The sequence below is a fragment of the Moorena sp. SIO3I6 genome (genome assembly GCF_010672095.1).
Window position 1 is genome coordinate 1 of sequence record NZ_JAAHHU010000040.1, and the last position, 51,534, is coordinate 51,534.

Below are 51,534 nucleotides of genomic sequence, written 5' to 3' on the forward strand. Positions count from 1 at the left end.
AGGAAGCAACTCCAATGACTAACAATTCGTGATTCGGCCTTCGAGGAGGGTTAGATAAATTTGGCCAAAATTCCGACTATTCGCGCTCCTTTTCTCCCCATCTCCCCATCTCCCCATCTCCCCATCTATTTTCTAGAGAATGAAACAGCCCTACCAGAATTGGGGGGCTAGGGGGGCGAAACCATACCCATAATCAGCAACGCCTAGTTTTTTGGCATCGTTTACGGCGGTGTTCAGGGGAGAAATGCCGTTTTGGTAGTTGTTGATGCCGATGATAAAGGCGAGATTGCGGGAGAACATATAGCGTGCGATTTTATTAAGTACACAATTATGGTTTTTTATGGAACAGGAATTATTAAGGGAGGCAGGGAATATAGCAGTTGGCATTCAAACTATTTTTGGCAAGAATGAAACAGCCCTGCCTCCTGGAGGTTAGGGGTGGGTACCCATCTATGTTTTTGCCAGAATGAAATCGCCCTGCCCTTAATAAGAGGGACTTTTGAATCTAATTTCACTCTTTGTTAAGGAAACCGACACCTTGTAAAATACTGTCGTATGTATAAATATGAGCTTACCATGTCTACCGAAACTAATTCCCAGACTAAGAACACTACAGGTGCTGATGCGGTTGATGATGCGATCGCAAAGGGAATTGATTTAGATGGCTCCCCAATCCCCAAAGCTAAGTTAGACCTTTACACTCAAGTGATGGGGTTGGAAGCTCAACGGCAACGGAGCGGTGTCAGCAATACCATGAGATCCAGAATTGTGCGGATTGGAGCGAAGCACATTTCTCAAGCAGAACTCAATCAAATGCTGCTCGATGCTGATTTTACCCCTCTTAAAGACAAAGAGATTGCCTTTTACTACGGACCTAAGTAGGGAGTAGGGAGTAGGGAGTAGGGAGTAGGGAGTAGGGAGTAGGGAGTAGGGAGTAGGGAGTAGGGAGTAGGGAGTAGGGAGTAGGGAGTAGGGAGTAGGGAGTAGGGAGTAGGGAAATTCGGATCAAAAATTATCACACTTGATTTAGGATCCCTAGAGTATAAATATCAATAGGGTTGGCGAATTGTTACAGCTCTGAGCTAATTCACCAACCCTATTGTAAGTAACATTAAACGTAAGTATTAAGCTATCAGCCCTTCCCTTAGCGGTGGAACAGGCTTCTAGCCTGTAAGGTAGCCATTAGCTGATAACTGATAGCTAAATGCTTACCAGCAAACACCCTAGACTAAATTAATACTTACCTGCTCCAATACTGTGGAAATTGCTTGAATCAAAACTAGGGAATTTTCTGCCACAGTTGCAGTAATTTCCCTGGTCATCGGTAAGCTATCTACTACGATACCGGTACACAATAACATCATGTAGAGAATTGAGTACTTAAACATAGACCGGGCAAGTTGATTGTCTGTAGGTTCCTTAAGGAGCAACCATGCTTTTTTGATAAAAATACTGCCCAAAAGAATAGCAACTATTCCATAAACGACGCCCGATTCTCCTAAAGGATAGATCAACAATAGGGAGGTGGGGACGACTAATAAGGTGTAATACCAAATTTGACGAACAGTAACCTCTTCACCGGCTACTACCGGTAACATCGGTATCCCAACTTTGGCGTAATCCTCGTGAATCATTAAGGCTAAAGCCCAGAAGTGAGGGGGTGTCCACAAGAACACGATGATAAATAGTAACCAAGGGGCCCAACTCAATTCTCCTGTCACCGCAGCCCAACCCACTAGCGCTGGAATTGCTCCTGCTGCACCACCAATGACGATGTTTTGGGCAGTGTGGCGCTTGAGGATATGAGTGTATATGAGCATATAGAAGATAATGCCAGATAGCGCTAGTAAGGCACTAAGGAGGTTAGCGAAAACTGTTAGCAGGGTGAACGACAGGATTGCTAATGCGATCGCAAACAGCAAAGCATCACGAGGCTGCACTTTCCCAGAGGGAATGGGACGGTGGCGGGTGCGCAACATTTCATAGTCGATATCACGGTCATAGATGCAGTTAAGTACTTGGGCAGATGCTGCGGCCAAAGTCCCACCGACCAGGGTAACTAGCAATAATATGGGATCGACTTGTCCATCGGATGCCAACCACATCCCTGCTGCTGTCGTAATTAATAGTAGTGGAATAATTCGAGGCTTTGTTAGTTGATAGTAACTTTGAATAACCTCTCTTATGTTTTCATGTTGACGGGTTAAACTAGTCCCAAGCATTCAATTCACCGAAAATTGTTAGCAAGGGGAGAGCTGGAAGCCCCTGTCGATTCACGCATGGGGAGGAAAGCTCTCCCCTTACATGACAGCAGCGCGACAGCGCATCCTTAGAATACGTAGGCATAGCCATCCCTCCCGTGTATAGTGCTGCAATACTTGTGATTGATTCCAGTGACTCGGCCAGATTTAGTCTGGATGTCGAAGCTACCGGACTTCCGACACAGAACCCGACCTACATGGGTTCCCGCTTTCTTGCCTTTGGGTACAACCGCCCTGACGATATCGCCACTTCTGAAACCGAAATGAACTTGCTGACGAGTACGGTGGCGGTATGGGAAGCCATACTTATCAACACCAGCCATCTGTCGGTTTCCATGTCCTGATGCTGTGATGGTTAAACATTGCTTAGTCTCAAGGGTGAGATGGACAACAACTCCTACACAGGCAGCATCAAGCCAGTGAGTTTTAGGAAGATCTAATCGGCAACGGTTATACTTAGTTTGTCCACCTGTGCCAAACTCAATAGGTAAACCTGTAGCAATCAACTCCTCAGCAATCTTGTTCCGAGTTGAGTTGACCGCTGCCGCATCTAATAACGGTTGCTTAACTTGGCTGAGAATTCGATTGAGTAGGTCAGACTTACCACAGAGGAAGTCTCTGATATCTTGGTTTCCTTTAGCCTGGTTACAGTCATGGCAAGCAAGGGTCAGGTTAGATACTCGGTCAGATCCCCCTTTGGATTTGGGGTGAATATGATCGACTTCCAAACGGGTGTCTGTGGCTTGGCAGTATGCACATTGCCGATTCCATTTCTCTAACAGGTACTCTCTGACTTCATACCCCTGTAGTTCACCCTGCTGGTAGTCAACACCTGAAACTTCAGGGTTGATCATTTTCTGCGTGTCAAATCTAACTCGCTCTAATGAGATTCCTGTAACGGGAACAAACTTGGTTAATCGTCTAACCCAAGTCATCGTAGTCAGAACCCGATGGAGCATCGATGGAGCAAGCCAACCTTCTGGACGAGTACGGTTTAAGAATCTAGGTTGACGATACCGGGTTTTACGGTTTCGCCTTCCTCTCCTCAATTTTCGTCTGTCCTCAAGATCAGCCTTAATTTGCTGCCCTCGGTGATAGAGTTCTGTTCCCCATATAACCTTGTCATCTTGCACCAGGGCAAGCCCAGTTACTTTGGAGCCTGGGTCGATTTTGAGTTGGACTGGTTTGGGGGCATCATCAACTGCTTTGTTGAGGATAATGGTGAATGGATACCGCTTAAATACCGCTGCCTTGCCTGCTTTAAGTAGGCTACGAGCCATCCCAGGTTTGCAAGGGTTGAGCGGTTTTCGGTTGGTATCTAAAACTAGAACGTAGTTTGTAGACATGGTTTCGTCTCTTCTACTTGCGTGTTACTTTTGCCTCGACAAGGTTAGATAGGTTTGTCCTGTTTCAGACACTTCCTTAATCCCTCTACAGATGTTTAATCTGAAACCTCAGAGCCTAGAGCTGGCAAGCACCCTAGGGTGAGATAGCCTATCTAACGTAGCCAGTCTAACTGGCTTAGTCTGGTCAACTACAGGATCTCTTGCCCGTCGATTGATCGGTGGGGTGGAATCCCAGTCGGGATTGTTGACCAATTCCTTCGCTAAAAAGTCTCAAGTATGAAGGATATTTGCCCTTAGGTTTCCCGTAGGATAGACCAATAAAACACTTAATCCTTCATACTTAATCCTTCATACTTCATGTCCTGATACGTCATACTGTCCTTGACACTCCACACTTGCGCGGTCACGTAAGGCGAAGACTGTAAACCCTACCAGTACTCCTAATAACGCTGCTCCCACTGCTTGATGGCAGATAGTTAGTAGTTCCACTTGTAGCCTTAACCGGAAGGTAGCAACACCGAGGAGTATCTGTAAAACTACCAAGCTAGCAGCTAGATTAGCTAACTGTCGCAGTACTGGATGTAGGGCCGGTGTCCGGGATGCTATCACCACCACCGCAACTGTTGCTACGGTCGCTGGCACCACACCAGCAATATGGCTATTCATCACGGTACACAGCTCAGATGCGCCAAAACACTGATGCACTGCCCAGCGGGAAGCGACTAGTCCACCTAATAGACTTTGTAGATAAACAAAAATCACTGCGCTTAAGCTCAGCCAAGGTAACTTCCCAACTGAACCTGTTCCTTGATAGGGGGTCAGCAGTGTACCAATCACGATTAGAGTTGAGAAAAATAGCAGTGCTGTTCCTAGATGAGCAGTGACGATATCAAACCGGAGCAGTTCTGTAACCGTCAGTCCGCCGAGGACTCCTTGGAAAATAATTAGCCCTAGAGCAAATGTGGATATCCAGGGCAGCCAGTTCGGTAAATCCCGCCGATACCACCAAGATAAGCTCGCCAGAGCGATCGCACTAATACCAATCAAGGATGCATCAAGGCGGTGAAACCACTCTAAAAATACTTGCAAATTCATCTGCTGGCTTGGCACGAGCTGACCATAGCATAAGGGCCAGTCTGGGCAAGCCAGACCAGCATTCATCACCCTGGTAGCACTGCCTACTGCCATCAACAGCAAGGTAGCGATCGCAATTTTCCACACCAAGCTCCGAATCCTGGCCTGAGGCTGGGTCAGGTTGTTGGAGGTTACATCATTCTGATTCTGATCAAGAGCCGATTGAGCTATAGCCATCTGCAATAGGAAAATGCAAACTAAGTTAATCAAATCCCGAGTAGTGGCTCATTTTCGTTGGTAGAAGATTGCCAATCTCAAAGATCATCTCTATTCCTATACCACTGTAACCAGCCTTTTCCTTAATTTCTGAAGCTTTAGAGATTTTTCAGATTGCTATTCCCCTGCCCTAAAGGGTCACAGTTACTTGGACTCAATGATTTACTATTGATTTACTTTTTTATATTTTTTTTAGCTATGTTAAGTTTTATTGAATAAAATCTTAAGTTTTGTTGAAATTTTTCGGGTGCTGTGCCAGTGATCCTAAAAAAAAGTCTAAAAATCTCTAGGTGTGACCCAATCAATTGTTTAGCTGCTTTACCGTAGTTAATAGAGCAAGCCAAGCTTGCTCTAATATCCTCTACTCACGCCCGTCACTGCTAGCAGGCCATCAGAATTGTTGTCTGTAATGTGGACACTATGGGCGGAGTAGCTCACCAGAAGGCTGATTTTCCTTAAAAATATAGCCATGCCCTGACATTCTAGGACACTAAATCGGTTCGTGCCTCGCCTGCCTTGATAATCCCTGTTACTTTTGTTGATATAAGTATTCAACCCTAATCTCGTGAACATTCCAAGCCAAATTTCAACCCTTATTGCTGGCATTTTCATAACCCTGATTAGTCTCTGGTACGGTCAGAATCATGGACTTTTGCCAGTAGCCGCCTCCTCAGAAGCTGGTGATGTAGATGGTCTGTTCAACCTGATGATGACCATTTCCACTGGTCTATTTCTCCTCATCCAAGGGGCACTTATCCTAATAGTCATCAAATTTCGTAGACAAAAAAATGACCAAACCGATGGGCCATCGACCCATGGCAATATTCCCCTAGAGATGCTTTGGACCGCAATCCCGACGGTGATTGTCTTTGTCCTAGCTGTCTATAGCTTTGAGGTCTACAACTCTATGGGAGGTCTGGATCCGATGGCTTCTCATGACCACCATCGCCAGGAGATTGCCCACAATCATCAGATGTCACCATCTGGGCAAGAGGGGAATGAAAGTCTGATTGCCATGGCTCCGGGTCAAGGCACAGTTGCCCTAGGTATTGGAACGCCTCCAGGACAAGAAGGTCAAGGTGAACCCCTAGAGGTTAATGTCGCTGGTATGCAGTATGCCTGGATTTTCACCTACCCTGAAACCGGTGTTATGTCTGGGGAGATGCATGTCCCAGTTGGACAACCGGTTAAGCTGAATATCGAAGCTAACGATGTGATCCACGCCTTCTGGTTGCCAGAGTTTCGGATTAAGCAAGATGCTATCCCAGGTCGGATTAGTCAACTAGGGTTTACAGCAACTAAAGTGGGTGATTACCCGATCATCTGTGCTGAACTCTGCGGGTCCTACCATGGAGGAATGAAAACTCGATTAATCGTTGAAACACCGGAAGAGTATCAAGCCTGGGTTCAGGAAAATCAATTCGCTAGTGCAGACACCATGGAAAAAGCGGTGGCTGTTAATCCTACGACCATGTCAGAGGGTGAGTTCTTGGCTCCCTATGCCTCTGAAATGGGTATTGATTCCCAAACTCTCCAACACCTAGACCACTCTCACCATCATCCTGCAATTATCAAATAAGTTCATTTAAGAATTAAGAATTTAGAATTAAGAATTTAGAATTAAGAATTTAGAATTAAGAATTTAGAATTAGTTCATTCTCCATTTTCCATTCTCCATTCTCCATTCTTCATTCTTCATTCTTCATTCTTCATTCTCTTGCCTATTGCCTCTTGCCTATCCTTTTAGTTCATCACACCTCCACTATCCCATGACGACGCAAGTAGAAAAACCGGAATCTGTCAAAGATGCTGGTCATGTTGAAGAACATGAGCGGCGTTGGCAAGATTACTTCACCTTCAATACCGACCATAAAGTGATTGGGATTCAATACCTGGTCACTTCATTTGTGTTCTATTTCATCGGTGGCGCATTAGCTGGATTAATTCGCACTGAGTTGGCAACGCCAGACCCGGATTTATTGAGCCCTTTAACCTACAACCGAGTGTTCACCATGCACGGAACAATTATGTTGTTCCTATGGATTATTCCAGCTGGTGCTGCTTTTGCTAACTATCTGATTCCCTTGATGATTGGGGCAAAGGATATGGCATTCCCCAAGCTGAATGCGGTGGCATTCTGGATGAATGCTGTGGGGGGTTTGCTGTTAATGAGTAGTTTTTTCGTAGGTGCTCCCGAAGCCGGTTGGACCTCTTACCCCCCTTTGAGCTTGATTAGTTCTCAGGTGGGTGAAGAAATTTGGATTGTGAGCATCCTGGTGATCGGGACTTCCTCAGTGCTAGGGGCGCTTAACTTCTTCACCACTATTGTGAAGATGCGCACACCTAGCATGACTATTCATGATATGCCTCTGTTTTGCTGGGCAATGTTAGGAACCTCAATCCTAGTGTTGATTGGTACTCCAGTCCTAGCAGCAGCGTTAATTTTCCTGTCCTTTGATTTAATTGCTGGCACCAATTTCTTTAACCCGGCTGGGGGAGGAGACCCAATTGTCTACCAGCACATGTTCTGGTTTTACTCCCACCCAGCGGTGTACATCATGGTGCTACCGTTCTTTGGGGTAATCTCCGAAATCCTACCGGTACATGCCCGTAAGCCGGTTTTTGGCTATCGTGCGATCGCATACTCCAGTATGTTGATTTGTTTCCTAGGACTAATTGTCTGGGCGCACCATATGTTCACTAGTGGCACTCCTGGTTGGTTGCGGATGTTCTTTATGGCTGCCACCATGCTGATTGCTGTGCCCACAGGGATTAAGGTGTTTAGCTGGGTGGCAACGATTTGGGGCGGAAAAATCAGCTTAAATAGTGCCATGCTCTTTGGTATGGGCTTTATCTCGGCATTTTTGATTGGGGGTCTCAGCGGTGTCATGCTCGCTTCCGTTCCCTTTGATGTTCATGTCCATGACACTTATTTCATTGTGGCTCACTTCCACTACGTTCTATTTGGTGGTAGTGTGCTCGGATTATTTGGCGCAGTTTATCACTGGTTCCCCAAAATGACCGGGCGAATGGTCAACGAAACCTTAGGACGCATTCACTTTGTGTTGACCTTCATTGGTCTAAATATGACCTTTTTGCCGATGCATGAGCTAGGTCTATTGGGTATGAACCGTCGGGTTGCTATGTATGACCCCCAGTTTCAAAGCCTCAACATGATCTGCACTATTGGCTCCTATCTTCTAGCGGTTTCTACCATACCCTTTGTGATTAACATCCTCTGGAGTGTGAACCGTGGTAAAATCGCTGGTCGCAATCCTTGGAGAGCTCTGACATTAGAGTGGCAAACTACCTCTCCTCCTGCTATTGAGAACTTTGACGAGGAACCCATTTTGTGGTCCGGTCCTTACGAATACGGTATCGACAGTTATAGTGTTGACACCGATAAACAGGTCGAGGAGTTGCTGGTTGAAGTTAAAGGAGATGTTGGGTAAGTGTGGGTTTAAGGTTGTTTGGTTGAAGGTTGTTTGGTTGAAGGTTTGTTTTGGTTGAAGGTTGAAGGTTGTTTGGTTGAAGGTTGTTTGGCCACGCTACGCGAACAACCTGTTAACCTACCCTACGGGAACGCCAAGGGCGAACAACCTGTTAACCTACCCTACGGGAACGCCAAGGGCGAACAACCTGTTAACCTACCCTACGGGAACGCCAAGGGCGAACAACCTGTTAACCTTCAACCTTCAACCTGCTAACCTTCAACCTCCTAACTTACCCTAATCGAAGCTCAACAGGCACAAATGTCAGCTGAAGAAGATTAATTCAAAGGAATTTATGCAAGGCTCAACGATAGATCCGTCTAAAACTAGCCTCAACTATCATCATGAGGTTGAGGCGGCAGAGGTACATCACGAGGAGCATCCGGATTTTCGGATGTTTGGTTTGGTGGTGTTTCTGGCTGCTGATAGTATGACCTTCTTGGGAATGTTTGCCGCTTTTTTAATTTATAAAGCGACCATGCCAGCTTGGCCTCCAGAGGGTACAGAATTAGAATTATTGGTGCCAACAATTAACACCATTATCCTGATTACTAGTAGTTTCGTCATGCACCGGGGCCAGAGTGCTATTAAGAAGAATGATGTCTCTGGTTTGCGACTCTGGTTTGGAATCACTGCTCTGATGGGTGCGATGTTCTTAGGAGGACAAGTCTATGAGTACACTCATGTAGACTTTGGTCTGACTACTAACTTATTTACCAGTTCTTTCTTTGCCTTAACTGGTTTCCATGGTCTTCATGTTACTTGCGGACTCGGGTTAATTATGTTAGTATTAATGCGATCGCTAAATTCAAAGCACTACTCCAGTGAAGAGCATTTTGGTGTAGAAGCCGCAGAACTCTACTGGCACTTCGTTGATGTGGTGTGGATTGTTCTGTTTGTAATCGTGTATTTGATTAATTAGTTTTCGCCACAGTTTTCTTAACAAAGTTTTGATGCACTACCCCCCGATTGGGGGGATTTTTTTTTGAAGGTTAAGCGGTTGGAGGTTAGCAGGTTGAAAGTTAGCAGGTTGTTCGCGTAGCGTGGCCAATAGGCCAAGGTTGTTCGCGTAGCGTGGCCAAAGGCCAAGGTTGAAGTAGGGTGTGTTAGGGGCGGACTTGCCCTGATGTTTCACCTCGTGGCCAGGGCTGGGATAGTCCGCCCCGTAACGCACCACCAAAAGTTGAAGTAGGGTGTGTTATACTAAGTTGCGATCAAAGGTACAACTTTATCTGCCCCCAATCTCCCCATCTCCCCATCTCCCCATCTCCCCATCTCCCCATCTCCCCATCTCCCCATCTACTATCTTTGAATGCAACTCGGTATTAGGGGCGGACTTGCTCTTATGTTTCGCCTCGTGGCCAGGGTTGGGATAGTCCGTCCGGAAATGAAACGGGCAAGATGCCCGTTCCACCAAGATGCCTGTTTATGGATGGTGGTAGCGCTAATCCAAACAGCACAGGTGAATTTAACCCGTTGGATTCCTTAGAATTTTAATCAATCACTTAGGATTTCTATAGTAGGGAAGGATGTCATCTTGTTTAGGAAAATTTCGATATAAAAATACCATGATAACGGCAAACGATATAGCTGCTACAATTGCTTTTTGGCCTAATAATGGTTCCATTGAAGCTTGATAATCGTTTATCGAAATTAATTCACCGTTTGATATACTATAGTATTGTCCAATCATAGAAATTGTCACAATAGTATTGTGAAGACTATGACAAATGATTGGTACTATTAATTTGCCAGTTTTAAAGTATAGAACACAATATATAGTTCCTAAAATGAACAATGGTACAATATTCAAATTCAAATGGCAAATCGCAAATAATAAAGATGAGGTTAATATTCCAGCTTGAATACCCCATTTTATTGCCCACTTCTGCAAGATTATACCACGAAAAATCAGCTCTTCAAATAACGGAGCAAAAACAATCGTCGAAAAGCTAAAAGAAAGTATCCCGATAGTATTTGTAAATTCTGATTTATTAATTAATTTTTCAAAAACATAATCTGGAACAATTAAAGAAAGATAATATAAATTCAACGAATGACAGTTCCAAGCAAATATATAGTTAAAAAATACTATAACTAAAATTAGTTTTAGATTAATACTTTTTGGTTTAAAAATGCCAAAATTATCAAAATTAAATCCAAATTTGTGGAGATGTTTAAATAAAAAAAATCCGGTTAAACACTCTAATATTAGAATAAATACCATGTCAAAATTGGCATTTTCGAAAATCCCAAAGCAATTCCAATTCACCAATAAAAACAATACAATATCTATAATAATAAATATTATTAATAATATGACCGATAATAAAACTGGAAAAGCTATAAACCAATATAAGCAAAATTCAGTAATATTAAGCTTATTGAAGGGGAAATTTATTGAGTTTTTACCCAATGAGTTTTCTGAATAAAAATTAGTTCTCTTGTCGGGCAAAAGTAATAGGACTGATAATCCCAAAATACTTAATAATCCGAACCATCCCCACTTACTTGCATATCCCTTGTCGTAACTATATAGACGGCATCCTTTGAGAAGAGGTATATATCCATATCCTATTGTTAATATAGTTAAAGAAATTAAAAATCTAGGAAATGGTAATGAAAAACCTTCACAAATCAATAAAGTTAATACACAAATTAATAACGGAATAAACTGGAAAGCTAATCCACAAATAATGAGATTGAAAGATTCATTTTTGGAATTGGTATTATTGATTTTCATTGCCTAAATAGGGAATAAAATATTATTGTTAACGTGAATTAGACGAACTATACAACACTGAAATAAAGACGCTCGAATAGCTGTGAAGCAATTAGATTTCAGCCACCTATGACGAGAATTGTATAGTGAGAGGAGATCACACGCATTTTCCGTGAGGTAGAGATTTTTGCTAATTTTTTCAGCACTATTGGCAAAAATCGTAGTATTACTTGAATCTAATTCCTCCGATATGAGTACCACAACTAGTTTTGTAATTTGCTGCTTCTCAAAGCATTTCATCCCAATGGCATAGAGAGGATTGACAAAAACAGAGGGAGTGGGCAAGCTTGAAAGCAGAAACCACTTATCTGAGGGGGCGACATGCGCCCTAAAAATATGACTATATAAGCCTTTGAGGCCAATGAGCTATGGCTTGATACAGTCGGAAATTGACCCTCGATTCATATTATGGAAGCTCAAACCCTTATAACTATGTCCAAGGTCGTGCCCAAAACAGCATGTATATTTTAGGTGCGACCCGTGGCGAATTTAATTCGCCAAGTAAGAGCGCACCTGAAGTAACTTATGGACTGAAATTATTACCCAGTAAGGATTTCAGCTTGCATGTCGCCCCCCCAGAACCACTTATATAGCGTTTCTCATAGTAATTAAATACACAAGATTTTTTCCCGATTCCCGATTCCAGACTCCCTATTATCGATTCCCTACTCCCTATTGCCTACTCCCTATTCCCTATTCCCTATTCCCTATTCCCTATTCCCTTGACTAAATGATTACCCCTATTCACAGATTCCTAACAACTCCTTGTAATAAACGATTTACTCCTCAAGTTATCTTTTGGTTTAGCCTCAGCCTAACCTTTACGGTAGTGTATAGCTTCCTAGCACTACGGGAAGCATTCAGCGGTGAGTATATTGTCCAAGATGATGCACGACAACATATATTTTGGATGATGCGATTTCTTGATCCAGAGCTGTTTCCTAAAGACTTAATTGCTGATTACTTTCAAACGGTTGCTCCAGCTGGCTACACTACAGTCTATCGAGTGATAGCAGCATTGGGTGTTAATCCATTGCTATTTAACAAACTCTTACCGGTAGTGTTGAATCTGGTTAGCGCTAGCTATTGCTTTTGGGTATGTCTGGAATTGTTGCCAGTACCGGCAGCTGCCTTTAGTGCTACCCTGTTGCTGTCTCAAGCGTTGGGTATGACTGATACGGTGGTGTCTGGAACACCGAAGGCGTTTGTCTATCCCCTATTGTTGGGGTTTATGTATTACCTAGTGCGGGGGTCATTGTGGTTTTGTTTGGGTGCGATCGCACTCCAAGGTCTATTCTATCCCCAGTTAGTCTTTATCTCTTCCGGTACCTTAGTTTTACGACTATTTGAATGGCGCAATGGTAAGTTAGGCTTATCCCAACAGCGACGTTGGTTGTGTCTGGCAGGATTGATAGTCGCCTTTTTGGTGATGCTGCCCTATGCTCTCAAAACCAATGAGTTTGGTCCAGTGATTTCTGTCGCTGAAGCCAGACAGTTACCAGAGTTTTTTCCAGGGGGGCGATCGCGTTTTTTTTATGACGATGATCCCGCTAAGTTTTGGTTAAAAGGTAGAAGCGGAATTCGTCTGACTTCGATTCTTACTCCAGCTACTAATGCAGCGGGATTTTTACTGCTGCTCTTGCCCTTATTTCCCAATAAATTTCCTTTAGTCAAGCAGATCAGTAAAGAAATTACCCTTTTGCTCCAGATGGTGATAGCGTCTCTCGGGATGTTTGTTGCTGCTCATGTTTTGCTATTTAAATTACATCTTCCTAGTCGCTATACTCAACATAGTCTGAGAGTGATAATGGTGCTAAGTGCTGGCATAGTTTTTATCATTCTGATTGATAGCATCTTTAAGTGGGCAAGCCAGCCTAGCCAAAGCGGTTTTTCTAACTCTGGTTTTTCTAGTATTTTTTCTATACCTAACGTTTTGGCGATAGCAACTACTACGATAATTGCAGCAGCCTTACTATTATATCCTAGTTTTGTAGATGATTTTCCCATTACTGCCTATAAAGTCGGGGATACTCCATCCTTGTATAACTTTTTTCAACAACAACCGAAAGATAGCTTAATTGCTTCTCTGTCTCCAGAGATGAATAATATCCCCACCTTTGCTCAGCGTTCGGTTTTGGTAGCCAGTGAGTATGCTATTCCTTACCACGTCGGATATTATCAGAAATTTCGACAACGAACTCTAGACTTAATTGATGCTCAATATAGTGCTAATATGTCCGTTGTTAAGGAGTTTATTAAAAAGTATGATATTGATTTTTGGGTACTAAACCCAATTGAGTTAAAGGCTGATGCTATTAAAGATCGCAAGTGGTTGAAGCAGTATCAGCCAGCAGCTAATCATGCTATTCAACAACTTGAACAAGGCATAAAACCTGCTTTGGAAGAAGTGATGGCATCTTGTTCGGTGTTTGAAACTCAGGGATTGGTGGTTTTGGAGGCGAAATGTATTGTTAGGGAGTAGGGATTAGGGAGTAGGGAGTAGGGAGTAGGGAGTAGGGAGTAGGGAGTAGGGAGTAGGGAGTAGGCAAAAGGCAACAGGGAAACAATATTGTTTTCTTCAGCTATTAAAAAAATGCTATATTACTTGATTGAAATTGATTAACTTACTGCTCCATAAATTTCGTAAATAGCTAATCGTTAAAATTGCCAACAGTAAAATTATTGATTTGTTAAATACTGTAAATGAATAAAAAAATAATCTTGACATTTTTGTTTTTATTAGTAATAATAAAAATGTCTGGTGTTTCGATATGATTATCGGACAAAAAGCCGCGCTTGAGACCATCATTACAAGAGCGCGGCTTATTCCCCAAGTACATTGGAGCTAATTCCATGATGGCAAAAAAACGCTCAACTGATCATGCTATCTACTATCAGCGATACCTAGATCGCCTGGCACAACTAGCAGGGAAGAAACCCCCTCGCCCAAAATCCTATCCTCGTCCCCTAACTGACTTAGACCGAATTCTGATTCAACTGTACAGTCACTGGCAACTGGCCATGACACCAAAGGAATTCATCTCGAAATGGGAGGTTAGTCGAGAAGACATGGCATTAATCTGCTCCCGCTCCATCAGTACAGTTAACAGCTGGTTTGCTGGAAATAAGCGCTATAAAGCTCCTGCTGCTGACGTCTTACGAGGTGTAACTATTAGCATTTAATCTTATCAAACCTTGTCATACCTTTACAAAGGTTTTACTATAGATTTATCAAGTATTAAGACTAAAAAATATGTCACCCCAAAAGAGGCAGCCGAATATTACGGCGTCTCGATCACAACTCAATGACGATGGGACAAAGACGGAAGGCTCGACAGTATTAGAACCCAAGGCAATCAGAGCAGGTTCTGCATTGAAGGAAAAGACCCGAAAAGTAAGCCCGTTATCGGTTATGCACGGGTCTCTACCCATTCCCAACGAGATGACCTCGACAGACAAGCTCAATTTTTACGGTCAAAATACCACTACGCTGAAATTGTTTCAGAAGTTGGATCACGACTCAATTTTAGGCGGCGCAAATTTCTCAAAATATTGGAGCGAATATACTCGTCTGATATCTCAGCATTTGTCGTTGCCTATCCAGACAGAGCAGTCAGATTTGGGTTTCCATTACTTGAATGGTTGTTCCAAAAAGGTAAGGTCAAACTCGTGGTTCTCAATGAACGCAAGCTGTCCCCAGAACAAGAGCTTGTCGAAGATATCTTGTCCTGCCTCCACTGTTTCTCTGCTAGGCTTTACGGACTCGGAAAATCTCAAAAGCAAGTCACGCAAGCGGTACAAGACAAAATCTCGGAACCAGACGATGAAATTGACACCAAACAGTGTCAATAAAATCAGGGTGTTTCCTTGTAAAGAGCTTCACAAGATTTGGAAAACTTGGCTTAATGCATACAGGTGGATCTACAACTGGTCTATCGCTACTATCAAAAATGGCTATGTTGGTAGTGCTTATGATCTACAAAAACTGGCTAGAAACTCTGATAGACCAGAGTGGGTAAAAACCCTACCCGGACATCAATTACAAGAAGCTGTTGCCGATGCAATTGATGCGTCAAAACAAGCCAAAGCTAATGGAGGTTTTGCTAAATTTAAGTCTTGTCGAGAAACAAGTCAGGTAATCAAATTCAAAGCGGGAAACTTCAAGAAAGGTTCTTGGTACCTAAGAAAGGTAAAAGGCTTGTCTTTCCGTTCACCTCAAGGCTTTCCTGATCAATGTATTTACGGGACCCAGCTAGTGTGGATAAAGGGAAAATGGTATGGTATTTTTCCTGAATACATTGAGCCGACTCCTACGACTGTTGACAAGGTGATAGCTTTAGACCCAGGGATTAGGACTTTCTTGACTGGATTTGATGGCTTCAGTTATCTCGAAATAGGGACTGGTGATATTGGTAGAATCCAAAGACTTTGTCAACAGTTAGATCGTTTGATGAGTCGTATTGACTTAAGCTCTGCCAAACGTCAGAGACGAGCAATGAGGAAAGCTTCCCATCGGTTACGCCAAAAAATCCAAGATTTGATCAAAGACTGCCACAACAAGTCAGCTTCTTTTCTTGTTAATAACTACAAGCTGATTTTTATTCCGACATTTGAGACCTCTCAAATGGTAGTGAAGTCAGCCAGGAGATTAAATAAGAAAACAGCTCGTAACATGCTCACTTGGAGTCACTATAAGTTTCGTCAACATTTAATACAAATGGCTGATCGAAATGACGTGAGAGTGGTCTTAGTTAATGAATCTTACACAAGTAAGACTTGTCCAGAATGTGGTCAAATTCACGAAAAATTAGGCGGTAACAAAAAATTTCAATGCCCAAAATGTGGTTTCTCGTTACCACGGGATTGGAATGGCGCGCGAAACATAATGATTCGCGCTTTGTCGGCAACAACCACCAGGTTTTCATCTGGTGCTATACAGGTCATTCCTGCTGATGAGTAGGTTTGTACAGGTTAAATGTTGCACATCTTGCCCTGATGGATTTTTTGTTAGAAAATTTCGATGCTATTCCCAGGGAGTTGTTGGAGCGATTATGTGGTAATAATCTTGAAGGTTATTCGCCTTAGGAATACTGGTAAACAGTAGACCCCGTGGTGCGTTACGGGCAGCAACCTAACGCTGGCTATCGAGAAAATGAGGGCGAGCCCTTCCCTAACGCACCCTACGTAACTGTCGGGGTTTACACATCAATAACCTAAAGACTTCTGTTTACAATAAAACTTACTAGTTTATTGACCTAATGATCATGTCAAATCAAGCTTTAACAGACTATTTCAACTTTCTTGCTCCTACTGACATTCGCCTCAAAGGAACAAGAATTGGTATTGAAACCATATTATATGACTATCTAGACTGTCATAAAACCCCAGAAGAAATTGCTCAAGCTTATACATCATTAACTCTAGAACAAGTCTACGCTACTATCCTCTATTACCTGCAAAATCAAAACGCTGTGAGCGAATATATGAAAAACTGGCTCTTTCATGGTCACACTATGAGAGAGCAGCAACGACTCAATCCGCCTCCTATTTCTGAAAAAGTGCGCCAATTAAGAGCAATAAGAAAAGCTAGGGAACAAGGGAATGAGTATTAAGTATCTAATTGATGAAAATGTTAATTCTCTCTATCCTACACAAATTAGACGAAGAGAACCCAGTATTGTGATCAAAGTGGTGGGAGAATCGGAAACACCACCTAAAGGTACTCTAGATCCAGAAATTCTTGACTGGTGCGAGGAAAATAACTTTGTGCTGGTAACCAATAACCGGACTTCCATGCCAGTTCACTTAACTGACCACCTAGCACAAGATCACCACATACCAGGTATTTTTATTCTTAACCCTAATTTGACTATTGGAGAAAATCTTGAGGAGTTAATCATAGCAGCTCTTGCATCTGAAGACAATGAGTACCAAGATCGCATTGTTTATTTGCCTCTGCCATAGGTTGATCAGTAAACCTAAGTATTCATCCATCAGCTATTAGCTATCAGCCATAAGCTTTAGCAATCCTAAATCATTTGTAAAATCATAAAAATCTGGAATCGTTGCTGGGCAAGGGTTATAGAGTTCGCTTTGGGCAATATATTTCACGAATCATTATAATAATATATTTTTGCTCAGTACCAACTCAGTAAAAATTTTATAAATTTTTATAAAATTTCCATAAAAATCCATAATTTTATAGTGACATTTACGGAATTTTATTGCCATTTATACTAATGGTAGGATTTTCTTTTAAGTCAAAACTCACTGGAAGGGTAGCATGTAATCTGAAATCCTTACTGGGTGATAATTTCAGGCCATAAGTTACCAAAAAATACAGGGAGTAGGTCAAAGTTGCAGAACAAAGGAACTATTTACCATCCCTGTACCACATTTTGGCTAAATTTTTATTGCACTTACCATGCTAGAAAGACTCAGCCATAATCAGTTTTGCACGCCGTTTCTGGCTGCTGTCCTTCTAACAACGAATACACACTATCTATGCTCTTCAAGAGCCGTTGGTCTTGCATGATATCACATCAAAATCCCCATTTCAATGTGGAGGTTAGCCAGGTTGTTAATACATCAACAGGTGCATCAACTCCCGATACACCTCCTGGCGCTCCACTTATCCCCCTGATCCAAGGTGGAACAGCAGTGGCTGCAGTCATTGCCTTAACCGTTTACTCTAAAACAATTATCGAAGCGATAACCAAGTTAGTTAAAGAAGCAAAGGAGGATTGATCACTCGATAGCCTAAATTGATCAACTTGGGTTATCGTCGTTAATTACCTTTAATCCCCAGATAGCCTAAACAACTATCTGGGAAATGGTTTTGGTTACTGACAGTAAGCAATCAGCTTTCAGCAATCAGCTTTCAGCAATCAGCTTTCAGCAATCAGCTTTCAGCAATCAGCTTATGCGCTACGCGCACGCTACGCGAACAGCCATTGGCAGTAAGCCAGGCTAAGAGAGCTTTTGAATAAAATAAGTTGACCGCTGACCGCTGACCGCTGACCGCTGAGGTCAAGAAGTCAGGTTTAAGCAGTCCCTTAAAGATCCCACATCACTGGATTATCATCTAAATGGTCTGTAACCAGCCGTCCAATCTGATCAATGTCTTGTAGCTCATCAGCAGCAGACAGCTTAACCTCAACAGCTTGAGCATTGTCAATAGCTTGGGCACTATTTCGGAATCCTGCGATCGCATTAGTTTGTGGCTGAGACATCAACCATGCCAGAGACAACTGAGCCAGGGTACACTGATGACGCTCTGCAATTGGTCGTAGCTGAGCTAATGCTTGCTGTGCTCGTTGATAGTTATCACCGTTGAACAACTTATTTTTGCTGCGATGATCCCCTTCTTCAAACTTGTGCTCTGGACCAAACTTGCCAGTTAATAATCCCTGAGCTAAGGAAGAATAGCCAATAATCGAGATATTGTGCTCTACACAGAAAGGCATAGCATCTTGCTCCACCTGACGCCAAAACAGAGAGTAGGGAGGCTGCAGGCTATCAATTCGTCCGTACTGAGAAGCTTCTGCTAACTGGCTGCGGGAAAAATTGGAGACTCCAATTGCCCGAATTTTGCCTTGCTCTTTCAACGTATTGAGAGCGCTCATGGTTTCCTCAATTGGCACTACCTCACTTCCCAAGGTGCCAGAAGGCCAGTGAATCTGGTAGAGGTCGATATAATCTGTCTTCAGATTTTTCAAGGAACCCTCACAAGCCTCGATCACCTGGTCATATTTAAGATGATTAGCACACACTTTGGTAGCATAAACCAGTTGGTCGCGTACCTCTGCTAGAGCCTGACCAACAATTTGTTCCGAGTGACCCTTCCCGTAAAGTTCTGCAGTATCAACCGTAGTTATCCCCGCCTCAAATCCTGCTCGCAGCCCTTTTATGGTCTCAGCATCTTCAATGCCTACCCACCTAGATTTACCGGCCTGCCAAGTGCCCATGATAATCGGGGTGATTTTTACCTCCGAAGTGCCTAAGGCTTTGGTTTCCATCCTTAACTCCTTTCACTTTTTCGGCCTTACTTAATCATGGAATGATTTTAAGAGTTTTCTGGAATGGGCATCAGGCGTGGAATGGGCATCAGGCGTGGAATGGTCATTAGGCGTAAAATGTGCATTAAATGTTAAATGTGTATTAAACGTGTAATAAACATTAAGTGTGTAATGGTAATTAAGTGTGGAATAAGCATTAAGCGTGGAATATGCATTAAGCGTGGAATGGGCATCTTGCCCGTTACAATTTTCCGGCAGGCAGGATGCACCCCACCAAAACGAGACGATCGCCCATTCATACTCTAATTCAGCAACGTCATAATTCTAAGGGTTTTCTGTATAAAACATTAATTTTAACCGTTTTCTGTGTAAAACATTTTAAAGTGCGGAATCTGGTTTAATATATTCCCGGGTCAAAAAAAATTGAGCAAAAGCATGAACATCGTTTTAATCCTTGTCACCTGTCCTGATAATGCTGTTGCCCATGATCTGTCTAATCAGCTTCTCCAGCGTAGAGAGGCAGCATGTGTGAACATTATTCCCGGGATCTCTTCAGTTTATTGGTGGGAGGGTGAGGTTGAGTCTGATTCTGAAGTGCTGCTAGTCATCAAAACAACTACGGAGCTGATCTCTAAAGCAGAGCAGACTGTAACTAATTATCATCCCTACGATACCCCTGAATTTGTGGTACTAAGTACACAGCATGTCAACGAACAGTATGCAGCTTGGCTGATTAATAATGTCGCTATTGCCTAAAATCCGGTAATTTCTGGCAATAGTTGGGGCGTTGCGTCAGTCTTCGAATGAATAGGAGTAGAGTGGGCATCCTGCCCGCGCGAAAATAAGCATGAAACTGGCAAGATGCCAGTTCTACACAAGATGCCAGTTCTACACAAGATGCCAGTTCTACACAAGATGCCAGTTCTACACAAGATGCCAGTTCTACACAAGATGCCAGTTCTACACAAGATGCCAGTTCTACACAAGATGCCAGTTCTACACAAGATGCCAGTTCTACACAAGATGCCAGTTCTACACAAGATGCCAGTTCCACCAAGATGCCCATTCCACAAAACTATTAAAATCCTTCCATTATTAAGCAACGCCATAGTTATAATTATATCCTTATTCCCGATTCCCGATTCCCGATTCCCGATTCCCGATTCCCTAGCAGAAGGAAGCTATGTTTTTATAACTGATTATCTGAACATGATCTAATTTCCTCCCGATCAACTCCAGTGATATTAGCAACTTGTTCAACATCCATCCCTGATTGCAACAGATTGACTATAATCTGTTTCACTTGTTGCTGGGCTTGTTCTTTTGCTGCCCGTTCCTGTTCTGTATCCGTCAGAAGCCAATTTCCCGAACCATCACACCAGCGCAACCAATTACGAGTTATCCCCGCATACTCTCCCCACCAAAATCCCACACCTATGTCTAGTTCTGGAATCCAAATCTGGGGTGGGTCAGCTAAAATCCCTTGCTCTTGGTAACCAGCTCCGATTAATTTGAAAAACCGAATTTGGTTGGTATAGCGACTAAACACGAGATAATAAGGTACCCGTAATCGTTGCTCATAGACTTCCCACTTGGAAGGAATAGTTTGATGGGTAGGCTCAGGGCTACTATTACTAGTTTTATTACTATCTTGTGGTTGAATCTTATCACTATTTCCATCAACTCTTATAGATGCTTGAGATTCTTGCTCTAGGTTATCCCCCAAGTCGTCTTTTGCAGTTGTCGGTGATAGCAATTCTACAATTATAAAGGGATTAACTCCTTCTTGCCAAATTACATAGCTAGATCTAATATCAGTGCCTTCGTATAAACGGGGAACTCCTACCACTAAAAACCAATCTGGGCGTTTATACCATTGAGGATGGCGCACATCATAGTAAAGATTTAAATCTGTACCAATAAATACTTCCTCAGAAGGGTAATACTGACAACGAAAGGTGCGACTTAATAATTCTGGTTGTAAATCGTGAAATTCGTCTGCCAAACCAGGTTCCTCCGGATTCTCACTTGGCAGGTCATACATGCTAGGTAGCGTTTCTTTAGGAGAGGCAGGAGCTTCACTTTGGGGAATCAAGTTTTTAGTCATTTTTTTAGGGAGTAGGGAATAGGGAGTAGGGAGTAGGGAGTAGGGAGTAGGGAGTAGGGAGTAGGGAGTAGGGAGTAGGGAACAGGGAACAGGGAACAGGGAACAGGGAACAGGATTAAAGGGGGTTTTTATTATTATAAAAAATCACATTTTTTTAATGATGTTTTTTGATATCAAATTTGATTTGATTTTATAAATAAATGCTTATTTGATTGAATGTTAATCGCTAATATTATAACGTTTATTATCCTGATCAGGTACATTCAATTTTCTTCCCCCTGCTCCCTGCTCCCTGCTCCCTGTTCCCTGTTCCCTGTTCCCTAAAATCCAGAAATTGTATACCTCACCCAATTGATAACTGCTATAAAACCTCAATCCAAATTATTTTGTTTTCTAACCCAAGCCCTAAACGCCCGTAATGTTGCTGTTTCGCCATCGACTAAACTTTGGTTAATAAACCTAGGAATAGCATTCAAAGGCATCCAAGGGAAGGTTGGAGTCTGATTTACTTGATTATAAATGAAAATCGGTTGTTGTAGCACAAAAAATTCTAATTTTTGTCCATTATAACGCCACAATTCAGGGACACCAAGCGCTGCATAAATAGGACGCTTATCTAAAGAACCACTGGTGATATCGACTTCTAAGACTAAATCAGGCGGTGGGTCATGATCTAAATTAATGGTTTGCTTATGTCTTACCAATGGCTCATTTTGGAGATAGTAACAGGAGTCAGGTTCTGCACCTTTTAACCGTGTTTCTCGCTTAAGAGTCAAGGAGCCAAAGGTTTTGATAGTTAGATTTAATTCATCAGCGATCGCACCAATCAAGCGTTCAATAAAGCGGTTATTATTTTCATGGGGGCCTAAGGGAGTCATAATTTCTAATCTTCCGTCATCGTAAGCCAAGCGAGTGGAGCGGTCTTCTCCTAATTCTGTGAGTAATTGTTCAAAGATATGCCAACTGACATTGTTGCAAATTACCCGCTGTTCAGCCAGTTCATAATTTCCTGTGATCATGGGATGGTATTACCTCTTTAGGATTACTTTTATTTATAGCAGTGCTCAATTGGTTGAGGGACTTTTTACTGGGTTTTAGGGAGTAGGGAGTAGGGAGTAGGGAGTAGGGAGTAGGGAGTAGGGAGTAGGGAGTAGGGAGTAGGGAGTAGGGAGTAGGGAGTAGGGAGTAGGGAGTAGGGAGTAGGCAGGGCTATTTCATTCTAAAAAGTTGCTTAAGCGTATCTAGACCAAAAGAACATAGTCGTTGAGCTTGTGCCATGTTGTCAAACATGTGGTCACGGTATAAATTGAGTGTAAAATTGCGAGCTATAGTAAAAATTTTAGGGAGAGGGTTAGTGCGGATTCTGGATTTATCTTCGCCTTGAGTAACATCTCGAACATAATGAACTTTATTCTCGACACCCCAATATCCACGGATACGTTCACCAAATTCTTGGGCTGTCAAACAAAAGGTGCGAAATATAATAACGAGTCTGAGTAGTTACTTCAATTACATTATGTGTAAACACCTGTCGTTCTGATTGAACTTTAATCAAAGTAGTTAGTCCTGGCCAAGGACGGATACAATCAAGATTTTTGCAAATACTAACATGACGCTTTTCGATTCGACCATGTCCTTTGTTTATTTGATTACAAGTAAATTCAGGTATAAAATTTGTTTTAACATCTTGAAATAGAGTTGGTTGATTACCTTTTAATGCAGCTATATAATCATTGCCACTGTTGACGATCAATTCACAAGTTTTTTTTGGGTATTAATAGCATCAAAGGCAAAGACAACTCCTTTTAGAGCAAGTTTTTTGAGCAACTCTGGTAAAGCTTTGATTTCGTTGGTTTTGGCATCAACTTCAAAGGGTTCTAAAATCAAACCCCGCTCAACAATGTAAGAACTGACCAACATAATGGCTGGGTGGGAGTCGGAATTGGGATTATCGTTTTCAATCTGATATGAATGTTTAAGGACTTTACCGTCTAAACCAATGGTTTCTCCAGAAGCTGGTTGTACATTAAAGAATTTAGCTAGGCACATCGAATACTCTTCATAATTAATATACAATAAGATTCGACGTACAGTACGCCTAAGTTGGAAGCCTGTTTTTCGGAGGTTTGAGAAGGTCAATTAACTCCTCACGGTAACTTTAAATCCAATCTCCAATTGCTAAAAATCCTTTATTTCCGGCGGCTATGGCCAAAGTAAATAGCGCTAGGCACAGTGGAAGAGTGTGGCGCTGTCCGGCACGACGACGAGGATCTTCTAGTCCAGCAAAGGCTTCTATAATTGCGATTTGAGACACGGGAGTAGATGCATTAAATGGAGTTTGCGCTGCATTATACCATATTCCGATTACATTTAGAATGAAATAGCCCTGAGGGAGTAGGGAGTAGGGAGTAGGGAGTAGGGAGTAGGGAGTAGTAGCAAAGGGGTCATATTTTTTTTGTTATTATAAATTAATTTTAATGCATTTTGTTTAAAAAAATATGGTTTTTTTAAAAAAAATAGTTACTTTTGTTTAAAAAAACTAGGGTTATTTTTTGAACGTTAATCAATAAGATAATAGCGTTTATTATTCTAAATAGGTACAGTCAACTTTCTTCCCCCTGCTCCCTGCTCCGAAGTCCCTGCTCCCTATTCGAGGTTTAGTTTAAGCATTTAGCTGACAGCTGACAGCTGACGGCACCTCAAGCAGCGTGCGCGTAGCGCATAGGCTTGCTTTTTGACAAATGATTTAAGATTGCCATAGAAGCTGAAGGAAATGCGATCGCTATGACTGAGGAACAACCAATTGCCGAAGGAACACTAGTACTAGAACCAGGTACATTGTGGCCGAAACTGAAAGCACAAACTGAACACGCTATTGAATGTAAAGCACTCCAATCCATAGCGACAGAATACGAATTCGTAGAACAGGAGGGTATTCGCTTCCTGGTGCGGATTTTGTCTAATCTGGTACGGAAAGACAAAGCCAAAAAGAAGCAAGAGGAAAAAACAGCTACTTCATCCAAGGATTTCAACCCTTTTCTTCCCTACGAACAAGATTTATTTGTAGCAGACCTTTCCGACACCCACCTGTGTCTGTTGAACAAATACAACGTAGTTGACCATCACCTGCTGATCATAACCCGTGCTTTCGAGGAGCAAGATACTTGGCTGACTTTGCAGGATTTTGCTGCTATGTGGGCATGTCTTGCCGAAATTGATGGCTTGGCATTCTATAATGCTGGAAAGATTGGTGGTGCGAGTCAACGACACAAGCACTTGCAACTAGTTCCTCTGCCCCTAGCCCCTGAAGGAGTTAACATCCCGATCGAAAATGCGATCGCATCAGCTAGCTTTCAGGACTCTGTTGGCACCATCCCAACCCTACCCTTCATCAATGCTATTGTTCAGCTTGACCCTAATTGGGTAAACTCTCCGTGGGATGCTGCTCAAGCCACCCTCAAGTTGTACCATAGATTACTGAGTGCAGTCGGGTTGCCATGGAATAATGCCAATGGTAACAAGCAATCCGGTGCCTACAATCTCCTCGCCACAAGGCAATGGATGTTGCTTTTACCCCGTTCTCAAGCAGATTTCCAGTCAATTGGTGTCAACTCCCTCGGATTTGCCGGAGCTCTCCTAGTCCGAAACCAAGAGCAAATGAAACGTCTGAAAGACCATGGTCCCATGACAATTTTGAGAAACGTTGCCGTTAATTGGTAATTAAGGAAAGGGAATAGGGAATAGGGAGTAGGGAGTAGGGAGTAGGGAGTAGGGAGTAGGGAGTAGGGAGTAGGGAGTAGGGGTAAGAAACTTGAATGTATCTCATCATGATGAAAAACGCTATAATACCCAATTGTTAAGTATTAATTTTAAATTAGTATTTTTATAGTTATACAGTGCGTTGATCGCAGTTATGAGGTACAGTCATCTTTGATGCTAATTCCCTTAAAACCATCTTTACTATAGCTATTATAAATATATCATGAGCAATCTTGATGATTGCTCATAACATCAAAAACTATTTGGATCTCTTTCCTATTTCTGCCTGCTCCCTGCTCCCTACTCCCTACTCCCTACTCCCTGTTCCCTGTTCCCTATTCCCTGTTCCCTTTGCTATAGTTTCAATTATCCCCTAATTATCGTAGTTAGCATGATCAAGAAAATTACTCTTGATTCTATCTGGTTCAGAAATTTACTGATCATCGTAATCGTACTGGGAGTAGTCTTTAGATTTTACAACCTAGACCGTAAAGTTTACTGGTACGACGAGACAATGACCTCCATTAGAATTTCTGGTCACACTCGAACCGAACTAGTAGAAACAATTTTCGATGGTCAGATTATCAGCGTAGAAAAATTGTTGAAACAGTACCAATTTCCTAATACTGAAAGAGATATCAATGACACTATTAATTCCCTAGCCGGTAATCCCGAACATTCTCCCCTTTACTACCTAATGGCTAGGTTATGGTTACAAACCTTTGGCAATTCCGTAGGAACGATCAGACTGCTATCAGTAATAATTAGCTTATTAGCATTGCCCTGTGCTTACTGGCTGTGCTTAGAACTATTTGGTTCAAAATTAATCGGATGGGTAGCTGTTGCCATAATTGCTATTTCTCCCTTTCATGTTTTGTATGCCCAAGAAGCCCGAGAATATAGTTTATGGACCGTTACCATTTTGCTTTCTAGTGCAGTCCTATTATGGGCAATGAATTATTATAGGAGAAAGCAATTCATCAAAAAAACTTATCGATGGATTATCTATAGCTTTACTGTTGCCTTAGCACTTTATACTCACCCTTTCTCAGCCTTTGTTTTAATTGGACAGGGATTGTATGTATTAATTACCGAAGGTGGTCGGTGGAGTAAGCGAGTAACTAGCTATTTACTAGCCTCCTTAGGAGGAATATTGCTATTCTCCCCTTGGCTAATCATTGTTATCACTAATTTCTCCAAATTTATCGCTAATACTGACTCAGTTAATCATAGTCGTTCAGGCTTCTTACCCCTATTTTGGACCTTAAACCTCAGTCGGATTTTCTTTGATGTCAACCAAGGCATCCATCCTTTGAGTCCCCTCCACTATCTCAGTTTATTTTTAGCAGGCTACGCCCTCTACTATCTTTGTCGTAAGGCTCCTCAGCATGCTTGGGTATTTATTATTACCTTAATTGGAGTGACAGGAATTGCTCTAATCGGTCCAGATGTGCTATTAGGTGGTCGCCGTTCTAGCATTACTCGCTATGCTATTCCCTGTTATCTAGGCATTCAGTTAGCTATTGCTTATTTCCTGACAACCCAAGCCAAAAACTCAGGAAAATATACCAAGGGAATGATTGATGGAAATTTAGCAAATCCCGAAGATAGGCAAAATCAGCAAGTAAGGGTTGACCATGACATAGTGCCCATGGTAAAAACCCGACAAAATCCTAAAACTTGGAAGTCTATAGCAATTGCTCTGGCATTTAGCGGCATACTCTCCTGTATAGTCAGCTCTCAACTGCCAGTTTGGTGGCACAAGAGCTATGCGAAGAGTCGCAATAATCCCCCGGTAGCAGCTTGGATTAATCAAATCCCACAACCACTCTTGATCAGTAATGAAATTCCCGGTAGGGTTCTATCTCTGTGTCATCTACTTCGCCCGGATGTACAGCTGATGTTATTGGATAAATCCAATAGCTCTACCAACATCCCGGAGATTCCGGAGGGTTTCGAAAATGTTTTACTTTATCGACCGTCAGAGGAATTGCGCCAGGGAATTGAAACCACCTATAAGTATAGCGTTAAACCTACCGATCAATCTTGGCTCTGGAAACTATCAAGATAGGGATCTTCGTCAGATCAAAAAAGTAGTAGTATTATCTGCCTTATCCCGAGTTGCATTCACACCATTGGGACACAGCACCTTCTTCCATCTCCTCCCCCTCTTCCCCTTCTTCCCAATCATGATTGGGAATGGTGAGATCCTCTTGAAAAGCACTTGGTATTCGGCACCTATAACTGATACCCCTACTCCCTGTATTTCCCTGATAAATTAAGATGACGATGCCCCCATATTCCCTCGGAACTCCAGTTGTAAGGTGCAAACCAATCAAGATGAGTAACTCTCCCAATCCTGGTAATCTACCAGAGCCTACTCCGGAAAATACTCCAGAACCTACGGTAAGTACAGGTTTTTGGCAGAGGCTGCTACGTCCGGTCTTCATGCTTATGGTCATGATTCTAGTTTCTGGGATAGGGGGCGGAAGCCTTTTTGCTTGGTATTTCATCCAGAAGCAATTAGCACCAACGGTAGAGAAAAATTTATCTAGCTTTCTTAACCGGAAAGTCAATGTCGGACCAGTGGAGGGCTTTTCCCTAAATGGTGTAAGGTTTGGTTCTTCGGAAATACCAGCTACCCCTACGGATCCCGATCATCTTGTTACCGAGGCAGTGAAGGTAAGCTATAACCCCGTTAAACTGCTGTTTACCAGAACCCTAGAACTAGATGTAACCCTAGTTGAACCTAATATATATGTTGAACAGGACAAAGATTTAAACTGGGTGTCTACAGCATTTACACAAACTGCCCAAGATTCTGCGTTTAAGGTAGACCCAAAGGTGGTGCGGTGGCGGGATGCGGATGTGGTGGTGGTGCCAAGATCTGAAGTGGGCATCAAAGAACCACCGATGAGATTTACTGAGGTTCGGGGGAAAAGTAAATTTCTCGACGGAGGTCAGCTGATTCGCTTTGATGTAAATAGTCAGCCGTTAACTGGGGGAAATTTAAAGGTTAAGGGAGATTACCGCCTCTCTCAAGAAAAAACTGACTTGCACCTTGATGTCGATAACGTGAGTGCGGCAGAGGTTAGTAAAGTACTTCTGATTCCCCTGAAGCTTCAAGGGGGTAAACTGGGTGGCAACCTGAGAATACAACGGAATAATGCTGAACAGCCTTGGCAGTATTGGGGTACGATTAACTTTTCCGACACCACCGCCCGCTTAGAACCCTTGCCCCAACTGTTCACTGAAAGCAAAGGTAAGCTGAGCTTTCGAGGGAGTCAGATTTGGCTCAATAACATAACTACCAGATTCGGTCAAGTACCTGCCCAAATCGGGGGAATGCTGGATATTGAGTCAGGGTACAAGCTCAGAGCAACAAGCGAACCGGTTCAGATACAGCAGTATGCACAGACCTTTGGCATCAAAGAGCTACCAGTAACTACTTTAGGTAAAGCACAGGCTACGTTTAAGGTCACTGGAGCTATCGACAACCCGATTGTGATTGGAGAGGCGTTTACCACCACTGCCGCCACCCTTGACCAGGTGAACTTCAGCTATATTACTGCTGACTTTACCGTTATTAATACTGAGCTGGCCATTAGAAACTTGCAGGCAAAACCAACAGTGGGTGGCTTAGTCACAGGCAAGGGGGATATCAAATTTATGGATCAGGGGGGGGCAGTATTTGATCTCAAAGCTGTGAATGTGCCAGCGAATGCGATCGCAAAACAGTATGGATTTAATCTACCCATTCCTCTGGGTCGAATTTATGGCAGAACCCAGATCTTTTCTCCCCTTGACAAGCCCGAGAATTTTCGTGCCACTGGTTATGCTAATCTGCCCATCGGTGATGGTGTTCTCAGAGCTACTAATTTTCAAGTGGGGGCTGGGCGCTGGCAGGGGTTAGTAGAAGCTAAGAATATTTCCGTGGCACCAATCCTAAAAACCTTGCCTGCACAATCTCTACCGCCAGAGTTCTCTGGACCGTTCAATGGTCAATTTAATCTGTCCGGTCGCCTTGATTCTTTCGAGCCAGAAACCCTCCGTGCCAGGGGTTACGGCAGCGTAACAGTTGATGGTGGTACCTTGCGTGCTACTAATGTAAAACTGATCAATGGTGGTTTTTCTACCCTAGTCCAAGCCTCTGAGATTCCTCTAGAAGCCTTAGCACCAGTACCCTCTGAATTTAAAGGTCCCATCTCAGGGGAGTTGACTATCTCAGGGAATGTAAAGTCTTTGAGTCCTAGTACGATTACCGCTAGTGGATCGGGTAGTTTAGACCTAGCAGCAGGGACTATTAAAGCTGATGCGATCGCGATCGCTAAAGGCCAGTTCCAAGCTCAAGTAGTCGCATCCAATCTCAAGTTAGGTCGTCTCGCACCAATACCACCGCAATTCAACGGTCCAGCCTCCGGGGAGTTAACCATCTCAGGGAATGTGGATTCGGTCAGTCCTAGTACCATTACCGCTAGTGGGTCTGGTAGTTTAGATGTAGCAGGAGGAACCATTAAAGCTGATGCTGTCGATATCGCTAATGGCAACTTCAAAGCTCAAGTAGTTGCATCCAAGGTCAAGTTAGGTCGTCTCGGACCAATACCTCCGCAATTCGACGGTCCAGCTTCCGGGGAGTTTACCATCTCAGGGAATGTGGATTCGGTCAGTCCTAGCACCATTACTGCTAGTGGGTCTGGCAGTTTAGACCTAGCAGGAGGAACCATTAAAGCTGATGCTGTCGATATCGCTAAAGGCAACTTCAAAGCTCAAGTCGTAGCATCCAATCTCCAGTTAGGTCGTCTCGGACCAATACCATCGCAATTCGACGGTCCAGCCTCCGGGGAGTTTACCATCTCAGGGAATCTAGATTCGGTAAGTCCTAGCAGTATTACTGCTAGTGGGTCTGGTACTTTAGATGTGGAAGGGGGTAGAATTCAGGCTTCTCAAATCGATATTGCCAATGGTAACTTCCAGGCCAAGGTACAAACCTCTAAGCTCGACTTGGGTGCTCTTGCTCCGGTCCCGCCCCAATTCAATGGCCCTCTTTCCGGGAATGTCACTGTCTCTGGTAATCTAACTAATTTAACCATTGACGCCATTAAGGGCAAAGGGTCTGGACAACTCAAGGTTGCTGGTGGTCAATTACTAGGAACAGCTGAGTTTAGCAATGGTAAATTTCAGGGAGTTTTCCAGCCTACTAATCTCAAGTTGTGGGAGATTAATCCTGATTTACGAGGACGTCTCAATGGCAGTGTCAATATTTCTGCTCCGTTGCTATTGACACCAGATACAGCTCTATCAGCAATCCAAGCTCAGGGTAAGCTGAATTTTAGTGAAGGCATTTCTATACTTGAGCGTTCCCTAGCCACATCCTTTGACTGGAATGGTCAAAGGCTAGAGATTAAAGAAGCGATAGCCGAGGGATTCAATGCTAATGGTTTTGTCAATCTAAACCCAAAGAGTCAGGGCTTACAAGCAATTAAGACCTTTGATTTCCAGGTACAAGCAGAGGATTTGAATTTGCAACGATTACCGGCTGACCTGCCTGATGCGTTCAATTTAGGAGGCTTAGTCGGTTTTAACGGTCGCATTGCTGGTACTCCTCAAGCTCCGACAATTAACGGTGACTTAAGACTGCGGTACTTTTTTGCTGGTCCTCTGGAGTTTGAATCCCTACTGACAGGTCGAGTGAGTATAGCACCAAAGTCAGGGGTAAATCTCCAGCTAGCAGGTAATCAAGACAAACTGGAGGTGGTGCTAAACCCCAATTACCAACCCGTATCCTTTTTGCTGCAGTATCAGAACAAAACTGCTACTGGGATTCGGTCAGGGGATGAGCTACAAATGACCGTAAAGAATTTCCCCATCAATACCATTAAGAGTCTGGCTTTGAGTAGTGGGATGGTAGACGGGAAAAACCTCGAACCATGGTTAAGCAAACCCTTGGCGGGAGACATATCTGGGAAAATTGCTCTGAACCTCAAGACCTTTGGGTCATCCGGTGAAATTGCGATCGAAAATCCCATCTTTGACAACCTCAGAGGTAAGCTGTTACAAGGCTTTTTCCAATACCAGCAAGGGACGATGACTCTGACCAATGGCTTGTTTGAAAAAGGTAAAAAAGGTGATAGTCAATACTTATTTGCTGCCAACGTCACCCAAACCCCCAACGGACCAGAATTTAAAGGAGAACTCCAGGCTAAGCTCGGAGAAATCCAGGATGTTCTGACTACCCTACAACTATTTGATATCACTGACCTAGGTCGAGGCTTGCAAGCGCCCGTCTACGGCACAGCCGCTGATCTTGCCGTTACTGGAGTAGGTAATCCACAAAATAAGCTCAAAAAACCCCTACGGCGGATGTCAGAAATAGTCACCCTCCTAGAGAAGCAACGCCAGCAGCGTCAAGAGAGCTTTCTGTTACCAGAGCTTACCGAGATCAATGGTGGTTTTACTGGCAGTATCAGTATGGAAGGTTCAGTCAAAGATGGCATCCGTGCCAAATTTAATTTCCAAGGGGAAAACTGGCAGTGGGGTTCCTATAAAGCTGAGACAATTATTGGCCAAGGGAATTTTGAAGAAGGGGTACTGAATCTTTTACCTGTGCGGATTCAATCGGGTCAGAGCCTAGCCACCTTGTCCGGTAGTATCGGTGAACAAGGTCCATCGGGTCAGCTCAAGCTAAAGAACGTCCCGGTTTCCCTGATTAGAGAAGTGTTCAAATTTCCGAGCTCTGTTGGTTACGGAGGATTTGTTGATGCCACAGCGGACTTTTATGGAAGTCTAAGCAATCCCCAAGCTAGGGGAGCAATATCTGTAGTGGATGCCAGTTTAAACCGAACACCCCTCGAATCCATCAAAGGCAGCTTTAGTTACAACAATGCGCGGTTGAACGTCTTTGCCCAAAGTTTTCTGACCAAAGAGTCTGAACCCCTAACTGTAAATGCCAAAATCCCCTACAAGTTACCCTTTGCCGAAGTAGAGCCAGAAAATCGGCAAGTTAGTGTACAACTGACGGTTCAAAACGAAGGACTTGCCCGATTGAACATGCTTACCAATCAACAAATCACTTGGGTTGATGGTAAAGGACAAGTAGATTTAGATATTTCCGGTACCTTTGACCAAGACCAAGATTGGCGAGAGCAACTGGAGCAACTTACCGTTATTGGTAACATTAATGTACAAGACGCTACCATTGCTGCCCAAGCCTTACCGGAACCCCTGACAGAAGTTAATGGCAAAATCCGGTTTAACTTCAACCGGATGGAAATTGTAGACACCTTACAAGGGAATTTTGGTGGTGGTAAATTAGTAGCGGTAGGGAATTTGCCATTGCGAGACCTAGCTAGACCATTAGAGAATCCCCTCACCGTTGACCTGAATCAACTAGCCATCAATCTCAAAGGGATTTACAGTGGTGGTGTTCAAGGTCAGACCATCATTACTGGGACTCTGTTTAATCCTAGAATTGGTGGTTACATCGAATTGTTTGATGGTCGAGTACCGATTTCTGAATCTCAAACTGCCCCGATCGGGAGTAGCGGATCGGCTGGTGACGAACTAATCGAGTTCAATAACTTACAGTTGACCTTAGGTAAAAATATCCTAGTTCGACAGCTGCCAGTATTAGATTTTCTCGCCAGCGGTACCCTTCTAATTAATGGGGACATGAGCGATATTAGACCAGAAGGAACGATTCAGCTACTGCGCGGTCAGGTCAATCTCTTTACCACCCAGTTTCGTCTTGATAAAAATTACAACAACAACGCTCGATTTGTAGCCACTCTTGGCAGAGACCCAGAGTTAGATGTGCAGATGGTGGCATCAGTAATTGAGTCTAGGAAACAACCCATTACCAGTGAAACCTTTGCTAATGAAATTAGCGATAGCCCAACTAATTTTGGCACTACAGAAACTATTCGGGTTCAAGCAAAAGTAAAAGGGCGAGCAAGTCAGCTCTTTGACCGAGTGGAACTTAATAGTATGCCAAAACGTAGTGAAGGGGAAATTGTTGCTCTATTAGGGGGTGGCTTTGTGGATACCTTGGGTCGAGGCAATACTACCTTGGGTTTGGCAAACCTGGCTGGCTCAGCACTACTGAGTAATGTCAGCAACCTGATTGGTGATGCCGCAGGATTAGATGAGTTTCGCATTTTCCCTACTACAGTTACAGATGATAATAGACGCACTGATAGCTTAGAGCTAGGTGCTGAAGCAGGAATTAATATTACTAATAATTTATCATTTTCGTTGTTAAAAGTGTTAACTACTGATCAGCCAATTCAGTACAACTTGCGCTATCGAGTTAATGAAGAAGTTTTGCTACGCGGCGCTACAAATTTTTCAGATGATACTAAGATAATTGTCGAGTATGAAAATCGATTTTAATTAGAATTAAGAATTAAGAATTAAGAATTAAGAATTAAGAATTAAGAATTAAGAATTTAGAATTAAGAATTGGGAATCGGGAATCGGGAATCGGGAATCGGGAATCGGGAATCGGGAATCGGGAATCGGGAATCGGGGTAAGAGGCGTTGAGACAGCCCGCCGGAAAATTGCAACAGGCAAGATGCCTGTTCCACCCACCGGGTCAAACAGCTTTAATCAGATGCACCCGTTGATCACAGGTGTTCCTCTGACCAACAGTGGGGGGAACTCTAAGACTGAGACTAATCGGCCAGACAATTCTATGAAATGCGATCGCATCCCCCAAGCCCAAAAAGCTCATCCCTGATCTAGCTCCCACTACAGCACCAATCCCCTCAGACCAAGCCGTCAGCTTAACATAAACTTCTTTGGCCTATGGCCACGCTACGCGAACGGTAGAATTTAATAGTTCGAGATTTTTGGCCGTTGTCTAAACTACCCACACCTCCCTACTACCCACACCCCACACCCCACACCCTACTCCCTACTCCCTACTCCCTAAAAATCCTCTAGCATCCATTCTGAGGACCGCTCACCTAGTTCTATGGGAATACTGACCACTTTGCCTAGTCGTGGACGCTCACGGGTGTTGTTAATGAACTCTTGCACCTGGCTGGCTCCTCCCCAACCTCGGATATAGTTGGCTACTGTATCTAAATGCTCTAGGTACTCAGCTTCAGAAAGGGGGAAGGATTGCTGCTCCAGATACTTCCACATCACCTGAACAAAGATTTTCCCTTGAGTCCTCCGAATCTGGATGTCATAGGAGCGTCCCCACTTATTGAGCAGGAGTTGGTGCAAGTCCTGTCCTGTCATAGCCTGTTGCCCTAACTTAATGTTTACATTTTGTTACAAATACAACGCTTCTTAACTTTATGATAAAGCGTAAAAGAATGTAATAATACTTATAGTTCAAGCCGTGAATCCTTATATTGCAGGGATTTGGGCAACCCTGTCCAGTGGTTAAATTACACTACAGTTATAAAAACAGGGTTCAAAAAATTCTGGTAATTTTCCCAGAATTGTAAAAAAAGTATACCTTTAGGCGTTCAGTTATGGCTCAAGCTTCTGGCTCTCCAGACGTTCCAGATATGGGGCGTCGCCAATTTATGAACCTCTTGGCGTTTGGGACGATTACCGGCACATTTGTTGGAGCTCTCTACCCAATCGTTAAGTATTTTATCCCCCCATCCAGTGGTGGGGCTGGTGGTGGTGTCACAGCTAAAGATGCTTTGGGCAATGACATCAAGGTCAGCGAGTTTTTAGCTAGTCACAATGTAGGCGATCGCACCCTGACTCAAGGTCTCAAAGGGGACCCCACCTATGTGATTGTTACTGAAGATCAAGGTCTTGAGGCTTACGGTCTCAACGCGGTTTGCACTCACTTAGGCTGTGTTGTACCTTGGAATGCTAGCAAGAACCGGTTCATCTGTCCTTGCCATGGATCCCAGTATGACAATACTGGCAAGGTAGTACGTGGACCAGCGCCTTTGTCTCTAGCTTTGGCACACGCCACGGTAACAGAAAACGACACCCTAGTCTTCAGCACCTGGAAAGAAACTGATTTCCGCACTGGTGAAAACCCCTGGTGGAGTTAATTGCTCTAGTCCTTAGTCCTTAGTTTTTAGTTAATTGACTAGTGCTAATCAACCATTAGCAATTAACAAGTTGCAATTTTTAAATTACCAATTTTTGAGTTTTTTGGCTTAGTGATGAGAACACCTGATGTATCGGTGATGGTTAACCGTGGCAAGGGGATGATTGCCAGAGCTATCGTTTTGGTTGTGGCAGCTGTCGCCCTTTTCTTTGCCAGCGACCTGGCAGTTCCCCAGTCAGCTGCTGCCTATCCCTTCTGGGCACAGCAAACTGCACCAGAAACCCCTCGTGAAGCCACTGGCAAGATAGTTTGTGCTAATTGTCACCTAGCAGAGAAACCGACAGAAGTTGAAATTCCCCAATCGGTACTGCCAGATACTGTATTTGAAGCTGTGGTTAAAATCCCCTATGACCTAGAAGCACAAGAGGTCTATGGTGATGGTTCTAAAGGTGGCTTACAGGTCGGTGCCGTGGTGATGTTACCGGAAGGTTTCAAGATTGCTCCTCCTGACCGGATTCCGGAGGAAATGCAAGAAGAAACCGAAAACATGTACTACCAACCTTACAGCGAAGAGCAGGAAAATATAGTACTCGTTGGTCCTCTACCAGGTGAGGAGTATCAAGAAATTGTGTTCCCAGTTCTCTCTCCTGACCCCAGAACTGAGAAAAATATCTATTTTGGTAAATACCAGCTTCATGTTGGTGGTAACCGGGGACGGGGTCAGGTTTACCCCGCTGGTAACCTTAGCAATAATAATGCCTTCAATGCCTCTGCCACTGGTGAAATTACCAAAATTACCTTTGAAGAGTATGTTGGCTACGACGTCACTATCAAGACCCCAGACGGCGAGACTGTAGTTGATACGGTTCCCCCTGGCCCAGAGTTACTGGTTGCTGAAGGAGATCAGGTAGTATCAGGACAAGCTCTGAGTACTGATCCTAATGTTGGTGGATTTGGTCAAAGGGATGTGGAAGTGGTCTTACAAGACCCAGCTCGGATTAAGTGGTTGATGCTATTCATCGGCGCGATTATGCTATCTCAAGTCTTGCTAGTTATTAAGAAGAAGCAAGTAGAGAAGGTGCAAGCTGCTGAAATGAATTTCTAGTCTTAAGTGGCTGGTTTAGAAGTCACTATTGCGATAGTTATTGGTTAAAGGTTGACTATATCAATGGTCAACCTTTATTTATCACAACCCTTAATCATCCAATAGTGGTCGGTCATTGTGCAACTCCCATGTCTGTTTGATCAGTTTGTCCTGAGAACCACGCATGGCTCTAATCGCTATAAAGGTTTCGAGAATTGGCTGCAAGCAACGCTGGGCATCTTCATAACCACGCTTTTTGAGTTCTGTGATGCGTTCAGGGCTGAAGTCTAGCAAACTATCAATGAAACCGATAACTGGCCTATTCGATTTATTGATTTGTTGTTCTGGTCTAATTTCAATGATGGCTTGCTCTGGAAAGTCGTGGCGGCTCCAGGTTTCTCCGTTATCTAAGTGAATTACAATGGCGAAAGTACATCCACGAGCGGCTAATGCTCCCAAGGGGATATTATCTCCCAAAGCACCGTCTACATAGAACTGACCATTAACTTCTCGTTGAGGAAATGCCAAGGGAATGGCAGCACTAGCAAGGAGTAAATTATAGAGAGTTTCATCATCTTGGCAATCCTGCACCCGAAGCCAGTGGGCAGATGTACCAGCTTGGGCTCGCAAAAGATCGACTAAGGGCATCAGTAAATCGTAGTCTAAGTCTGGTATTTTCAGTGCTGGAAATACTGTTGCCCATAACTCAATACCTTTTCGCAGCTTAGCCGGGTCTACGGCTTCGCGTAATAGAGTTTCTACAGGTTCAGGGTCAAAGATTGCGTTGTGGTCTTTGGGCAACCCTATCTTTACTAAGAAATCAAACCACCACGTTCTCAGATTTGGGATAAAAGCTTTAGCACCATAGCTTAATGTTTTAAGAACTGCACTCTTATTGGGACGGATAACCTGTTTTTGACCTAATTGATCCCAAAGTTTATTCAATCGCTTGACACCTTCCGCAAATGATTCACTGGATGCGAGAACAGCGCCATTAAGGGTGCCGATGCTAGTGCCAGCAATAATTTGTGGCTCTAGTCCAATTTCGGCAAGATATTTACATACACCGGCCTGATATGCTCCTTTAGCACCACCACCAGCTAGTACAAGTCCAAATTTGGGGTTTGTGTGTTCCATAGAGCTCAACTTGTGATAGTAGGACGGGTTGCCATGATTGCCATACAGTCATTAGCGGTTTCATGCACAATGGTTTCGACAAATTGTCTTCGATCTGTGGTTTGGTCGATGTGTTGAATGTGAGCGCGACATAGCTCAATTGCACAATGTGCGGGCTTTGGCGGTATATCTTCAGGAGGGAGGGCGGCCAGTTCCAGAGTTGTACCAATAGTGAATAGCAAAGGAGTCTTTAAAAGACGCTCTCGCGGCACTGACCGAACCTCCAACAACGCTGCTGCTAATTCTAATGTGCGGCCATTGTCTGCCATGTCTAACCTAGTTTTCTCTAGAAGGTCTGCAAGGGAACAGAATGGGTTATGAGGAGTCATTTGGGGGTCCGGGATCTCTTGGCTTCTGGGAGACTTGACAACTCGATTGACGAACCACTCACGATAAAGTTTTTTATCATTAGATTTCAGTTCATAGCTAGCAACTGCACCACTGAAAACTTGCCGTGCTAAAAAGGCTACCTGTACTACCCAAGGTAGCTTTGTGTAAGTACTCTTTGCTTCCCAGAAAGTTATTATGCTCTCAAATTCCTGATGAGCAGCCGTACTTACTTCTAGGTTATTTATCTTTTCATCCAGTTTCTGGAAACGTGAGTCAATCTCTTTAGTCAAACCTTGCAGCAGAGTTCTTAGTTCTTGGTGTTGAATATTTAGCCTTTGTTGCTGACGGCGAATAGCCTCACGGGCTTCCAGCAATTTTTCCTGGGTAACAGCCAGTGCTACTTGACTAATATCTTCGGAAGAAGTGAGTTCTAATGCCCATTGGTACAGTGTATTTTGACCAGCGACTAGGTTTTCACCTAAGAGGGATTGGCGCTGGGAGTCGCTGCCAGTTAGTAAGTCCCACAGGCGGCCCAGACTCCTTTGCTTCTTACCATAGCTGATGAGGTCGCGGTTGACCTGAATACCATTTATTAGGTCAATCAGAGCTTTATCCCTCAGGATGGGGACTTGATACTGAGAGTCTAGTTCTTTAAGATGAGACTCTAGTTCTTGAAGATGTGTTATATTATAATTATCCATTATTTAGAGATAAGAAGTATTCTATACGTTGGAGAATAATATCTACCTTTTTGATTTGTTCTCGAGCATCATCTGCTAACTTATTCTTGAGGTTTTCTACCACTGTTTTTTGCTTTTCCTCAGATCCCTGCTTCCTCAGGGACTCCTTCATCTGGTCTTTGTATCCACCTAAGTACTGTTGAAGATTTTGAAAAAAGGTTTCAGTATCCTTTTCAAATTGCTGAACAATGTACTCTTGACTTCCCTGATAGTTTATATCAATTTTTTCCTTAATTACTTCATTAATTTTAGTAATTAAATCATTCAGGTTGACAATATATTTGTTACCTACTTGTACATTTTTAATCACTGTCCTTGTTCTTTCAAGCCACCCAAAAAAATACCATGGCCTGTAGTTTTCATCTACTTCTTCGTATCCATACTCTGGTAACTCATCTACTGAAGGTTGAATAGAATTTAGGTCTATGTCTGGTTCTGGCGGTGGGGGTGGAATTTCCACATCGAAGCCTTTTGACAGTTGCTCCCTCGCCTCCTCAATTATTGGCTTTGTCTCACTATCTAATAATAATGTCAGCTCTTCACGGGAGTTTTTTAGTTCTTCTTCAGTCGCTTCACGAATACTGTCAAATAACTTTTCTGTTCTTACAGTTGCGTAATTAACTGCCAGTCTACGAAATTCTTCTGCATCTGCTTTACTTGATAATTCAACTGAATAATCAGTATTCCACTTGAACTGTAAAATTGAATAATTTTTAATCCAGTCATCAAAAGAAATAAACTCTTGGATTCTCTTTTCTACAATCTTTTTTGCTACACCCATTTGACTTGCAAATGTTTCCCATTTTTGTAAAGCGTCGGTTGGAGACTGTGAAAAATAATCGTCAATAGTCACTTCTGCTGCTTTTTTTAGGGGAATACGAATTGCCTCTAGCTTCTGATTAAGTTGTTCCTGTTTTTCCTCTATTCGTTCTTTCAGACGATGGCGACAATCCTCAAGACCATTTATTTTAGATTGTAAGGCATCTTTTTGCTTTTTTATTTCTGCTGCCTTTTGGTTAATAGCTTTTATCTGAAGTTCTACATCCTTTGGGATATGCTTTAAGTAGCTGCAAATTTCTTTAAGTGCTGCCTTCATGGATTCAGGCGCTGCTGAGAGCATTAACTCCTCCATTGCCTTCTTAATAAAATCATCAAAACCTGATCTTTCTCGCAGCTTCCTAACTTTACGTTTCAGTTCCTCCAAGGAGGCATGTTCAATATCGTCTTCCCACTCTGCTCCTAGTAAATCTCTGGCAATATCTGGTTGGATTTTGATATCATTTTTAGCTGCATCTTCATTTTTATCTAGTTTTCGAAGAAAGAAATTAGCAGAGAACAGTGCCCAGTGAGCTGATATTTCAAAAACTCTATTTGTATCTTTGTTCTCGCCAGAATCACCTATGCCATATGCCTCTTTGACAAAGTCCTTGACTTCCTCAGGAGTCCTGGAATTTTTACCACGTCTGTCAATCTGGTTTACCAAAACGTATAGGTTATCCTTCTCACTATCTTGTAAATTTCTTATTTCTTCAACTTCACTTTCAACTTTATTGTCAGCAGTTCTGCCCATTGCGCCAAAATTGAGCATAATCAAAACAACTGCACTTTTTGTGAGCTGCTTTGTGACTACAGCCTTTAGTTTCTGCTCTTGTCCAGCTTCAGTACCTCCAGGGGTATCAATAATTACTAGATTACCGATTTTTGCAGTTTTATCAGCATCTTCTTCTTGCCAAAAGGGAGTTTCAATGCGCGGAGACTTAAGATTAAGACAGAGAAGTTTACCAATAGGATCGTCAACTTCATTCAGGCTGCACAAACGGATAATGTCATTCAAAGCAGTCAGGGTTTTCCGGATATTATTAAAGCCAAAGGTTTCCTGTTTAGGGACTAGTGAGGCTAAAGGCTGTTTTTTGATTTTTTCAACTAAGTCATTCAGATGCCTATACTTAGCCATCATACTTTCCATTTCGTCAGTGTCCAACTCTTGAAGATTGCTCTGCAAAGCCTCAATTGTCTTGCTAAACACAGAAACTACTGGTTCACTCAACTTCAAAATTGGCTGTTCTAATTCAGCTTTAAAGACAACTTCTGTAGGGAGTGTGGTCATGGCATCACTGCGGCTAGGCAGAAGTTTCCGCCCAACAATCGCATTGATAGCTGTAGACTTACCTGCCTTCATGGGCGCGATAATCGACATGACTAATTCCAGATTTTCCACCTGCTGTTTGGCAGTATCTACTTTCTGCTTCAATTGGGTGTAATTATTCCCTGAACCCTCCTCTCCTAGTATTTCACTAGCATCCGTCATCAGGTCACTGATTTCCTTCAGTCGTGTAATAACGTCTTGTTGTAAACCCTCAATATCAGGCTTCAAGTATCCAGAATACATTGCTTCTACCTCTGCTCCTTGCGTCACATTAATAACAGATGAACCAAAAACATCCAAAGCTATGGGAGTCGTTTTTTTTCTTGCCGACTGTTACACCAATTTTTAATCTATCGCCACCCATAGTTGTAGGTCGTCCGATAGATTTCCATCCACTCAATCAGCGTTTGCTGTTGAGTAGCATCGGGGTAGAGTCGGTAGCGGTAGTTGAGTGTTAGTAGTATTTACAGTTGAAAAGCTGTATGCAGAGATTATACACTATTTATTGGTAAGCTAAACACTTTTAATTGTTAAGTTAAGTTACATTGAGTAACTTAACTTAACTTGGGGGAGTCCATGTATAGCATTTTTATTTGAGATGTAAACATAGGATGAAACGCTTTAGGGAACATAAAAATCTGGATATGGTAGCCTTAGTAAGGAATACAGCGTTTGTTTTGATTAGAAAAAATTATAATCTAGTTTTACAACTCATTTGTAAAGCCTATATCCCCCGCTAAGCTTCCTTAAGCCCAGGGGTTTTATAGCTCCCCCAAAGCCCAAACCCCCTCATATCAAGTTTGGTTGAATACCCATAATTAAGGAGCCCGGGCGCGGGGAGGGTGGGAAGTGTGGGGAGATGGGGAGATGGGGAGATGGGGGAGATTTTTATTAAGGGTAATTATCCCGACATGATATAGGATAAAAAAGGAGAATATTTCAACTATGAGATGCCCCTTGATTAGTTGACTCTATGCTGTTGATTTATTCTCTGAAAGCCTCAAGAGTAGCGTTATTTTTTGCAGGCAGTTTTACCTGAAAACGGGAGAGGCTCTGATCGTTACAAAAAAAATAGAAAAGGATGAACAAGCAATGAGTAATCATGACTTGTATGATCAGGATTTCGTTCTGTGGACTGAGACAACTTGCCAGCAACTCAAAACAAAAAACTTTGATGAGTTGGATATAGACAATTTAATTGAGGAGATAGCATCCTTGGGACGATCCGATAGACGAGAGCTTCAGAGCCGACTTAAGGTTTTGATGGAACATTTGCTAAAAAGGCAGTACGTAGATTCAGAGCCTGATTATCGAGGCTGGGAAAATACTATCGATGAACAAAGAGAACAGATTAATCTTCTGTTGTCTGAATCTCCTAGCCTCAAGCCTTATCTTGAATCGGTCTTTTCCGATTGCTACAGATATCCACTGAAGAAGGTGAGCAGGAATTATCCATCTGTTAGTTTTCCTCAGAATTGTCCTTTCACTTCTGATATTTTAGATCAAGATTGACCTATCCTAAGCTGGTCTTCATGTAAATTATATTGTTATGACAGGAAGGGATAGGGTTTTACGGTGCTTCTTTGTACTGACTTTGCTGTCATTAAGCTTGGGCTATTTGAAAATAACTCCAATCGGAATCTGATGCGATTGGCCGTTGGCCACGCTACGCGAACGCAATAACACCATGATAGCAATCAATCGCCTCCTTAACTCACATTCCACACCCATCTATAGCAAAAAAAATAGCCGTAGAAATACTATCCACGGCTATTTCAGTAAACACTATGTCATGTCTCTCACTTTCCGAATCAATCCGGATGTAATCCTATTTCATTGGGCAAAGGTCACGCTACGCCAAAAGACCGGAGCCTTTGCCGGGGGGAAACCCCCCCAGAAATTTAACCTATTAACGCCAAGTCGAATACTTGGTTGCAAAACTAATTACTTGCCCTGGAATTCCGGTTGGCTGCAAAGGGCTCCAGTCGGAAACCGACCCATACCCGAGTGCAGAAAGGGAGTAAATAGTCTTGGTGACTCCTTCAGGAGAGCCCTTAATGTACTTAATACGTTGTTTCTTTTGGTTAGATTCATCAGAATTATTGTTTTGATTCGGAATAAAGTTTTGAGACATGGTTAAAAACCTGAATTATGTTCATACTGATTATTGTAATGATTATGGTTTTAGTTGTCAAGGGTTTTTATATTTTTTTTTGGAGGTAATTTGATAATAAATTTCAAAAAAACGAACGCATAACTTTAGCGAACGCAGGTAAGCTGATGTGAATTTAAATTCGTTATTTCTTCCAGACCCGGTGGTGCGTTACGGGACGGGCTATCTCAACACTGACTGCGAAACATAATATCAGGGCGAACCGTCCCTAACACACCCTACGCAGCTGCTATATCAATTAGCACTGATAACCTGTAAAGCCGTAAACTTAAAATCACCGAAAGTCTGGGAAACAATCTGCTCATTACCCCGAAATTCTTGTTTTTCATAACGACCATTGTTTAACACCAGCACAGTTACTAACTGCTCTTGGGGGTCAATAATCCAATATTCAGGAATAGCCCTTTCTTGGTATTGTTGTACTTTTTCCACGTAATCACGTCGGTAGTTTTCATCCCTTTGATTTTTGTAGGGGCTAACTACCTCAGCCACAAACTGTGGTGGAAGCATATCAAGGGTGATAGTTAGGCGTTTTTCCGTTTGGATAAGATGTTCTTCTCTAATTACTACTAAATCTGGATAGCGATTTTGAGGATTTCCTGGAACTTGTAATTCACAACTGTGCGTTTTAATTAAGCGGGGTTTAATTAGTTGTGCTAATTCGACCATTAGGCAAGTTGCTATCCAACTATTTGGTTCACTCTCAGGAGGCAATTCTACTAACTCCCCATCAAACAGCTCATAACGGTTATCTGTGCCATCATCATATTCCAGGTATTCCTCAAAAGTGAGTTTGGAGGTGGTTTTAACCATGGTAATTTTAGGGAACAGGGAACAGGGAACAGGGAACAGTAGGAAATAGGCGTTGCTGAATTAATAAATTAATGCGCGATCATTTGGTTTTCTTAAAGCCCCCTAAATACCCCATGATTGGGGGTCTAGGGCGTGTCTTATTACCTCGGAGATCCCCCTAAATCCCCCTTAAAAAAGGGGGACTTTGAGTATGGCTCCCCCCTTTTTCAAGGGGGGCTGGGGGGGATCATAATCTTGTGGAAAACGTTTAAAACACGCCCTAGGGGGGCAAAACCATACGCATAATGAGCAACACCGCTTTTTTGATTCTAATCCCAATTAAGTGACATTCCTAAATACTCTTCCAACCTCTGATTATGAGGTCTAAAAAATTCACTTAAGGTTTGTCTCAATTCCTGACTAATGGGAGTGTAAGACCTACCATTGCATTTGGGATATTGAAAAAACTTCTGATCAGATAACCCCAGGAATTCAATGATGGTACTCATGACAGTCTTAGGATTGCTATAGAAGTCTTCACTCTTCACTATTAAAAATTGTTCTCTCGGAAAAATCTCCATCCATCGTTTTAACTTATAGACGTAAAGACTTCCTAATAAATTATTTGGGTGTCGATACCCAATCTGTAATAGCTCCGATTCTGTCAAACTTTCCAGTCTTTGCTTCTCTAGATTTAGGGCATCTTCTAGACTGCGCTTTTCTCGACCATGATAAAAATTGTGATAGTAACAAGAGATGGCGCGATCAACGGGATTTCTCAATAAAACAATGAGCTTAACGTTAGGTAAAAACTGAAACATCCGTTGGGCAGATTCAGTGCAGTCAAAATAATTAGGACTTGCTTCCCCAGCTAAGAAATTAGGAGTGTCGGTAATAGATGGAAAATGGGCGAGATACCAATCAATCCCTTGATTAAAATATTTACTGAAAAAATTTAACTCTTTTTTATGAGGGGAGATAATTTGTGGATAACGACTCAGATACATATATAATGAAGATGTACCAGATCTAGCCGCTCCAATAATAACGAAGTCTGGACCATGTTCTTTTTTAGGTTTCCAGTCAACCTCGGCCAGGTTGGGATGGGATGCAACTGCTTTTTTGTAAGCGCTAGTTTGGTAACAGCTAATCGCCTCCTGAAGTTGCCCTTGCTCGGTTAGCACATCCCCTAAATTACCCCAAGCCAGAGGAAAATCTGGTTGCCGTTTGATGCACTGTCGATAAAAGGTGATAAGTTGCTCTAACTGCTCTGATTCAATCCAGGTGTACTGTAGGTCTACATAAGCTCGCTTAAAACAGGGGTCAAGCTCAATCGCTTTTTGATAAGACTCTATGGCTTCTTTGAATCGACTTTGCCCTCTGAGCAGTTGACCCAACTGATGATAATCTTTAGCGCTAGAGTTGGGATTACTATCGACTATTTGTCGATAATAGTTCATGGCTTGGTGATTTCGGGGATTATTCTCGACCGCCTGTTGATAAGATGCGATCGCATCTTCCATCTTTCCCTGGGATTGGAGTATCTCCCCGAGACGATAGTAAACTTGGAGTAAATTGGGCTTTAACTCAATCGCTTGTCGATAACAGGTTATGGCTTGGTCTGGTTTTCCCAGAGACCACAAGCTGTTGCCCAACTTAACATGCTCCTCGGCTTTAGCCCAATTTGGCTCTAGGCTTAGGGCTTGATACCAACACTCCGTAGCCTCGTCCTGTTGACCAGTCTTAGCAAAAACCCGAGCCAAGTTACGGTAAGCTCCAGCAAATTTGGGGTCAATAGCGATCGCTTTTTCGTAACATGCGATCGCTTCGGGCCACTGTTGCTGTTGAGCATACAGACTACCCCGATTAGCATGGTCTTTAGCCAACTTTAATTGAATTTTCACCACCTTGAGCTGGCCCTCGGTTGGGTCAACAGAGTCGTGATCATGACCCGAAGAGTGTTTGATATCCCTTGACATCGTTACCGTTAAGACGCTATTTTTTGAACAATCACTATGCGAGCCTGATGCAGAATCTCAAACTGACCCTTAACTGAATCTAGAAACCTATTAATCCCAATTTTAGGCGCTTCTTGTGGTTTAGCAGGATTGCTCCATCCATAGTTATTAACGATCATCAGCCCTCCCACCTTGAGTAGCTTCCAACAAAGTAAAGCATTTTGCTCAGCAATGGTAGCTTTGTGACGCCTGTCGCGAATGTTAGCTAAATCGTAGTAATTGCCATCAAGGGAATTAAGCAACTGCTCAGGTTTTCCCTCTAACCTAGTCACCTTTTCCGCTGCTCCAGTTTTAGCTATATTTCCAGCAAACTCTTCCTGAAAGTGTGGCGAAACACAAGTTAATCGAGCTGAAGAGTTAGTCAGGATTTTATCAAGTAACCAGCAAGCGGAATTGCCTTGAAAACTCCCAATTTCCAGACACTGAGCATCCGCGACACCAGCTAGGGGCTGCAAGTGTTTTTCCCAGACCGGAATTTTAAAGGTAAACCTATCCTGGGTGAATCGATAATCCTTCTGAGCACACTGATCCCAACCCCGCAATTGAGCAGCTTGTTGATAACAAGTGTAGGCTTCGGTCAACTCACCTTTTTTTACCAAAGCATCCCCGAGTTTAACATAAGTCCAGGGATAGTCACCCACTGTCGCAATGACCGCACGGCATGAGACAATCGCTTCATCCCACTTCTGCTGTTGAATCAACAGTTGGATCAGTTCCCGATAAGCTCCAGGAAAATTTGGATCAACCTCAATCGAGCGGCGAAATGCTGCAATCGCTGTGTCCACCATTCCTTGTTTGAGCCAAATCCCAGCAATTTTATAGTGGGCCTTAGCTTGATTTGGGTCAAGGTCGATTAACTGACGATAACATGCGATCGCATTCTCCCACTTCCCCTGGGCTATCAAACAGTCTCCTAACTCGTAGTAAGCTGCCCATAGGGTGGAGTCACGCTCAATCGCATTTTGGAAACAAGCAATGGCTCGATCCGGTTTACCCTGAGCCAGGAACGCTTTCCCTAGTTTATAATGTCCCTGAGCATTGGCTGATTTGGGTTTCAGGCTCAGAGTCTGATACCAACACTCAATTTCCTCGTCTTTTTTCCCCAGCTGAGAATAGATTTCTGCCAAACTCCAGTAAGCCTCAGCAAAATCTGGCTGGAGGCGTATAGCATGATAGTAGGATGCGATCGCTGCCTGCCACTGTTGTTGACTGCTGTATATATTTCCTATTTTAGCATAGACTTGCACTAAATTCGGTTTGTCATCGAACACTCTAGAGTGCCAGAAAATTGCATCATCAAACCGACCCATCCCTTGCAAGATATTGCCTAAAACTCGGCAAGTCGAGGCAAAATCAGGTCGATTTGGAGATGGACTTTCCAACGCTTGCTCACAAGCGGCAATTGCTTCAGTTAAGTAAGTGTACATGAGAGGGAACAGGGAACGGGGAACAGGGAAAAGGGAACAGGGAGCAGGGAGCAGGGAGCAGCGCTACTTGATTAACTTTTGCCTGTTGCCTTTCCTTCATAAAACATGTTCACAACTCAAATCAAGCATTCAGCGGTCAGTGGTCAGCGGTCAGCCCTTGGCCTTTGGCACCTCAAGTATCGCGGCACAGGCTTCTAGCAGTATCGTGGCACGCTGTGACCTAACCAATAGCCTATCAGCTGATTGCTGATTGCTGATTGCTGATTACTGACCTACTAAAGTATCTCAAAACCATCATCAGTTTTATTAATTTCAACATCCAAACCTGAACTCAATTGAGCAATGGTTTCCCCATCCACTTTTAGCTGACCAGTGATCGAGTCGTAAGTTACGATAGTCTGGTCATCAACCCCTGGAATCACGATCCGATCTTCTCCAGACTTAAACTCAGTAATAATATCCGGCTGATCGTCAAAGAACTCGAAGGTAAATGTATCCTCTCCAGGACCCCCGATCGCCACATCAGTGCCTGGTCCTATGATCAGGTTATCATCTCCTTCTCCACCCAGCACCACATCATCGCCTTCACCGCCAGTGATTTGGTCATCCCCTGCTTGCCCCAAGAGCACATCATTCCCGTCACCACCGCTAATCTCATCGTTTTGATTACCAGTCTGAATAATATCTAGACCATCGCTCCCCCTAATATTACTTCGTTCATCGTCTGGTCCTAAGATAACGAAGCCGTCTTCATCATTTGGGATAACTTCAAGATCTGGGTCAGCAAACATAGAAGACATCTACTATAACTCCTTCTTTATCCTAGTTGATATTACCACCTATCAACTATAATTTATTACAGATTTTTTCGCCACAAACAAGATTAGTTTTTTTGTATTCTCAAATAGTTAGTATTTCTACCGAAGATAGTGTGTATAAAAACGCGCTTATTGACCACTAGGTCTGATCGGACTGGTTATTTATCAAAAAACATTCTCTGAAAAACTAAAAGTCCCGCCCAATCGCCCAATAATTATTATTTATAGCAATTATTGCCTAAGATTGTTACACAGCAAGTTCGGTAGAGCCCAAATAGTTTTACTGAATCCATGGCATCCTTTGCCTCCTTATTGGTTATGCACCCTTGAGCATAGCTGATTTAGGCCAGTAATTTTCATTACTGAGTAAAGGGAATCTAGGTTAACTAATATATCTTCTGTTAGTGAGCTAGTATACATTAATTTTCGAATAGGTTGACAGTCAAAATTCTCTCCTTTTACATAATAATGTTTTAGTCCCAGTTGTTGACTAATCATCCAGTAATCTGTTCTCACATAACTGGGTGAGACTAGTTCTATAATTTGAGTGCCAGGGCGACAAAATACAGTATTGGTCAGACCAGCGCCATGGGGAGCAACAATTGCTTTAACAGAAGCAAATAAAGCAACTTGTTCCTTCACAGATAGGCTTTCTAGGGCAATGGTAATAAAACCAAATTGGGATAGCAGCTCCTTGACCTCAGTTTCATTGATAACTTGTCGATGTCTGGCTTGCGCTCTAGAAATGTAGATCCGCTCTGGGTATCTTAATTCCAGAGTTTGCGGTAGAAACCTCTGTCTGAGAAAGTTAATAGTACCCTGCGGTACCCAATCAAAATGTCCGGGAAAGGAGGGTAAGACTAACTCCTGGGCTTGAATATGGGGGTAGCGATCGCTGGAGATAATTTTGTTAGCAGGAATGCCTAAGTAATTGAGGGTTTCTTGTTGAAAGGGTTGCTGTGGCGTATTGATCAAAAACCAATCAATCTTAGGGAAATCTATCCCACTGCGGCGTAGGATTTCAATTCTAGGCAGGACATCAAACATCCAGTGGTAGTAGCCATGTCCAGACAGTCCCGATAGAACCGCTACTGTGCCATCAATGTACTCTAAAGGCGGCATCTGATCCAGACTAAATATTCTATGGTTTCTGGGGTCGTAATGCTCACATCCAGGTAAATACCATGGGTAATTTCGAGAGAGGTCAGATAGCAAATAATCATCTGGAGTAATGATGGCGATGCTATGACAAATCTTCCAGTAACTGCTTTGGGGGGCAATCCAAGCCCGTCCTTGTGGGATAGTCGCCACAAAGACAGTAGGGGAATCCACAGAAAGTGTTTGCGGTGGCTGACACTGATAGACCCTCTTGCCGAGATGAATCGACTGAAACTGGTTACACAGTCGTCTCATACATCGATTACAGGTAACACCGCCACATTGAGGCTGGGACTGAGACTGGGACTGAGACTGAGACTTGCTGCCTTCAACAGATATAGGAGCCAGGGCAGAAACTGGCGGCGCTACCATGGACATGGTGTTGATATCGTTTGGGAAACCATTGCCCTGGGAACCATGGTTCACAGAACCTTCAATTTCCCTCGATCCCGTATATTGCCAATCCTTGTCGATGGTTGACCAAGGTACCTCTATGTAGTAGCAGCCATGGCACTCTGTGTTGATATACCAGTCTCTAGTCGCTTCATAAATGCCCTTGATCGGGTGAGGGGGTTGGGAGGTAAGAGGCTTAGCACTATAGTTATCTGGCGGCTTAGCACTATAGTTATTTCTCGGCACGTTATCTATCGGCAAGACTCCGAGACTACCAAGGTTACCGCTCACCTTGCCCTCTTCTAAGTGCTGATGCCAGAGGGATTGGTAGTATTCAAGGGCTTGCTGGAACCGCTTTTGTTTGCTCAAGACTTGCCCTAACCGTAGATAAATCTGAGGATGAGCTGGTTGCAAGGCTAAACCCATGTGATAAGTCATCACTGCTGCATCCAGTCGCTGCTGCTCGGCTAAACAATCCCCTAACCGTATATACAACTCAACCTGGTCTGGCTGAATCTGTAACGCTTTCTGGTAATACTTTTCCGCCTGCTTTGCTGCACCATACTCAAACAAGGTATCCCCTAAATACAAATAAGTCTGCCACAGATATAGGCAGACTTGGAAAGTATCTTCTTTGTTCCGTAGTGCCTCAAGAAATCCAGAACAATAAATTTGCGATCGCTCAAGTATGTCTTGGCCTGGTAAACTTTTAGCACGTTGGCAATAAGCCTCCACAAAAGCTGGTTGCAATGCGATCGCTTTTCGTAAATAGTCAAAGGCTAGGGCTAGTTTCCCCTGAGCCATCAAGGCGTTGGCGCATTCACTGTAGGTCAATATCTGTTCTGGATCCAGCCTCAGCAGCCTTTCAAAATACTGCACTGCTATCGGATAATTCCCCTTCTGTTGCCATAACCGACCCAGATTTAAGTAAGCTGATTTTAGCTCTGGGTTTAACTCAATCGCACTACTGTATGCCACCAGAGCTTGACCTGCCTTACCTTGTGCTTGCAGCACCTTACCCAGGTTATTATACAGAGTCCCACACTTAGGATTATGGTCGATACCTTGTTGGTCGATACCTTGTTGATAGACTGCCTTTGCTGCCTCGAATTGTTTTAGCTCAAAGAGAACACAGCCCAAGTTATTATAAGCGCTGAGGTAATCTGGCTGGTTGGTAATGGCTTGGCGATAACTGTTGCTGGCTTCCTCTAACTGACCCCGTTGACCATACAACACTCCTAGGTGATAGTGGGCTTTGGCATCCTTGGGGTTAAGTGCGATCGCTTGCTGATAGCTTTCTTTGGCAGCATCCCACTCCCACAGCTTGTGCCTCGTGATTCCTAGATTGTAATGGTACTCAGCCTGATCCGGCTGTAGCCAAACCGCTTGTTGATAATGCCATGCTGCTGTTGTGAGCTCCTGGAGTTGACTATATAACTCACCTAGGCAAGCATGAGTTTGAGCTTGCTCCGGTTGGAGTTGCAGCGCTTTACTATAGGCATAAATTGCCTCCCTCCGCTTTTCCTGAGCAGCTAGGGCAAAGCCTAGTAAAACATTGAATTCCTCAGAATCAGGCTGCCGTCTCAAGGCTTGCCTACAAGAAGCAACGGCTTGACCCCATTGCTTGTTGGCTAAATAAGCCTTGACTTGTTGGTAACTTGGTTCAACCTTGATCATTAGGCAGCTATCGGGTTAGAACTAGCTTGGGCAGTTGACTGCTCCCACCGCTAAATCGAACGCGCCCCGCGTCGGCTAAGCCGGACGATTATAGCGGGGGATTCTTAAGAGCATAAAACTCTTACTGGTTGAGCCAAACAACCTCTAAACCCTCCGATACAATCATTGGGGTTACTTGTGTGCTTGCGAATTATATTTAGCGCTCCGTTGCAATCAGCGTTAATCAACCAACCTTTGCTAGTTCGGTATAATCCACGTTTGATTCTCTTACCACTGAACTTGTAGGATTTTGGGTTGTCAGCATTCCACACAGGCAATTCATCTTTATCCAAGCTAGGTTAAACTAAGTCGGGGGGTCGCCCCCAGCCGACTCGTCTTCAAAACCGTACGTGACAGTTTCCCGTCATACGGCTCCTCATGAAAGGAATCATTGTCATTGATACCTCTAGAAGGGATTATCATC

Annotated in this window: 51 protein-coding genes and 1 pseudogene; 24 read left to right on the forward strand and 28 right to left on the reverse strand. The window is 43.2% G+C overall.

Annotation, left to right across the window (positions count from 1 at the left end; all coding sequences use genetic code 11):
- Nucleotides 1–150 precede the first annotated feature (150 nt).
- Nucleotides 151–387: a hypothetical protein gene (locus F6K49_RS14075; protein ID WP_293097516.1), complete on the reverse strand. Its 237-nt coding sequence runs from the start codon at nt 385–387 to the stop codon at nt 151–153.
- A gap of 189 nt (nt 388–576) precedes the next feature.
- Between F6K49_RS14075 and F6K49_RS14080 the strand changes: the two genes are divergently transcribed.
- On the forward strand, nt 577–882 hold the full coding sequence (locus F6K49_RS14080; RefSeq protein WP_075905885.1) for a DUF4090 family protein: 306 nt from the start codon (nt 577–579) through the stop codon (nt 880–882).
- On the opposite strand, the gene F6K49_RS14085 is transcribed toward F6K49_RS14080, so the two are convergent.
- From F6K49_RS14085 to F6K49_RS14100, 4 genes are all read right to left on the reverse strand, one after another.
- The gene (locus F6K49_RS14085) at nt 867–1,019 is read right to left on the reverse strand and encodes a hypothetical protein (protein ID WP_293097519.1); all 153 of its coding nucleotides are present in this window, start codon (nt 1,017–1,019) and stop codon (nt 867–869) included. The genes F6K49_RS14080 and F6K49_RS14085 overlap by 16 nt on opposite strands.
- A 204-nt stretch (nt 1,020–1,223) precedes the next feature.
- Nucleotides 1,224–2,222, reverse strand: a complete 999-nt coding sequence (locus tag F6K49_RS14090) for a heme o synthase (protein WP_293026520.1) — start codon at nt 2,220–2,222, stop codon at nt 1,224–1,226.
- Nucleotides 2,223–2,329: 107 nt separating this feature from the next.
- A complete protein-coding gene (gene iscB, locus F6K49_RS14095; protein ID WP_293097522.1) occupies nt 2,330–3,607 on the reverse strand; it encodes an RNA-guided endonuclease IscB in 1,278 nt (425 codons plus the stop codon).
- A 348-nt stretch (nt 3,608–3,955) separates the two neighbouring features.
- Nucleotides 3,956–4,918: a heme A synthase gene (locus tag F6K49_RS14100; protein WP_293097525.1), complete on the reverse strand. Its 963-nt coding sequence runs from the start codon at nt 4,916–4,918 to the stop codon at nt 3,956–3,958.
- A 604-nt stretch (nt 4,919–5,522) separates the two neighbouring features.
- On the opposite strand from F6K49_RS14100, the gene F6K49_RS14105 reads away from it, so the two are divergent.
- The 4 genes from F6K49_RS14105 (at nt 5,523) to F6K49_RS14120 (ending at nt 9,370) form a co-directional block, all read left to right on the forward strand.
- The gene (locus tag F6K49_RS14105; protein WP_293097528.1) at nt 5,523–6,536 is read left to right on the forward strand and encodes a cytochrome c oxidase subunit II; all 1,014 of its coding nucleotides are present in this window, start codon (nt 5,523–5,525) and stop codon (nt 6,534–6,536) included.
- 190 nt (nt 6,537–6,726) lie between these two features.
- A complete protein-coding gene (ctaD, locus tag F6K49_RS14110; RefSeq protein WP_293097531.1) occupies nt 6,727–8,409 on the forward strand; it encodes a cytochrome c oxidase subunit I in 1,683 nt (560 codons plus the stop codon).
- Nucleotides 8,410–8,470: 61 nt separating this feature from the next.
- Nucleotides 8,471–8,689: a hypothetical protein gene (locus F6K49_RS14115; protein ID WP_293097534.1), complete on the forward strand. Its 219-nt coding sequence runs from the start codon at nt 8,471–8,473 to the stop codon at nt 8,687–8,689.
- A 54-nt stretch (nt 8,690–8,743) separates the two neighbouring features.
- The gene (locus F6K49_RS14120) at nt 8,744–9,370 is read left to right on the forward strand and encodes a heme-copper oxidase subunit III (RefSeq protein ID WP_293026530.1); all 627 of its coding nucleotides are present in this window, start codon (nt 8,744–8,746) and stop codon (nt 9,368–9,370) included.
- Nucleotides 9,371–9,406: 36 nt separating this feature from the next.
- Here F6K49_RS14120 and F6K49_RS14125 read toward each other — a convergent pair whose 3' ends face one another.
- Complete coding sequence (locus F6K49_RS14125) at nt 9,407–9,622, reverse strand: hypothetical protein (RefSeq protein WP_293026532.1); 216 nt, start codon at nt 9,620–9,622, stop codon at nt 9,407–9,409.
- Nucleotides 9,623–9,793: 171 nt separating this feature from the next.
- Here F6K49_RS14125 and F6K49_RS14130 point away from each other — a divergent pair, with 171 nt between their 5' ends.
- Nucleotides 9,794–9,937 (forward strand): hypothetical protein, encoded by a 144-nt coding sequence (locus F6K49_RS14130; RefSeq protein WP_293026534.1) that lies wholly within the window; start codon nt 9,794–9,796, stop codon nt 9,935–9,937.
- A 12-nt stretch (nt 9,938–9,949) separates the two neighbouring features.
- On the opposite strand, the gene F6K49_RS14135 is transcribed toward F6K49_RS14130, so the two are convergent.
- The gene (locus F6K49_RS14135; protein WP_293097537.1) at nt 9,950–11,191 is read right to left on the reverse strand and encodes a type II CAAX endopeptidase family protein; all 1,242 of its coding nucleotides are present in this window, start codon (nt 11,189–11,191) and stop codon (nt 9,950–9,952) included.
- A 769-nt stretch (nt 11,192–11,960) separates the two neighbouring features.
- Here F6K49_RS14135 and F6K49_RS14140 point away from each other — a divergent pair.
- The 8 genes from F6K49_RS14140 to F6K49_RS14175 all read left to right on the forward strand — a co-directional run bounded on the left by F6K49_RS14140 (nt 11,961) and on the right by F6K49_RS14175 (nt 18,203).
- A complete protein-coding gene (locus F6K49_RS14140; protein ID WP_293097540.1) occupies nt 11,961–13,712 on the forward strand; it encodes a hypothetical protein in 1,752 nt (583 codons plus the stop codon).
- A gap of 371 nt (nt 13,713–14,083) precedes the next feature.
- On the forward strand, nt 14,084–14,413 hold the full coding sequence (locus tag F6K49_RS14145) for a hypothetical protein (protein WP_293097543.1): 330 nt from the start codon (nt 14,084–14,086) through the stop codon (nt 14,411–14,413).
- Nucleotides 14,414–14,569: 156 nt separating this feature from the next.
- Nucleotides 14,570–15,082, forward strand: coding sequence for an IS607 family transposase (locus F6K49_RS14150; protein ID WP_293026568.1), 513 nt, complete (start codon nt 14,570–14,572; stop codon nt 15,080–15,082).
- Nucleotides 15,054–16,190 (forward strand): transposase, encoded by a 1,137-nt coding sequence (locus F6K49_RS14155; RefSeq protein WP_293026541.1) that lies wholly within the window; start codon nt 15,054–15,056, stop codon nt 16,188–16,190. Before F6K49_RS14150 ends, F6K49_RS14155 begins: the two co-directional genes overlap by 29 nt.
- A 304-nt stretch (nt 16,191–16,494) precedes the next feature.
- Complete coding sequence (locus F6K49_RS14160; protein WP_293097546.1) at nt 16,495–16,842, forward strand: DUF433 domain-containing protein; 348 nt, start codon at nt 16,495–16,497, stop codon at nt 16,840–16,842.
- Nucleotides 16,832–17,194 (forward strand): DUF5615 family PIN-like protein, encoded by a 363-nt coding sequence (locus tag F6K49_RS14165; protein ID WP_293097549.1) that lies wholly within the window; start codon nt 16,832–16,834, stop codon nt 17,192–17,194. The genes F6K49_RS14160 and F6K49_RS14165 overlap by 11 nt, the downstream gene beginning before the upstream one ends.
- Before the next feature lie 567 nt (nt 17,195–17,761).
- Nucleotides 17,762–17,977: a hypothetical protein gene (locus F6K49_RS14170; protein ID WP_293026548.1), complete on the forward strand. Its 216-nt coding sequence runs from the start codon at nt 17,762–17,764 to the stop codon at nt 17,975–17,977.
- 85 nt (nt 17,978–18,062) lie between these two features.
- A complete protein-coding gene (locus F6K49_RS14175) occupies nt 18,063–18,203 on the forward strand; it encodes a hypothetical protein (protein WP_293097553.1) in 141 nt (46 codons plus the stop codon).
- Nucleotides 18,204–18,285: 82 nt separating this feature from the next.
- On the opposite strand, the gene F6K49_RS14180 is transcribed toward F6K49_RS14175, so the two are convergent.
- Nucleotides 18,286–19,248: an aldo/keto reductase gene (locus F6K49_RS14180; RefSeq protein ID WP_293043140.1), complete on the reverse strand. Its 963-nt coding sequence runs from the start codon at nt 19,246–19,248 to the stop codon at nt 18,286–18,288.
- Between the two features lie 435 nt (nt 19,249–19,683).
- Between F6K49_RS14180 and cutA the strand changes: the two genes are divergently transcribed.
- The gene (gene cutA / locus F6K49_RS14185; protein WP_075902723.1) at nt 19,684–20,004 is read left to right on the forward strand and encodes a divalent-cation tolerance protein CutA; all 321 of its coding nucleotides are present in this window, start codon (nt 19,684–19,686) and stop codon (nt 20,002–20,004) included.
- Here the strand turns inward: cutA and F6K49_RS14190 are convergent.
- Nucleotides 19,994–20,302 (reverse strand): hypothetical protein, encoded by a 309-nt coding sequence (locus tag F6K49_RS14190; protein WP_293097556.1) that lies wholly within the window; start codon nt 20,300–20,302, stop codon nt 19,994–19,996. The two genes, cutA and F6K49_RS14190, sit on opposite strands and share 11 nt — an antisense overlap.
- Between F6K49_RS14190 and F6K49_RS14195 the strand changes: the two genes are divergently transcribed.
- The gene (locus F6K49_RS14195; RefSeq protein WP_293047998.1) at nt 20,290–20,466 is read left to right on the forward strand and encodes a hypothetical protein; all 177 of its coding nucleotides are present in this window, start codon (nt 20,290–20,292) and stop codon (nt 20,464–20,466) included. The genes F6K49_RS14190 and F6K49_RS14195 overlap by 13 nt on opposite strands.
- Here the strand turns inward: F6K49_RS14195 and F6K49_RS14200 are convergent.
- The 5 genes from F6K49_RS14200 to F6K49_RS14220 form a co-directional block, all read right to left on the reverse strand.
- Entirely contained in the window at nt 20,438–21,355 is a 918-nt protein-coding gene (locus F6K49_RS14200; protein ID WP_293097559.1) for a Uma2 family endonuclease, read from the reverse strand. The genes F6K49_RS14195 and F6K49_RS14200 overlap by 29 nt on opposite strands.
- 371 nt (nt 21,356–21,726) lie before the next feature.
- Nucleotides 21,727–22,374, reverse strand: a complete 648-nt coding sequence (locus F6K49_RS14205) for a Uma2 family endonuclease (protein WP_293097562.1) — start codon at nt 22,372–22,374, stop codon at nt 21,727–21,729.
- A 422-nt stretch (nt 22,375–22,796) separates the two neighbouring features.
- Nucleotides 22,797–23,108: a hypothetical protein gene (locus F6K49_RS14210; protein WP_293097565.1), complete on the reverse strand. Its 312-nt coding sequence runs from the start codon at nt 23,106–23,108 to the stop codon at nt 22,797–22,799.
- Entirely contained in the window at nt 23,105–23,494 is a 390-nt protein-coding gene (locus tag F6K49_RS14215; RefSeq protein ID WP_293097568.1) for an ISAs1 family transposase, read from the reverse strand. The genes F6K49_RS14210 and F6K49_RS14215 overlap by 4 nt, the downstream gene beginning before the upstream one ends.
- 19 nt (nt 23,495–23,513) lie before the next feature.
- Entirely contained in the window at nt 23,514–23,669 is a 156-nt protein-coding gene (locus tag F6K49_RS14220) for a transposase family protein (protein ID WP_293097571.1), read from the reverse strand.
- 470 nt (nt 23,670–24,139) lie between these two features.
- On the opposite strand from F6K49_RS14220, the gene F6K49_RS14225 reads away from it, so the two are divergent.
- The 3 genes from F6K49_RS14225 (at nt 24,140) to F6K49_RS14235 (ending at nt 27,185) form a co-directional block, all read left to right on the forward strand.
- A complete protein-coding gene (locus F6K49_RS14225; protein WP_293097574.1) occupies nt 24,140–25,075 on the forward strand; it encodes a phosphorylase in 936 nt (311 codons plus the stop codon).
- Between the two features lie 275 nt (nt 25,076–25,350).
- On the forward strand, nt 25,351–25,491 hold the full coding sequence (locus F6K49_RS14230; protein ID WP_293025493.1) for a hypothetical protein: 141 nt from the start codon (nt 25,351–25,353) through the stop codon (nt 25,489–25,491).
- Nucleotides 25,492–25,505: 14 nt separating this feature from the next.
- Nucleotides 25,506–27,185 (forward strand): glycosyltransferase family 39 protein, encoded by a 1,680-nt coding sequence (locus F6K49_RS14235; protein ID WP_293097577.1) that lies wholly within the window; start codon nt 25,506–25,508, stop codon nt 27,183–27,185.
- Between the two features lie 40 nt (nt 27,186–27,225).
- On the opposite strand, the gene F6K49_RS14240 is transcribed toward F6K49_RS14235, so the two are convergent.
- Nucleotides 27,226–27,576: a hypothetical protein gene (locus F6K49_RS14240; RefSeq protein WP_293025491.1), complete on the reverse strand. Its 351-nt coding sequence runs from the start codon at nt 27,574–27,576 to the stop codon at nt 27,226–27,228.
- On the opposite strand from F6K49_RS14240, the gene F6K49_RS14245 reads away from it, so the two are divergent.
- The gene (locus F6K49_RS14245) at nt 27,569–33,502 is read left to right on the forward strand and encodes a translocation/assembly module TamB domain-containing protein (protein WP_293097580.1); all 5,934 of its coding nucleotides are present in this window, start codon (nt 27,569–27,571) and stop codon (nt 33,500–33,502) included. The two genes, F6K49_RS14240 and F6K49_RS14245, sit on opposite strands and share 8 nt — an antisense overlap.
- Before the next feature lie 34 nt (nt 33,503–33,536).
- On the opposite strand, the gene F6K49_RS14250 is transcribed toward F6K49_RS14245, so the two are convergent.
- Nucleotides 33,537–33,683: a hypothetical protein gene (locus F6K49_RS14250; RefSeq protein WP_293025487.1), complete on the reverse strand. Its 147-nt coding sequence runs from the start codon at nt 33,681–33,683 to the stop codon at nt 33,537–33,539.
- Nucleotide 33,684: 1 nt separating this feature from the next.
- On the opposite strand from F6K49_RS14250, the gene F6K49_RS14255 reads away from it, so the two are divergent.
- The gene (locus F6K49_RS14255; protein ID WP_293025485.1) at nt 33,685–33,849 is read left to right on the forward strand and encodes a hypothetical protein; all 165 of its coding nucleotides are present in this window, start codon (nt 33,685–33,687) and stop codon (nt 33,847–33,849) included.
- Between the two features lie 191 nt (nt 33,850–34,040).
- On the opposite strand, the gene F6K49_RS14260 is transcribed toward F6K49_RS14255, so the two are convergent.
- The gene (locus F6K49_RS14260) at nt 34,041–34,358 is read right to left on the reverse strand and encodes a DUF3067 family protein (RefSeq protein WP_293025483.1); all 318 of its coding nucleotides are present in this window, start codon (nt 34,356–34,358) and stop codon (nt 34,041–34,043) included.
- Nucleotides 34,359–34,597: 239 nt separating this feature from the next.
- Between F6K49_RS14260 and petC the strand changes: the two genes are divergently transcribed.
- Together petC and petA are read left to right on the forward strand one after the other, a co-directional pair.
- Complete coding sequence (petC, locus tag F6K49_RS14265) at nt 34,598–35,140, forward strand: cytochrome b6-f complex iron-sulfur subunit (RefSeq protein ID WP_293025481.1); 543 nt, start codon at nt 34,598–34,600, stop codon at nt 35,138–35,140.
- A 114-nt stretch (nt 35,141–35,254) separates the two neighbouring features.
- Nucleotides 35,255–36,244 (forward strand): cytochrome f, encoded by a 990-nt coding sequence (gene petA, locus F6K49_RS14270; RefSeq protein ID WP_293025501.1) that lies wholly within the window; start codon nt 35,255–35,257, stop codon nt 36,242–36,244.
- A 90-nt stretch (nt 36,245–36,334) separates the two neighbouring features.
- Here petA and F6K49_RS14275 read toward each other — a convergent pair whose 3' ends face one another.
- From F6K49_RS14275 to F6K49_RS14290, 4 genes are read right to left on the reverse strand one after another with little or no spacing between them, the layout of a single operon-like run.
- A complete protein-coding gene (locus F6K49_RS14275; protein ID WP_293025479.1) occupies nt 36,335–37,360 on the reverse strand; it encodes a patatin-like phospholipase family protein in 1,026 nt (341 codons plus the stop codon).
- A 5-nt stretch (nt 37,361–37,365) separates the two neighbouring features.
- A complete protein-coding gene (locus F6K49_RS14280) occupies nt 37,366–38,430 on the reverse strand; it encodes a diguanylate cyclase regulator RdcB family protein (RefSeq protein WP_293025477.1) in 1,065 nt (354 codons plus the stop codon).
- Entirely contained in the window at nt 38,423–40,915 is a 2,493-nt protein-coding gene (locus tag F6K49_RS14285; protein WP_293025476.1) for a dynamin family protein, read from the reverse strand. The genes F6K49_RS14280 and F6K49_RS14285 overlap by 8 nt, the downstream gene beginning before the upstream one ends.
- 50 nt (nt 40,916–40,965) lie before the next feature.
- Nucleotides 40,966–41,079, reverse strand: a complete 114-nt coding sequence (locus F6K49_RS14290) for a helix-turn-helix domain-containing protein (protein WP_293025499.1) — start codon at nt 41,077–41,079, stop codon at nt 40,966–40,968.
- Between the two features lie 628 nt (nt 41,080–41,707).
- Here F6K49_RS14290 and F6K49_RS14295 point away from each other — a divergent pair.
- Nucleotides 41,708–42,127, forward strand: coding sequence for a DUF29 domain-containing protein (locus tag F6K49_RS14295; protein ID WP_293025475.1), 420 nt, complete (start codon nt 41,708–41,710; stop codon nt 42,125–42,127).
- A 397-nt stretch (nt 42,128–42,524) separates the two neighbouring features.
- Here the strand turns inward: F6K49_RS14295 and F6K49_RS14300 are convergent, their stop codons facing one another.
- From F6K49_RS14300 to F6K49_RS14330, 7 genes and pseudogenes are all read right to left on the reverse strand, one after another.
- Nucleotides 42,525–42,749 carry a hypothetical protein gene (locus F6K49_RS14300; RefSeq protein WP_293025473.1) on the reverse strand — a complete coding sequence of 75 codons (225 nt, stop codon included), beginning with the start codon at nt 42,747–42,749 and terminating at the stop codon, nt 42,525–42,527.
- A gap of 273 nt (nt 42,750–43,022) precedes the next feature.
- Nucleotides 43,023–43,601 (reverse strand): Uma2 family endonuclease, encoded by a 579-nt coding sequence (locus F6K49_RS14305; RefSeq protein WP_293025471.1) that lies wholly within the window; start codon nt 43,599–43,601, stop codon nt 43,023–43,025.
- A gap of 308 nt (nt 43,602–43,909) precedes the next feature.
- Nucleotides 43,910–45,559 (reverse strand): tetratricopeptide repeat-containing sulfotransferase family protein, encoded by a 1,650-nt coding sequence (locus tag F6K49_RS14310; protein ID WP_293025469.1) that lies wholly within the window; start codon nt 45,557–45,559, stop codon nt 43,910–43,912.
- Between the two features lie 8 nt (nt 45,560–45,567).
- Entirely contained in the window at nt 45,568–47,025 is a 1,458-nt protein-coding gene (locus tag F6K49_RS14315) for a tetratricopeptide repeat protein (RefSeq protein WP_293025467.1), read from the reverse strand.
- Nucleotides 47,026–47,300: 275 nt separating this feature from the next.
- A complete protein-coding gene (locus F6K49_RS14320; protein WP_293025465.1) occupies nt 47,301–47,825 on the reverse strand; it encodes a hypothetical protein in 525 nt (174 codons plus the stop codon).
- A gap of 327 nt (nt 47,826–48,152) precedes the next feature.
- Nucleotides 48,153–51,071, reverse strand: coding sequence for a tetratricopeptide repeat protein (locus F6K49_RS14325; protein ID WP_293097585.1), 2,919 nt, complete (start codon nt 51,069–51,071; stop codon nt 48,153–48,155).
- 104 nt (nt 51,072–51,175) lie between these two features.
- Nucleotides 51,176–51,406, reverse strand: a pseudogene (locus F6K49_RS14330) (RNA-guided endonuclease TnpB family protein); the annotation flags it as partial.
- Nucleotides 51,407–51,534: the final 128 nt, after the last annotated feature.

What these genes read in the sequence shown, in the direction of transcription:
- F6K49_RS14230 (WP_293025493.1), top strand. Translation starts at nt 25,351, where the DNA reads ATGATTGCTCATAACATCAAAAACTATTTGGATCTCTTTCCTATTTCT.
- F6K49_RS14170 (WP_293026548.1), top strand. Translation starts at nt 17,762, where the DNA reads ATGATATCACATCAAAATCCCCATTTCAATGTGGAGGTTAGCCAGGTT.
- F6K49_RS14325 (WP_293097585.1), bottom strand. Translation starts at nt 51,071, where the DNA reads ATGATCAAGGTTGAACCAAGTTACCAACAAGTCAAGGCTTATTTAGCC.
- F6K49_RS14165 (WP_293097549.1), top strand. Translation starts at nt 16,832, where the DNA reads ATGAGTATTAAGTATCTAATTGATGAAAATGTTAATTCTCTCTATCCT.
- petC (WP_293025481.1), top strand. Translation starts at nt 34,598, where the DNA reads ATGGCTCAAGCTTCTGGCTCTCCAGACGTTCCAGATATGGGGCGTCGC.
- F6K49_RS14205 (WP_293097562.1), bottom strand. Translation starts at nt 22,374, where the DNA reads ATGATCACAGGAAATTATGAACTGGCTGAACAGCGGGTAATTTGCAAC.
- F6K49_RS14160 (WP_293097546.1), top strand. Translation starts at nt 16,495, where the DNA reads ATGTCAAATCAAGCTTTAACAGACTATTTCAACTTTCTTGCTCCTACT.
- F6K49_RS14255 (WP_293025485.1), top strand. Translation starts at nt 33,685, where the DNA reads ATGCCTGTTCCACCCACCGGGTCAAACAGCTTTAATCAGATGCACCCG.
- F6K49_RS14120 (WP_293026530.1), top strand. Translation starts at nt 8,744, where the DNA reads ATGCAAGGCTCAACGATAGATCCGTCTAAAACTAGCCTCAACTATCAT.
- F6K49_RS14130 (WP_293026534.1), top strand. Translation starts at nt 9,794, where the DNA reads ATGTTTCGCCTCGTGGCCAGGGTTGGGATAGTCCGTCCGGAAATGAAA.
- F6K49_RS14155 (WP_293026541.1), top strand. Translation starts at nt 15,054, where the DNA reads ATGAAATTGACACCAAACAGTGTCAATAAAATCAGGGTGTTTCCTTGT.
- F6K49_RS14310 (WP_293025469.1), bottom strand. Translation starts at nt 45,559, where the DNA reads ATGTCAAGGGATATCAAACACTCTTCGGGTCATGATCACGACTCTGTT.
- F6K49_RS14315 (WP_293025467.1), bottom strand. Translation starts at nt 47,025, where the DNA reads ATGTACACTTACTTAACTGAAGCAATTGCCGCTTGTGAGCAAGCGTTG.
- F6K49_RS14260 (WP_293025483.1), bottom strand. Translation starts at nt 34,358, where the DNA reads ATGACAGGACAGGACTTGCACCAACTCCTGCTCAATAAGTGGGGACGC.
- F6K49_RS14280 (WP_293025477.1), bottom strand. Translation starts at nt 38,430, where the DNA reads ATGGATAATTATAATATAACACATCTTCAAGAACTAGAGTCTCATCTT.
- F6K49_RS14225 (WP_293097574.1), top strand. Translation starts at nt 24,140, where the DNA reads ATGACTGAGGAACAACCAATTGCCGAAGGAACACTAGTACTAGAACCA.
- F6K49_RS14075 (WP_293097516.1), bottom strand. Translation starts at nt 387, where the DNA reads ATGCCAACTGCTATATTCCCTGCCTCCCTTAATAATTCCTGTTCCATA.
- F6K49_RS14090 (WP_293026520.1), bottom strand. Translation starts at nt 2,222, where the DNA reads ATGCTTGGGACTAGTTTAACCCGTCAACATGAAAACATAAGAGAGGTT.
- F6K49_RS14175 (WP_293097553.1), top strand. Translation starts at nt 18,063, where the DNA reads ATGGTTTTGGTTACTGACAGTAAGCAATCAGCTTTCAGCAATCAGCTT.
- F6K49_RS14305 (WP_293025471.1), bottom strand. Translation starts at nt 43,601, where the DNA reads ATGGTTAAAACCACCTCCAAACTCACTTTTGAGGAATACCTGGAATAT.
- ctaD (WP_293097531.1), top strand. Translation starts at nt 6,727, where the DNA reads ATGACGACGCAAGTAGAAAAACCGGAATCTGTCAAAGATGCTGGTCAT.
- F6K49_RS14295 (WP_293025475.1), top strand. Translation starts at nt 41,708, where the DNA reads ATGAGTAATCATGACTTGTATGATCAGGATTTCGTTCTGTGGACTGAG.
- F6K49_RS14200 (WP_293097559.1), bottom strand. Translation starts at nt 21,355, where the DNA reads ATGACTAAAAACTTGATTCCCCAAAGTGAAGCTCCTGCCTCTCCTAAA.
- F6K49_RS14235 (WP_293097577.1), top strand. Translation starts at nt 25,506, where the DNA reads ATGATCAAGAAAATTACTCTTGATTCTATCTGGTTCAGAAATTTACTG.
- F6K49_RS14140 (WP_293097540.1), top strand. Translation starts at nt 11,961, where the DNA reads ATGATTACCCCTATTCACAGATTCCTAACAACTCCTTGTAATAAACGA.
- petA (WP_293025501.1), top strand. Translation starts at nt 35,255, where the DNA reads ATGAGAACACCTGATGTATCGGTGATGGTTAACCGTGGCAAGGGGATG.
- F6K49_RS14320 (WP_293025465.1), bottom strand. Translation starts at nt 47,825, where the DNA reads ATGTCTTCTATGTTTGCTGACCCAGATCTTGAAGTTATCCCAAATGAT.
- F6K49_RS14240 (WP_293025491.1), bottom strand. Translation starts at nt 27,576, where the DNA reads ATGACCATAAGCATGAAGACCGGACGTAGCAGCCTCTGCCAAAAACCT.
- cutA (WP_075902723.1), top strand. Translation starts at nt 19,684, where the DNA reads ATGAACATCGTTTTAATCCTTGTCACCTGTCCTGATAATGCTGTTGCC.
- F6K49_RS14100 (WP_293097525.1), bottom strand. Translation starts at nt 4,918, where the DNA reads ATGGCTATAGCTCAATCGGCTCTTGATCAGAATCAGAATGATGTAACC.
- F6K49_RS14180 (WP_293043140.1), bottom strand. Translation starts at nt 19,248, where the DNA reads ATGGAAACCAAAGCCTTAGGCACTTCGGAGGTAAAAATCACCCCGATT.
- F6K49_RS14195 (WP_293047998.1), top strand. Translation starts at nt 20,290, where the DNA reads ATGCCAGTTCCACCAAGATGCCCATTCCACAAAACTATTAAAATCCTT.
- F6K49_RS14145 (WP_293097543.1), top strand. Translation starts at nt 14,084, where the DNA reads ATGATGGCAAAAAAACGCTCAACTGATCATGCTATCTACTATCAGCGA.
- F6K49_RS14300 (WP_293025473.1), bottom strand. Translation starts at nt 42,749, where the DNA reads ATGTCTCAAAACTTTATTCCGAATCAAAACAATAATTCTGATGAATCT.
- F6K49_RS14245 (WP_293097580.1), top strand. Translation starts at nt 27,569, where the DNA reads ATGGTCATGATTCTAGTTTCTGGGATAGGGGGCGGAAGCCTTTTTGCT.
- F6K49_RS14135 (WP_293097537.1), bottom strand. Translation starts at nt 11,191, where the DNA reads ATGAAAATCAATAATACCAATTCCAAAAATGAATCTTTCAATCTCATT.
- iscB (WP_293097522.1), bottom strand. Translation starts at nt 3,607, where the DNA reads ATGTCTACAAACTACGTTCTAGTTTTAGATACCAACCGAAAACCGCTC.
- F6K49_RS14275 (WP_293025479.1), bottom strand. Translation starts at nt 37,360, where the DNA reads ATGGAACACACAAACCCCAAATTTGGACTTGTACTAGCTGGTGGTGGT.
- F6K49_RS14080 (WP_075905885.1), top strand. Translation starts at nt 577, where the DNA reads ATGTCTACCGAAACTAATTCCCAGACTAAGAACACTACAGGTGCTGAT.